The organism is Sporolactobacillus kofuensis (genome assembly GCF_024125425.1).
GTDB classification, from domain to species: Bacteria; Bacillota; Bacilli; order Bacillales; family Sporolactobacillaceae; genus Sporolactobacillus; species Sporolactobacillus kofuensis.
On record NZ_JAMXWN010000008.1, the window covers coordinates 1 to 57,671 of the forward strand.

A 57,671-nucleotide genomic window follows, 5' to 3' on the forward strand; every position below is an offset into this window, starting at 1 on the left:
GCTTGAGCATCTTCTTTTTCTGCTTCAATTAACGCCTCAAGATATGGCATCAATTTCTCAGCAGCTTCATCCTTGACTAACTTTTCTCTGATTTCATCATAAGTACCTTTTTCTTTCTCTAATTCAAGCATACGTTCAGACTTCGCCTGTTTTTCCTCTTGCAGACTCCAAATCTGTTCGAAGCTCTTTTTTTCTGCCTCGCTTTCTGCTAATTTTGTTCGTAATCTATGAAGATCACGCTCAATCTGCTCACAACTTGCTTTTGCTTGGTTGACTGCATCCTCAGACGCATCACCAAGGAGCGCTTGCTTCTCTGAGATAATCGTCAGTTGTTGTTTACGCGCCTCGGATGCCTGCTTTAATCGAGCAGTTAATTCATCACCATATTTCTCGAGGTGGAAGAGACGCTGAAGCATTTTCCGTCGCTCATTGCCTTTCAACGTCAGAAATTCCGCAAATTTTCCTTGAGGAAGTACAACTGCTCGGGTAAAATCGTCATGGGTTAATCCTAGAATTTCTTGGACACCTTTTGTAAGATCACGCTCTTTATCAGCCAGTACTTCATTAACTTTACCTTGTTTTATTAACCGACAACTTGCAAGACGCAAGCCTCCATCCTTTGTTCGCTTATAACTTCGTTCCGCGCGGTAACGTGAGGTTTGTTCCCCGGTTAATTCAAATGTAAACCCAACGGCCATCTGCTTTTCCAGCTGGTTCAGTATCCCGGATGTATTGTTTGCCGCTCGTTCGACTGTCCCATACAGTGCAAGTGTAATCCCATCCAAAATTGTGGATTTACCACTCCCTGTTGGGCCGAAAATACCGAACAGGCCATCCGCACATAAAGTTTCAAAATCAATATGCTGTTCCTCGCGGAAACTATTCAGTCCTTGAATCGTCAGTTCAATCGGTTTCATTAGGCTCACTCCCTGCTGCGACTTCGCGCTGAGCATCCTCTGCCTCAATCAGCTGCATAAATAATTGAATGAGCGCGTCTCCTGGTTCTGCTCCATCCATTTGATTTTTATAAAATCTGATAAATAATTCATCGATAGGCAGACGGGATCGATTCTGCTCATGAACGAGCAGACTACTTTCTTTGTAGAGCGGACGAATGTTCACGATTCTTGGATATGCTTTTCGCAAGCTCTGAATTTCATGCATACTCATTGCTTCATCAAGCCGGATTTCCAAATCAATCCACGCTTCAGCATCTCGTCCCTCCTCAATCCATTGACGAACCTCAGTCAGACCATTTTCAGCATGCCAACGTGTTAATGGACGCCCTGATGTCAATTCAACTGTTTCCGACTTGGCACATTCACCAGGTGCAACATCGATAATTGTCACCGACTTCGGCTGGCCGGATTCCGAAAAACTATAAGCAAGCGGTGAGCCAGCATATCGGATCGGCACCTGTGAGCCAGACAATGTTTGTGGTCGGTGCAAGTGACCAAGCGCCACGTACTGGGCAGATTTTGGAAAAGCAGAAGGATGTACTGTGTATGCACCGCCAACTTGAATCGGACGCTCGGAATCCGATTCTTTGCCGCCTGCCGCAAAAAGATGCGTCATGACAATGTTCACTGCATCCTTTCGGAAAAACTGTGCATGTTGTTTGAAAAGTTCAGTAAGACGCTCATTGTACGCTTGCTTGATGATTTCTTCATCATTGATGGAACTTAAGACTTCATTAAGTCGTGACTCCGAGGGATAGGGGACGCTGGAAAGGATCAAATCCTCATTCGTCTTTACTATTGGGAACGTTCGTGGATGTAGTATCGGTTTCCCGACAATAGTAATCCCTTGTCTTCCGGCAAGCGGGCGCGAAGCTTCCAGTCGCTCAGGGCTGTCATGATTTCCAGCAATAATGAATACAGGACGGCTACCGCCCTTGGAGAGCTTTTGCGCTGTTTCATAAAATAGAGCTTCACTCGTCGCAGGAGGGTTTACCGTGTCGAATACGTCACCTGCCATGAGCACTGCATCCACTTTTTGATCTTCTGCGATCAAGCAAATCTCTTCCATGACGTGTTCCTGTTCCTCCTCTCGTGACCGTCCTTCAAGTGTCCGTCCAAGGTGCCAATCAGCGGTATGCAGTAGTCTCATAGACGTTCCTCCCCATGGGTCAAATCAACAAAGTAACCGCCGTCGAAAGCGTACAGGCCAACCTTGGAAACCTTTTTCTTCCAGATCTGTTCAATCGCACGACGATACAGCTGCAGTTGGACATGATAACGACGTCTTAGTTCGTGAACGGCTGCATCATGTGTGGCGAACTGCGAGAGATGATCGGTTTTATAATCGAGTAAAATGAGTCCTTGCTCATCTTCAATAATACAGTCAATGACACCTTGAACCAGAACAGGTTCCTGATCACTTGTCCCTTTCCAAGTCTTATAGACTTCAGTTGTTGGCAAGACAAGGCTAAATGGACATTCACGGATAATCTTACCGGCAGCCACCATTTTCTTCCCTATTGGTGACTGAAAGAATCGATCTACTGCCTCATAGTCAAAGCTTTGTTCCTGCACATCAGTGATCACTTCTTTAGTTACAAGTGATTGACCTTGTTCCTTAATCTGATCTATTGTCCCAACATGAGAGAGATCAAGATGCTGCATCAACAGGTGCAATGCAGTGCCACGTTCAGCAGCAGATAATTTCGATTTCTGCAGAAACTGGGGGCGATCTCTGCTTATAGACGAGAATCGGTTTTGGTCAAGCAACAGCTGGTCATCCGTTCCGCTACTAAAGTAATCTTGCTGAGCCTTGATTTCCGTAACCGTTTGTTTCGCCATTGAGGTCGTTGCGACAAGTTCAGGATACGTCCACTCAAGCCGTGCTGCGACTTCATCCTGTAATCCGGAATGAGAAACCACTGCCTTTCCCTGTTCAATCCTTTTCAATTGTTCCTGACTGATTTGCTGTTGATTCTTTTGTTCATTGGATAATCCTGATGCAGAAATAACTTGAACGATCCATGAGGATGGATCGGTAGATACCGCTGTCTTATCCGGCTGATCATCTATCAATTGATGCAGCGCATCTGCTGAATAATGGCGTGCAACTGCAGGGAGCACCCAATCAAAGAAATTTGATGCAGTTGCGCGTGCATCTACTGGAAGCAGCCATTCATGACGACGCAATGCCGATCTGTATTTTAAGGCTTGCTTTTGGACATCTTTCTGCGTACCAAGTAGGATCAACTTTTCCTTTGCGCGCGTGACAGCAACATATAAAATACGTAATTCCTCTGCGACTGCATCAGCTCTCATCCGTTCCTTGATTGCCAAATAAGGTAGAGTCGGAATACTTGTACGCAGATCAGAATTGATCCATTTCGTACCAAAGCCTAAATCTTTGTGCAGCAATGCCATCTCTGCTGTATCGCGCATATTAAATCGTTTGTTCATCCCGGCGACAAAGACCACCGGAAATTCCAGTCCTTTACTTTTATGAATGGTCATAATACGAATGACATCTTCCTGATCGCTCAACGCTCGCGCTTCGCCAAGGTCTCCACCGTTCTCTCTCATTCGCTCGATAAAACGAAGAAAACGGAACAGTCCACGAAATGTTGTTTTTTCATATTGACGCGCCCGGTCATAGAAAGCTTTTAGATTAGCCTGGCGTTGGGTTCCCCCGATTAATCCACCCGCATAATCGTAATAACCGGTATCTCGATAGATTTGCCAAATTAATTCGGACACCGAATGGTTCTTTGAGAAATCACGCCATTCTTGTACTTTATCCAGAAATTCCGTAAGTTTTTTTGCAAAACCATATTTGTTTTCCTTTGTGCTGCGTTTTACAGCTTGATAGAAACCGGAACCACGATCAGCCATCCGAATCGCTGCAAGCTCGTCTCCATTTAATCCAATGATTGGTGAACGAAGGACAGCTGCAAGCGGAATGTCTTGATCCGGATTATCAATCACTTGCAAGATAGAGAGCATGACCGTTACTTCGACCGTGTCAAAGTAACCCTTAGATAATTCCGCATATGCGGGAATACCCTGGCGGTCAAGAATGTCTTTCATAACAGCAGCTGAAGTACTTGCCGATCGGAGTAAGATTGCAATATCTCGATAGCGTATCGACCTCATTTGCCCGATTGAACGATCAAACACGTGAAAGGCAGGTGAGGATCCATCACCGATCATCGCTTTAATGCGGTCACTAATAGCCATAGCTTCCAACTCTGACCCATCCATGTCATTCTGATCCTCAGCGTCCCCATCGTTTGTAGCCTGGTCAATAATTTCCAGTTCAACCGGTCGATCCTCCGACGGATAACTCGCTGCGCATCGAAGTTCTGCCGCATCGTCATAGATAACTCCACCGACTGCTTCATCCATCGTTTGTCGGAATAAAAAGTTCGCACCATCAATGATTTCCTGCCTGCTACGGAAGTTACTTGATAGATCAATCACTTGTCCATCTGTTTCAGGTTGTGAGAATTTCTTGTATTTTTCAATGAAGAGACCTGGTTCGGCCAATCGGAACCCATAGATGCTCTGCTTCACGTCACCAACCATGAACAAATTACCTTGATGGTTACTGTCTCTGGTAATCAGTTGAATAATCGATTCCTGTACACGATTCGTATCCTGATATTCATCAATCATCACTTCGTTAAAATGTGCACGAAATTGTTCAGCAACGACTGATGGCTGTTCATGGTCCGGAGTAGAATCCTTGCCACGCAAAACAGCAAGACATTCATGCTCTAAGTCGGAAAAGTCGAGAACGGCTTTACTTCTTTTTTCTTTTTTATAGTCTTTGGTAAAGGCTTTAATGAGTTCAATAATGAGATCAACAGAGGGGGCCATTTCTAATAAATCATCAAGACATTCCTCTGAAGCGCGTGAAAACCATTGCTGTTGAAACTCGTTAATTTTTGTTTTTATTTTCTCGCGTATCTTCTTGACCTGTTCCTTTTTCACTTCATCGACATCTTTGGCACGAATAGCCTTCAGCTTCCCAAAGGACAAGGACAGAATTGACGTACGTATTGTTTCCCAACTTGATTTGGAGAGTGATTGCAGATTACGCAATCGACGAAGATCTTCGGATAATGCTTCTGCATAAGCAGCTGGACCTCCGGGTTCATTGCATTGTTGGACCGCATCCTCTAATACATGGATCGCCTCAGTAATGTACTGAAAAAGAGCCTTCTTTAAGTCGTTAACCCAGCTAAAGTGATCAATCGTATCGTGACCATTGATACGATAAGCATCAGCTATTTGATCAAGCCAGTGTTCCGGCCATGGATGACTCATCGAAAATTCATAAATACGCAAGAGCATTTGGTTAAGCGCGTCATCGCTGCGATCACTTGAATAGCGATCGACTAAACGATAAAATTCAGGGTCATCCTTAGCATAATACTTTTCTAACAGATCGCTCAGTACTTCTTCGCGCATCAGCATCGCTTCTGTTTCATCGAGCAATCTAAATCCAGGGTCCAAATCAAGAAAGTAATAATAGTGTTTTACTACCGACATACAGAAAGCGTGTAAAGTCATAATTGATGCTTTTCCAAGCAGACTTTGTTGTCGACGTAGAAAAAGATTTTCAGGTTCTTCGATCAAACGCTGATCCAGAGCTTTACCAATACGTTCTCTCATTTCCGAAGCAGCCGCTTTTGTGAATGTGACAATGAGCAGGTCGTCAATATTTACAGGTTGATCCTGATTCGTCATTTTTCGAATAATACGTTCAACAAGGACAGCTGTTTTTCCCGATCCTGCAGCAGCGGCAACGAGCAAATCATGCCCATGTTCTGTGATCGCACGCCATTGTGCATCGGTCCATTGTGTTCCTTTTGGTTTATTGATCATCTGATTTCAGCTCCAGATCCGTTAATTTCTGAAAAACGGCGTTATCCGGCATTTTCTTCAATATGCGGAATTGATTTCCAGGTTGTGACTGATCAAAGCGGCAAACCGGTCGGAACGCACAATGCGTGCATGGCACTTGTCCATTCATTTTAAAAGGTGCAATGGAAACATCACCATCGATAATTTTGCATCCGACATCAGTCATGACGTGACGCGTATAACTTCTTAATGTCTTAAATTCTTTTTCTCCTGCAATCGAAGAGCTTTTATAAAATTCTCCGTTCTTTTTAAAGCCAAACGGTGCAATATCTGAAAGCTTACCCATCGCCGATTCATCGGTTAACATAAGGGCTTCTTTGTCTTCAAGCAATAAACCTTTCATTTTAAAATGCTTATAGAGCTCGCGTTCTAACTGATCTTCAGGAAGCTTTTCATCCAAATTAAGTACCGGATTATGCATATGAAAATAAAGGACACCGGCAGGATCTGCTTGTGTACCGAGCCATTGCTTCGAATAAGTAATAATGACATCTAAATAAGTCAGCATTTGGAGTGCAAGCCCATAATAAACTTCTGATAAATCGAGATTTTTTGCACTGGATTTATAATCAACGATCCGAAGCAGCAACCTGCCTTGGTCATCATGTGCCTGATCCACTCGATCAATTCTGCCAACAACCTCCATACGAGCCCCATTTTTTAATGGAAAACTCAATGGAGGCAACGGACGACCCGGTCCAAATGGAAGCTCAAGACTCACTGGTGAAAAACCACTCGCCATTGCATGACGACGTAGCACGCGCGCTACTCGGGCAACAACCTGTGCCAACTTATGTTGCAAATAACGATATCGGTTTGAGCTCGTCAATATTTGACGTTGCAAATTTGGTGCAAGTTCACGCACCGTGTTAGAAGCTAATTGATCACATTCTTCTGGAGAAAGATCTTTCCAGCTTCGATGGCTTTGCATGATCTGAACGGTCATTTGCTTAATTGCCAAGTGGAACAGCTGACCAATATCCGGGGCTGCTAATTGGAAAACCTCTCGTTCTTTCAATTTAAGGCCATAGGAAGCAAATTGTGCAAATGGACAGGCATTGAACTTTTCCATACGTGAAACACTTGTTTGAATGGTCTGTCCGTAGAGATCACGAGCGATTTCATGAGTTAAGTGCTCATCATTCTTCGCAAATAAACCGGAGAGTGCCATTTTCGCAGCGCTTCCCCATTCACGGTGAACCGTAAACCAGTTATAGGCATCCCACCATAGTTCTGCAATCGGATAACCATTCTTCCATTCTCGAATTTGAGCAGCAAGTATACTCACGGTCTTCCGTGGGGTATTAATAAAAGAAATCTGATCCGAAATGCTTAGCGTTCTTGGCTCTGCAGGGGCTAATTTTAACGGTAAAGCAGGGAAGAATCTTTGCAAGCGCGCGATAAGTGGTGATTGACGAAGCGTTTCGCCATCCTCAGAGGCGAGAGGATAGGAGATGAAGAGCCTGTTCTTCGGCAGTGTTAATGCACGATAGATGAGCTCGTTTTCTCCGGCCATTTGCTCTGATTCCCCGTCCCCTACAGCCATTCCTTCATCTTGCAGGAGTTCACGATCGACGCCGGAGAAAAGGCCCTGCTCTGCCGGCTTGGCAGGTAAAATTCCTTCATTCACTCCGAGAAGAAAGACATCTTTCATCTCAGATGACCGCATTCGATCAAGACTTCCTACCAGAATTTGATCAATTGCAGGTGGTACCATCGCAAATTCTAATGCGTCTAACCCGGTATCAACAATTTTGATAAATAGATCAAGAGACATCTTTTCGTCTCCTGCTGTCTCCACACATTGGTCAAGCATATCAATAACTGCTTTCCATGCCTGTCCATGCGCCTTTGATTCGGATAGTTTTTGTCGTTGTTTCGCCGTAATTGTCATTCGTTCTAACTTTTCCGGAACCGTTAAGTCAATCAGAAACTGATAGAGAACCTCACATCGGTCAGCAACGGTTGTAGCCGCATGAAGTTTATTGTCTAAATCCTCAAGTGGACGTGCCACGAGTGATCGGTATTGATTAATGGTCTGTTCCATTTCTTGCTCTTCTTCTGATAACTGTCGGGTTTCTTCTTCAAGTCCACGATAAATCCGATAACGCCACGGTTCTTTATCCACCCATTTTTTCCCATAATAGCCATGTGAAATCACATAGTTTTCCAATTGATCCATACCTTCGCGTGCTTCACTGACATCGTAATCATATGGAATTAAAAAGTCTGTTTTTACACATCGGAAAATAGGTTCATAACGCCAATTCTTCTGAATCGCTTCTAGTGCAGAACGGATAAACTCAATCAATGGGTGATGCTTCATTGGACTTTTCTGGTCGATAAATACCGGTATCTTGTAATCAGCAAAAATTGTTTCAATGAGATCGCGATAATCTGAGAGATTCCGAACAAGAACAGTCATATCCCGATAGCGATCTCCATGACTACGCGCACAGCTGATGATGTTTCGCGCGACTTGTTCGACTTCTTCTCGACGATTTGCGGCTTCAGTCATGATTATCCCATCAATGTCGGTACTCTCTTGAGACGGATAGTGTCCAAAGTGCAAGTTGAGATTCTTGAGTGCACCTGTTTCTGCCCGAAGCACCTTACGCTTTAGAATAATCGGTTCGAGAGTCTGCTGATGCAATTCCGCCCGTTCCTTTAATTGCAAGTAAAGAAGAGCCGGATGTCGAAATGAGGAAAATTCATCCGGCGCTCTGTCATAAATGCGATCCGTACCTAATGCGATTGTCACACGTTTACACGTCGTCATCAGTTTTTCAACAACCATAATTTCCTGTGGCGTCATCGTCTGGAAGCCGTCGATCCAGACTTCTGCTTGTTTCAGAAAAGTCGTTTCATCCATTCGCTCAACCATTAATTTCAGATAATCTTCGCTATCAATATATTTTCCTTGCAAAGCATGACTAAAGGAGTGATAGATTAAGGACAAATCATGGAGTTTGTCCTTTAAGAGAAGCTGATCGGCACTGTCGCCTTCAATCTGTTCAGCTTTGGTAGCAATTTGTTCAGGTTCCAAACAGAAACGCTTAAACTCAATCAAGGTATCACTCAGCAACTCATAAAATCCGCTTTGCTCAGATGCTTTGCGGAACAAGTGCAGTTCATTTTTACTTTGTTCGACAATCTTACGCAAGAGCATGGAGACACCCGTCGCATTCAAATGACGTCTTGTCGCACCACCCGATTGCTGAAGTACGCGAAGAGCAAGACGAGGCATACTATACACGTTCAACCTGGTCATCCCGCCTAGTCCTGACGTAGATGCCAAAAGGTATTCCATACTGAACGTCATGTGTTCAGGTACCAGGTAAATCAGTGGTGTGCCATTCGGGCGTTCGTGCAATTTTGCGCGCATTTCGTCTAAGCAATCTGCAGTTTTTCCTGTTCCCGGCCGGCCTAAAATAAAACGCACAGACATCTCGTTCTCCCCTTGTTCTTGAGCATATATAGAAAAATTCGTAAATGATTCTCATTAATTTAATATAGTAATTATAGCATACAGGGAACATTCGTTCCTTTACGCATTCTTAGATTTTCAAAGAAAAAACCACAGGTACATCGCCCTGTGGTCAACAGTTACCCATTGATTTTGTTTGATTATTTCCGGTATTTTCCTACTTTTTCTTCAATCGAAGTCCCTTGCGGACGGAAGTGGATTTTCACTTCTGCTGCGACTTCATCTGCTCCTGCTTCACACGTCGCATACACTGTTTTCTTCACGACTTCTAGAAGTTCGTCAAGTTCACCTTCCAGAATCGTTTCGAGTGCGGTCACTTCGTAGTTCACTCCGGATTGTTGAATGACTTTAATCGCCTCGTCCACCAATCCATAAGTATCCTTATCTTTCGAAAAAGGCAGAATTTGTAAACCAACATTACAAATTGGCATAATGAACCTCCTGAATTAGTTCGTCTCTTCGTCCCAAACTTTCACCGTCTTCATCACGTCGCCGTTTGTCATGGAAAGCACGGTGTCCATTCCGCTCGTCACTTGTCCGAAAACTGTATGAACGCCATCCAGATGAGGTTGTGGTTCATGCACAATGAAAAACTGACAAGAGCCCGTATCTCGTCCGGCATGTGCCATCGACAATGCGCCAGCAACATGTTTATGCGGATTACCATCCGTTTCACACTTAATCGTGTACCCTGCATCGCCCATTCCAGTTCCTGTCGGATCGCCACCCTGGCTGACAAAACCGGGAATTACGCGGTGAAAAGTCACTCCATCATAAAATCCTGAATTCGCCAATTTTTCAAAGTTTGCCACTGTATTTGGTGCAGCCTCAGGAAAGAAATCAATGGCGATGACTTCACCATTTTCCATTGTAATTGAACCTTTTTTCATCGATAAATCCTCCGTCTTTCGCCTTCATCAGGCGTCATTTTATCTCAACGTTTTCTATTATATACAAAAATGAGGACAACTGCTGATATCCCGACCAAAAATCCCCCTGCACAATATCCGGCTAGAATATCCGTAAAGTAATGCACCCGTAAGAAGGGTCGGCTGAATCCAATCAACAAGATCATAGCCATTCCCAAAACCGCCCAAGCAATGCGCAACCCCTTTGATTTTATCAACGGAACAACCAACAAAATTAGCAAACCAAAAACTGTTGCTGCATTCATGGCATGTCCACTCGGAAAGCTGTATCCCCTTGCATGAACCAAATGGTGGAAGGGTGGCCGCTCCCGCATCACCCAACTTTTCAATAATTCATTCATTGGACGTTCCGCTAAAAAGGCAATCGGAAGTAAAATTGCTGATAAGAAATGTTTTCGAAAGAGAAAATAGACGATAAAAAGAATCATGATGTTGATCAGCACACGGCTTGATCCGAGATCGGTAACCTTGGAAAAGAATGCAACAGCACCCGGCGCTCTCAGTGGATCAAGAATTTGAACGAGCCTGAGATCCAGTGCCTGAACTCCAGGTTGACGAATGGCGATCACCAGCAGTAGAAAAAACAAAACACAGAACAACACTACCCACAACCAAGGCTTATAGGCTAATCGATGATCGTGCTGCATTTTTCACTCCCCCCTTAGATAACCCCTATTGGATTGCGCTTCACATAAATTATGCTACGATAATTTTAAAGGAACGCAAGTCCTTTTTTCCTATATATACCTAAGTGGGTGACATTATGACGGATTATCATTTTGAATTAAACGGTGACTGGGAAGGCTCTTGGGATGGGGAAGGAAAAGTTGAAACCAACGGACTGAGCACAACAATTTCCGTGGATACCTCTATGTCAGGCAAAGGTGTCGGCACAAATCCGGATGAATTATTAATCAGTGCGCTTGCCTCTTGCTATTTGATCACACTGGGCATTCGTCTGAAAAAAGAAGCAATCGGTTATGACCATATCGAAATTCGAACAAAGGCGGTCGTGACGAAAAAAGGTGGCCTTCATTTTGAAAAAGTCACCCATTTTCCGATCATCTATTTAGCTGATCCGCTAACAGAACCATTAGAAAGAAAACTCTTAACCTGCATTACGCTTGCAGAGAGAGACTGTGTCATTGCTAAAGCTGTCAAAGGAAATGTACAGGTAACTGTAAATCCAAAGTTTGTTACGAACGATTAATCCGTTTGTCTTTTGAAAATTGCTTTTCCCTTGTACCATGCAACTTGAGCATGCAAAGCCGAATCATTGACTTCACGGATGGTTTCTTGAATCGTATCTTTTTTCTTGGTCATGTCCTGCTGGATCATGGTGAGATTACGCGTCAATTCATCCTTTTCATGCATGATTTTTTTTGATTGACGCGTCATTGTTGCACTGGTTTTCGAAATTTTTGCTAATGACCCATTCATAAGTTTTAACGTATTCCTAACGGAAGCTGCAAATGCAACCAAAGAAATCACAACAAGAACGAAACTTAAATAGACAATGATCATGGGACACACTCCCTTCAATTGAAAAGCTTTATTAAATTATCTTACCCTATTTTACCCAAAAGATCATCGAATCAACGCCAAGCCTTTCGTTTGCTTTTCTTGTCATTTTTTTGAACATTTTGCTATACTGAGTTCAGTTTGTCTTTACTATCGGAATCTGCACTTATTAAAAGGAGATTATTATGGAAACTAAAGTAGCTCTAATTACCGGCGGGACACGCGGCATCGGCAAAGCCATTGCTGAAAAGTTCGCACAAAATGGATACAATCTCGTCTTGAATTATGCACGAAAAAGTACGAACGCGGAACAAACAAAGCAAGATATTGAAAATAAATATGACGTACAAGTCAAAATTGTAAAAGCAAACGTTGGGGCACTCGACCAGATTGATCAATTGTTTGAAACCGTGGAAACAGCCTTTGGAAGACTTGATGCATTTATCAGCAATGCTGCATCAGGCGTTCAACGTCCACTCATGGATATTCAAGAAAAACATTGGGATTGGACCCAGGACATTAATGCAAAAGCATACTTATTTGCTTCACAACGTGCGGCAAAATTAATGAATAAGACAGGCGGCGGCCATATCGTCGCATTGTCCAGTCTTGGTGCTGTTCGCGCACTACCAAATTATGTTGTTGTCGGCGTGTCAAAGGCAGCAGTTGAGTCCATAACACGCTACCTAGCTGTTGCGCTTGCACCGATGAATATTACCGTAAATACCGTGTCCGGAGGCGCTGTTGATACCGATGCGCTCAAACATTTTCCGAATCGTGAAGAATTACTTGAACAAGCGGCAAAGCATAACCCAGCAGGACGGATCGTTAAACCGGAAGATCTTGCAGAAGCTGTCTATTTCCTCTGCACACCCGCAGCATTCATGATTCGTGGACAAACGATTACAGTAGACGGCGGGCTTTCACTGCTTGCTGAGTAAGTCAAAATTCCTTTAAATTAAAAATCGCCGGAGGACATGATCTGAACCATGTGCTCCGGCTTTTTGTATGTTTATTTTATGACACCGCAGAGGATACGTTCTCCGGATTGGCCGGATGGATCCGTCATCTGATCATCCCCTTTTTCATGGATGATCAGTGCAGAGCCGTCCGCGTCCCGAAGCGAATTCGCTTTTCCTTCTTGAAGGGTAACCAGCGGATCAAAGATTATCGTCTTCACATGCCCGTGACTATCCGCAAAAATATTGGGCATATCACCTGCATGCGGACCCTGCGGATTTTTTAATCCGTGATGCTTGTGCTCCGGATTGAAGTGCGCGCCAGCCGACATAAAGTCAGGCGGTGTGCAGACCCCGTATTCATGAAAGTGAATGGCATGAATCCCTGGCTTCAGACCTTCCGCCTCCAATTCAATCCGCACACCTCTTGGTGTTTCTGTTAACACCGCAGTACCCATCTCTTCGTTTTTAGCATTAATCAATGAAACAATCAGTCGCTCGCTCTTACTATCCTTGGCGCGTACACTCATCTCAGGATGGTGTACATAGGTCACCATAGCCAGCACAAGTATTCCGCAGATAAGGTAGATCAGTTTTCCATTTTTCAACCGAATCATCCTCCTAACCATAGGATGTACCGAATGTTTTTTTTTACTCAAATCGTTTGGCTAATCATTCTGCCTTTAAAAAATTAGTCGAAAATGCTAATATTTTTATTAGTCATAATCATGATGAGTAGGAGGATGCTCGTGAAAACAGTCAACGAATTTAAAAAGTTTCTTGCCCGCGGAAATGTGATTGATCTTGCCATAGCGGTCATCATTGGCGCAGCGTTCGGACAAATCGTCAATTCTCTGGTCAAGGATATTATCATGCCGCCGATCGGCTTAATTCTTGGACAAGTTGATTTCAGCAATCTTTACTTAAATTTATCAGGGCATGACTACAGCAGTTTAAGCGCCGCACAAAAAGCAGGTGCACCAACCATCAATTACGGCCTCTTTATTAATTACATCATCAATTTTCTGATCATTTCCATTGTCATTTTCTTTGCCGTTAAAGCATTGAATAGGATAACACCAAGAAAAGCGGATGCGCCTTCAACAAAGACTTGTCCCTATTGTTTGTCTTCAATACCGATTAACGCCACCAAATGCGCACACTGTACCTCAGATCTTCCTGATGCAGAACAACAAAAACCTGTGCATGCACACTAATCAAAAAGCTCACGACAAATTGTGTCGCGAGCTTTTTTCGTCACCCATGTACTAAATATTTTGGCGATTCACCACTTTTGATTTCACTTATGTATAATGAAGAATGTGCTTGATCAAAGAAAGGTTGATGTACATCTATGCATCTGTGGACTATTTTAGGTAGTTTTTTGTTTGTATGCGGATTTATTCTGATCTTGTTAAGTAAAAAGTTGTTGTTATTGAAAATCGCGCACTATATAAAGCGTCCCCAACGTTTTTTGATTGCATTAGGTATTATGTTCTTATTTGCAGGCGTGTATTCTTTTTTAGCACCTATGCTAACCGTAATGATGGGAGCAGATTTTATGATCCTCTATTATCTGGGCATTGTTGCCTGTCTGATGCTTTTGATTTTGTTTCTTCTCCCTTAACGCAGGATGTACTCAGGTATCCGACGCATTTCCGTATGGATCAAACGTTCGCCGTCGAATACGCAGTGATAGTCAGCAGGATCAGCAGTCAAATTTTCAATCGCATCCTTCATAAAAATGCGCAAAGTAGGCACCGTTCCATAATTTTCTTCAGCAAGAATCCAAGAAATTTCTTTAAGCGCTAGAATTCCTTCACGTGTTTCCCTAGGTAAATTGATCAGATCCTCAGATTGTAAGTTTGCGACATAAAGATACATTCCTTGAATGGGTTCTCGATCCGAATTCCATGTAACAATCCCTCGAAATAGCGGACGTTCCAATCGAATTCCAGTTTCCTCCCAAATCTCGCGAATCACACATTCTTTTGGTGATTCATCTATTTCAAGTTTACCACCGACACCGTTCCATGCACCTTGCCAAGGCGATTTTTGACGATTAATCATCAGGATTTTATGACCGTATCTTAATAAAGCTAACGTATACTTAAGCATATTCCCCACCTCGTCGAACATCTGTTAAGTTTGTACTTAGAAAGTATAGCAAATTTGTGACTATTGGGTATGTGTTAACCTTTTCGCGGTTGGGGGTTTTTGACGTTCACTTGCCATGGGCGATCTGTGAGCCTGCGCATACAAGCGAGTATCTGTGGGATCGCAATCATCAGGTACAGTCTCGCAGGCGTCTCGAACTACACATTCTCAATCTATTCTGTCGTTCAGAATATCATCCACTCGAGAAACTTTTTACACAGACAACGATTTGGGAGCAATAGTCTTTTGTACTCAGTCATTTATCAATCCAAGTATTGACAGAACGTTTGTTTGCTTATAAACTATTATCAGAACATTTGTTCAAATAAAATACTTGAGGTGATCTATGTATGGCAGATTCTCATTCAGACGTAAGTTTTAACATTGTCGAGCATTTTGGTGTACTCGCAACCGAGAATAGTGGCTGGACTAAAGAACTTAATCTTGTCAGTTGGAATGCTCGCGAAGCAAAGTATGATATTCGAAGCTGGGCTCCTGATAAGAAGAAGATGGGACGCGGAATTACTCTCACGGGCACAGAATGTCATACTCTGAGGAGTTTATTGAATACGCGATTCCCTCAATCTTCTTCTGCGATCAACGAAAATCAACAAACCGTTCAATAACCCCCGCAAAAAAGCAACGTTCATTACTGCATCTTCCATACACTCATTCCCCCTTATTGAATCCCAGATTAAAATCCCATAATAATACCTTCAAGTTCTTTAATTACATTTACCAATTAGATTTTATTGACACAGGAACATGAATTCCATACACTGAGAATGAAAATCATGTCGAATTCATGACAATTGTTCTTGTAAAATCTAGGCTCTGATTAAATTTAATGGTGTTTGTTTTTCTGACCAAATGGCAATGTGTGCGCCTGCAGAACCGTTCCTGTTGATTGGTTCCAGCGAGACTCCGTAGATCTTAACTTGTATGAAGAGGCTCGGTGCGCGCGTCAAGCAACACCTGGTAAGAAACAATGGAAAAAAAACAGCAGATTTTAACAAAACAAAATCTAAGAAACTATGATTTTGAACAAGTTCTTCAGCATATTTTGAAATGGGAGAGAGATAAAATGGGGGAAATAAAACCAGAAAAAAATACTGGTCTGATGAAGTGGTGGAAGATGATGCGCCCACACACACTTTCTGCATCTTTTGTGCCGGTGGCACTGGGTACTGCACTTGTTTTACCACTAAAAACACCTAATGTCACGTTATTCGCCGCAATGATGATCGCGTCGATGCTCATCCAAATTGCCACCAATTTATTCAATGAGTACTTTGACTTTAAAAGAGGACTTGATAATCAAGATTCCATAGGAATTGGCGGAAGTATTGTTCGGGATGGCTTTCATCCGAAAACGATCCTTCGTCTAGCCTTTGCGCTCTGTTTTGCAGCGATGCTCATCGGTGTATACATCTGTGCAATCAGCAGCTGGTGGATTGCTCTTGCCGGACTGATTTGTATTCTCACCGGCTATCTTTATTCCGGCGGTCCGTACCCGATTGCCTACACACCTTTTGGCGAATTGGTTTCGGGTTTATTCATGGGTGTATTCATTATTTGGATCTCATTCTATATCCAAACCGAGACACTGAGTTTGAACTGTATACTCATCTCTATTCCAATTGGTTTATTGGTTGGCGGCATTAATATGGCCAATAATATTCGTGATTTAACCGGTGATAAGGAAAAAGGTCGCCGTACTTTACCGATCTTGCTTGGACGTCCAAAGTCTATTATTCTACTTGCCGGAATTTTCGCCTTCTCCTATGTTTGGATAATTGCTCTGATGCTGTTTGGTGTTGAATCCGCATGGCTTCTGATCGTCTTTGCCAGTTTACCTAAAGCCATTCAAGCAACTAAATTATTTCGAAATAAAACAAAAGCCATTCAACTCATGCCGGCTATGAAAGCAACAGCACAGCTGCAAACATTATTTGGTATCCTTTTATCGCTAGGGTTGGTACTTGATTATTTCATTTAATTATGTTCGATAATGAAGTTAAAATGTTGTTGTGTTCTTTAAATTGTTATATAATGACTTTGTCAATTGAATATGAAGTTCCTTCAGGGCAGGGTGAAATTCCCGACCGGCGGTATTGGTTAGATTGTTACCAGAGTCCGCAAGCCGAAAGGCAGATCCGGTGAGAAACCGGAACCGACAGTAAAGTCTGGATGGAAGAAGGATGATGTATTAGCGTCTATTTTTTCTGCGCATAGTTTTCATTGCGCTATTATTGCGCTGATTTTAGCCCAAAGGAACGCTCCTTTGGGCTTTTTGATGTCCGATGAAAATAATGTCCATTATGTGCATGAAGTGATGTCTGTATCACAATTTTATGACTCAAGTCACTTTAAAACGCTGTACATGATCCCCAATACTATATATCTTATGGGGGTAATTGTTTGAAGACTTTATCATTAAAGAAATTGGTTTTGATCTCGTTGCTTTCTACTCTTGGTTTCTTGATTATGTTAATTGCATTTCCAATTCCGATGTTTCCGGTCTTTCTAACCATGGATTTCAGTGATTTACCGGCAATTATCGGCGCACTCATTCTTGGACCAGGTGCCGGCATTGCTATTGAAGCGATTAAAAACATTCTGCATGTCTTGCTTTCTGGTTCGCTTACCGTTGTGCCTATCGGTGAATTGGCTAACTTTACAGCAGGTTCAATTTTTATTCTCGTCACTTGGGGATTCTATAGAAGAAAATCGTCTATTCGTTCACTAGTAACGGGTATGGTGACCGCTACAGTGATCATGACACTAATTATGTCAGTGGTGAACTACTACTTGATCTTCCCAGGATATGCATTATTTCTGGGCCTGAGCGTAAATACGGCTGTTGGCATCGCGCAATCTGCAAATCATAGTATCCATAGTTTATTGACACTAATCGTCTATGGAATCATGCCTTTTAACCTGCTTAAAGGTGTGGCGCTAACATTGATCATGATTCCGGTAAGTACTCGACTCAAACAGTTTATCCAAAGACGCTTGGTTGCTTGATTCGCACCACTGACAAATAAATAACTATAAAAACACCTGCAGGTTAAGCCTGCAGGTGTTTTTGTGTTCAATCATGCGAAGCATGTGTCTCACTTATTAATAGCAGAAGGCAGTGCCCACAATAATCAATAAAATGAACAGAACAACGATTAACGCAAAGTTATTGTTCAATCCGTCGTGAGGTGCACCCATGTCGTCACTCTTCCTCTCACATGTCGTTTTTTTGAGTCATGGAACCCTGGACCCAACACTACATGTTATGCACATTCATGTGATTTGTGTGGACACTGGGCACGATTATTCCCACGGCTTTGCTAAGGTCAAATGACTTGTAAAGTTCTTTGTTTCTTGCCTTCTTAACTTTCGGTTCAAATAGCGTTTTTCTGCACTTCCGAAAAGCAAATGTTCTTCTTCACTTTCCGGTATCACCTTTGGAACGGGGATCGGTTTACCCTTTTCATCAATCGCAACAAAAGTTAGGAAACAAGTGGTACACAAGTCTCGTTTTCCTGTTATCAGATGTTCATTAATGATTTTAACAAAAACCTCCATAGAAGTATGATGGCTCCATGTAACAAAAGCCTCAAGACATACGGATGATCCAGCGTAAATGGGTTGTAGGAAATCAACAGAATCAATCGAAGCAGTAACAACCAAGCTTCGTGAATGCCTAGTTGCCGCTATGGCAGCAATATTGTCAACATACATCATTAACTTTCCACCAAAAAACGTTCCGTGATTATTTGTATCATTCGGCAGTACATGAACAGATGTTATCGAAAGCGATTCCTTAGCCCTCTTTGATTCCATGATTACTCCTCATTCCCTTTTGGGTTCTATTTTCATTGTAAAAATTGTCTATGAATGACCCGTTCGTGAAAACCAATCAAAAATGTATGAATCACACTTCCCACACATCTCGGATAATAGTGATTCAATTTACCTTTGATTCACTTCATTTTTTCACTTTTTCATTCACTAGTTAGTATAAATGAAAAGAGATACTGTCGCAAAATCTGTGGTTAAAAACGTATTGAGACAAGTTTCTTCGTTTTTTGCATAGGCATCTTTATTTTTTAATGGTTTTTCCATTAAGAACCATAAAAAAAAATAAGAAAACTAGCGAAAATTGTATTGACAAATTCTAAAATATTGATCTCATGTTACACAACTGTAATATTGCTAAAACATGTATGAGATATTCAACCCTTAGAATAATCCTTGGATGTTAGCCATGATGATGTTCATGGCTGGATCACCTAAGGAGGTTTTTTTACTTAATGAATATCATTAAAAGGCTGACGGCAATGACGAGCTTGACCGTATGTCTTGGTGTCCTGGCACCAACGACGATCGTATTCGCCAAAACGAACAGTACAAATGATAATCACATCATGAATAGTGAAAATCCTGTACGCACAACTCATGCCATTGGATTTGCAGCAAATGCTCCATCCGATCAAGCTGATAACCAGAATGTCACTATTATATTCGGAAATAGTTTGCTTCAAAAAGGCGATTCAGGACCGGTGGTTGCGAAACTGCAAGATAAGCTTCAAAAATTAGGTTACCTCGATGGGCAGCACAACGGCATCATCGATGAACAAACATTTGAAGCAATTGATGCATTCCAATCGGACAAACAGGATTTCGACAACGGCATTATTGGCGCAGATACGAAGACTGCTCTCTACACAGTCTATCGCAACACAAAAGAAGCAAAGGATTACCAAGAAAAAGCGGTTGAAATTAAGGTTCAGGAAAAGAAAGAAGCAGAAGAAAAAGCACGTCAAGCTGCTGAGGCGAAAAAAAGAGCTAAAGAGGCTGCACAAAAAGCGGCAAAAGCAGCCGAGAAGAAAGCTGCAGAACGTGCTAAAGAAAATGCATCGAAGCCTAAAGTACAGAATACTTCATATCAACCAAAAGAAGAAAAAAAGCAATCAGCGCCGGCTGGTCAATCTGGACAGTCTATTACAGTTGAAGCTACGAGTTATTCACTCAGCGGGCGAACAGCAACGGGTATTGACTTCAGCAGTAACCCAAACGCTAAAGTGATTGCCGTTGATCCGGCAGTTATTCCACTGGGTTCGCGGGTAATGATTCCAGGTTATGGCGTGTACCTTGCTGCTGATACCGGTGGTGCTATCAAAGGAAATCGAATTGATGTTCATCTTCCATCGAAAAATCAAGCACTAAACTTTGGGCGCAAAACAATCACGATTAAAATTCTTCATTAATAGAGCAATGAACGAATAATTATATAAGAAAGCACCGATGACCAACGTCATCGGTGCTTTTTTTAGTCAAAGAAGAAAGAATTGAGCATTAGTCATCTAGTCCGGATGTGATGCTCACAATCCACCTATGCAGACAAGTACTTCTATATTTTTCCTTAATTAGCCGTCGATTCGATAATGGATCTGTTGCTTTTCAGCATGTTTTTGCAAACCAAGATTGATCAATTTCTCGATCAGTTTTTGATAAGGCAAACCCGTATGCTGCCAGAGCAAAGGGAACATGCTAAATTGGGTAAATCCCGGCATCGTATTCACTTCATTAACGAGGATACGTTGATCCCCTTCTCGAACGAACACGTCAACGCGCGCAAGTCCGGAGAGATTCAGTGCAGTGAAGGCACGTTTTGCGACTTGTTCCAATTCTGCCTTTACTTTGTCAGGAAGGTCTGCCGGAATAACCAAAGTACTCTCACCTTCCTGATATTTTGATTGGTAATCATAGAATGCGGCATTCTTAGTGATAATTTCACCGGGCACAGAAACAGATAGTTCATGGTTTCCGACTACTCCGATTTCGACTTCTCGGCCATTTACACCTTCTTCAATGATCACTTTCGTATCATAGAGTAATGCTTCTGTCACAGCAGCCGATAATTCAGTTTCGCTCACACATTTACTGATTCCAACACTTGAACCGCCATTTGCCGGTTTAACAAAGCAAGGATATCCAATAGCATTCTTCACTTTGAGAATCATTGCAGGTGCTTCATTTTCCCATTCAAAGCGCGACATCGATACATAATGAGGCTCTGGGATGTTATGTGCTGCAAAGACATCCTTCATCAAAACTTTATCCATACCTACGCTTGAACCAGCAACACCTGATCCAACATACGCAATATTCAGAAGTTCAAACAAACCTTGTACAGTACCATCCTCACCATTTGGTCCGTGAAGTAATGGAAAAATGATGTCCGGTCTCGTCTCCGTACTTGAAGATGCTGATGGTGCGAGCCAATGCTCTGCGATCTCTTCCGCACTGCTGTCTTCCTTAAGCAACAACTGATCTTTATACGTCAGTTTTCCTTTAATCTCTTCTCCTGCAATCCAACGGCCATCCTGCTGAATGTACACAGGAAGTACTCGATATTTCTCCAAATCCATTGCATTGATCACTGAATATGCAGTGAGTAATGAAATTTCATATTCTGTGGATTTTCCGCCGTATAATACAGCGACCGTTTTCTTTTCATTCGCCATTATAAATGCCTCAATTCTATTCTGTGATTGGAAAGCCATGTATCACTGCTCATGACGCTGCCTTTCAACATTTACTTAGTTTAGCATAATCCGTCGAGGAGAACGCCTTCTTCTAAAAAAAATCATTATTTTTAATGAAATAATCTTATTTTTCAAGTTTCACATGTTCCAAATAGTTAATCCGGTCAAGCATTGTCGGATGATCATACTGGATCCACTTCACTAATGCAGGTGGATTCATTTCACCTAGACTAGAAGCGGACAACTTTTGAAAGGAAGAAATTGCTGCTTGCTTATTCTGAGTCATCTGAATAGCATATTGATCTGCTTGATGTTCAAAGTGTCTGGAGACCGTATTCTGGACAGGTTCACCCAAAAATGAAAGTAGCGATAGAACTAAGAGAAGCATAGGTAACGCTGAAAGGTCCCCGGGATGTGTCAGATTCATTCGTGTGCCCCATTTTATCGTCAACCAGAGGTGAACTTTCGCAGCGATCCACAGCGTGAAGAGCAAACCGAGCAGAGCTGCTGCTGTTCCCCAGAGAATATGATGCATGACATAATGACCCATCTCGTGAGCCATGACAAAAAGAACCTGCTCATGACTAAGGCGCTTGACTGTTGTATCCCACAAAACGATGCGCAGATGGGACCCTATGCCATTAACGTAAGCATTCATGGCGTTGGTTTCTTTGGACATATCTACTTCATAGACATTATGAGCAGGGATACCTGCATGTGATGCCAATTGTAAGATTTCCTGTTTTAATTCTCCATCTTGAAGGCTTTGAAAATGATTATACAGTGGATCGATCACAACCGGCTGTAGGTACATCATAAACAAAACAAACGGAATCGACAGCAGCCATGCTGGAAACCACCAGTTTTTCGGATATCTGCGAATCAGAGCGAAAACCGTAGTGAGCGCAATAAAGCCGATCAGTGTACTAATTGCCGTACTCAGCGCTTGATCTTTCAACCACTCGGAAATCGGCTGCACGCTTATTCCATAATGTACAGACAATTGATAGGAGGCAAAATCGACCGGCAAAAAAATCAAGGCAAGAATCAAAGCAATCGCAACGTAGCTAATCAGCATCTGTATGATAAAGAAAGGCGAAATACGCTCCGACCAACGCTTAAGCCAATGCGAAATCCCGGCTATCAACACGAAAAGATAAATGCCCCATTCCAATGGAATCTCGGCGAAAGAGAGAAAATGACGCCAAGCATTGAACACGCCGCTTTCTGCTAACTGCTGTTTGCTCATAAACAGTGCTGGATCGGCTGCAGTGCCTTTCATATCAACAGGTAGTGTAGACTTCGACCAAACAAAAAAATAGGCTGCCATGGTTATGAGATAGATAGCATACAATGCGATAAACCACCACATCGTCTTCTTCTTCACATAAGACCCTCCTCAGAAACATTACGTGAACTTGTCAGCCATCACCTTCATATGGACGGCCTATTATCAATTTAGTCCTGCTACCCTGTGTTTAGAACAAGCTTCCTGAATGATGCTTTGGAGCGTATTAAATAAATGTGGATAATAGCTCTTCTTCGCTGATTTTCCCAAAATAATAGTGACAATCCAATGCTTTGAGTTTTTCAACAAGTGCGTTCTGTTCATATTTTGTCCCAATCATTCGTTTTTCAAATTCTCGAACATCTCCAACACCGAAGAAGTCACCAAAGATAAACATTTGTTCGATAAATCCTTTTTTCACATTTAATCGAAGATCAATCCGTCCACCTTGGAACCGACGTGCTCTACGCACATTAAATTCAGGAGATTTTCCATAGACCCAATCCCAGTTACGATATCTTCTCTTAGCAATATTTATGATGTTGATCCAATCTTCATCGGTGAATTGGTATTCAGGGATCTGATTTTCTCCTTCAAAAATATATCGAAGCAACTGTTCTTTAAACTGATGAATGTTCATGTCTTCCGCCAAATGCTCGCGGATATTCGTAACACGGCTACGCACGGATTTTATTCCTTTAGATTCAAACTTTGCTGCGTCAGGATGCAGTGCACTGGACACATTGTCCAAATTCACATCAAAAAGCAAAGTCCCATGGCTAAAAATACGGCCTTGAGTGACAAATTGGGCATTCCCGGAAATTTTCTTACCCCCTACGGTCAGATCATTACGTCCTTCAAGCGTTGCATCGACCCCCATATGATGCAACGCACGAATCACAGGTTCTGTAAATTTCTTATAGTTATTAAAACTATCTCCATCATCTTTAGCAATAAAGCTGAAGCTCAGATTTCCCGGATCATTATAGACTGCTCCGCCTCCGGATAATCGTCGTGTGACCGTGATCTCTTGTTTTGAAATGTACTCCATATTCAACTCTTCAATCGTATTCTGATTGCGTCCAACAATTACAGTCGGTGCCATTCGATAGAACATGACATAGGTTTCATTGATATCCAGATGTTTCAATGCGTATTCTTCAATTGCAAAATTAAGCGTTTGATCTAATAGATCACGATTATTAATATAAATCATTAGTTTCCCTTCTTTCTCTTTATTCGGGTATTCTTCTTAATAGTAATGCGCATTTGAGCTGTCGTCTAGACGCAGTTATGCTACAAATAGCTCTTTAACTTTCTTTGACATTTTCCTTGATCACTTTACTTTTATAGTTAAATTACGCTACCCTTAAGTAGATTGTATACGAAGAACGGCAATGATGATTTTTAACTTATTCATTGGGAGGATTCATATGAAGACCATTTATTTTGTAAGACATGGACGGACACTCTTCAATCAGTACTGCAAAATGTCAGGTATTTCTGATTCGCCGCTAACAGATATTGGCGAACAAAAGGCCGCTGACTTAGGTGCGGTCTTTAAAGCGCAAAATATATCTTTTGATATCGCGTACAGTAGCGACTTAGGCAGAACGCGGCGTACTGCTCGACTTCTCCTCGACCATTCCGTAAATCCTGATCTCACACCGATTGAATCAACAGACTTACGTGAAGTCAGTTTCGGAATGTTTGAAGGCGATATCAATGACCCAACTTGGGAACGCGCAGGGAAGCAAATTGAATCCCCTGAAGTTCGTGGTGATTCACCAGATGAGTTAAAAATACATGCTTTAACCGGATTGAAACAATTGGATACTTCTGGTCTTGCTGAAGATTACGAAGATGTCAAAGATCGAATCCGTGCCATTCTTAGCACATTTGCTCATTCTGAGGAAGAAACGATCCTTGCAGTGAGTCACGGTCTTTACATCAACTGCCTGATCTACATGTTATCCGATGAAAAAATTCATGTTTCAACAATCGAGAATACCAGTGTTACGAAAATTATATTCGAAAACGGTGTATTTAAAATTGCTTATATCGGGCGTACTGAAAATTTATAAGTGATTACGGGCTCATTGCCTATGATCAACAAGTGTCGCCACGACTATACTGCCCGAACACAATGCTACATAAAGACTCTCTTCTTTCGTTTCTAAATTTCAATTATAGTTAAAAACCAGACTGGGTAACGCCAGTCTGGTTTTTCTGATCATTTCATTATAATTGTAGATTTCATCTACCTTCAGCACGTTCAATTTTGCTTGCACGTACTACTGAAGCGGCTAATGCGTCAATAAAATCTGGTGCCGTATCAGGCATCGTCGGTCGGTGGTAGGTAGCACCAAGTGATTCAACAAGTTTGCGGCATTGCTGATCATTGTCATACAATACTTCCAAATGCTCCGCAACAAAACCAATCGGGCAAAAAACAAAATGACGGTAACGCTTCTGTTGATGAAGGCTGCGAATCTGATCAAGGACATCAGGACCGAGCCAAGGATCCTTGGTTTTACCTGCACTCTGCCAAGCTTGCGCATAATGTGCGATTTCTGCTTTAGCAGCAATTGCATCAGCTGTTTCTCGCACTTGTTCAGGATAGGGATCACCATTAGTCAAGATCTTCTCAGGGAGACTGTGTGCAGTAAATAGAACAACGGTCTCCTCCCATTCACGTTCAGGAATTTCAGCGAACGCCTTTTTCAATGCATGTGACCAATAGTCAATAAAACCTTGTTCCTTATACCAACTACTAATCGATGTTATGGTCATACCGCCTACTTTTTGAGCAGCGGCTTGGACACGATCTATGTAAGACTGGACGCTAAATTGTGAATAGTGAGGGGCCAATGCGATCGATACCGCTTCCTCTATGCCTTCTTCGCTCATGGTTTGAACAGCATCTTCAATAAATGGATGAATATACTTTAAACCAAGAAAAGCTTTGAATTCACGATCGGATTGTAAATCATTTAACCGTTTTTCCAATGCATCAGCCTGCGCTTGTGTCCATTGCGCTAATGGTGACAACCCTCCAATCGCTTCATAGCGACGTGTCAGATCCTCGATCTGTTGTTCACTTGGCCGGTGCCCGTGACGGATTGCCGTATAGTACGGAATAATATCTTCTTTTTGATAAGGGGTGCCATATGCCATGACCACCAGCCCTGTCTTTTTCTTACTCAATTTCAACACCTTCTACTCGCATCAAATTTTACAATAAACCATCATCATTCATCACATAGAACTCGTCCGGAAAAATGATCCGAATCACGCATATTCTATTTTAGCCCTTTTCACGTATGCTGACGAGCGTGCACAATCCGTTAGATGTTGATTAAAGTTTGGAGAACCAGTTTGCCTCAACCGAAGGCGATGCTTGCCCGGTCTTCCCCGTTTGCGAATTATAAGGAACCACATAATAGGTTTCTTTACTCATCGGATTAACAAAATCAATTCGGTACGTATTTTTTCCTTTGACCTCACCTTTAAGTGTTCGTTTGCCATCTACTTCAGCATACACACGGTAAATGACTCGTCGATCTCTAGATTCGTTCCAAGTAAGCTCTAATGCCGGCAATGCATACTTACCGAGTACCCCCCTTGCTTCTAACCGTGTCACGCCGGCGAGTCGAATCGGTTCATCAAGATCTGTGATGCCCTCAGGTTTCTCAAAAGCCAATGCTTTTTCCTTAGGCATACTGTTCACGACAGACTTAAACAAACGAACAGCATCATTGCTGGAGCCGGTTACGTATTGATCTTTATTTGTTTGATCATAACCAATCCAAACCGCTCCCACCGCATCCGGCGTATACCCAACAAACCAAGCATCACGTAATCCTTCTTTGGTAAATGCATTTGATCCCGTTTTCCCAGCGATCGCAACTTGACTGTATCCGGCCTGTCCCGTACCATTTCTCATTACGGATTGTAACATGCGCGTCATGTACCAAGCCGTTTGTTTTGAAAATATTTTCTTAGTTGCTGGATGCGCTTCGCCAATTTTCTTTCCTTGATGGTCATAAATAGCTTGAATAAAAAATGGCTTTGTTTGTTCACCTTCATTGTCGAAGGAAGTGTATGCAGATGCCATTTGCAAAGGGGATACGCCTTTACTTAGACCACCTAAAGCAATGGCTAATCCTTTATCAGATAAATGAATGCCCATTTTTGATAAATAAGCTTTACTTTTTGAAATGCCAATTTGATTCAGAAGCCAAACGGCAGGAGCATTTTGAGAAATTGTAATTGCATCATACATCGTCATCTCACCGGTATATTGCCCACTATAATTGGTTGGCTTGTAATTTCCATAGGACACGTTCTTATCTTGAAGAAGCGAATAGGGCTGATAACGCCCGAGATCAAGTGCCGGTCCATAAACGGCCAAAGGCTTAAATGAAGAACCCGGCTGTCTTTTCACATTGACTCGGTTATAGCTGCCAAGTACATAATTACGTCCACCTTGTGCGGCGAGCACACCGCCGTTTTTATTCATCAGAACAAATGCGCCTTCTGGAGATTGCTTTGGATTGCTCCCATGAAAATAGACATTATTTTTAAAAGCCGAGTAGGAAGCTGCTTGCGCTTGTCGATTAATAGGAACGACAATCTTATAACCTCCTCGAATCAGCTCATCATTGCCAATATGATAGTCCTTTTCTGCTTCTTGTTTAACAAGATCAATGTAGGAATCAAATTCTGGGTGCGTTTGTATTTTGTGTACATTAAGGCCCAGCGTCATTCCTTTTAACCGTACCGATTCCTCTGCGGAAATATAGCCGTTTTTCTGCAACAGAGACAGGACAACATTACGTCTTTCCAAGGCTTTTTGCGGATGAAGAATTGGTGAATAGCCGTTTGGGCCTTTGGGAAGTGCTGCGAGCAGTGCACCTTCATCCTCGGTTAACTCGCTCACGTCTTTATTAAAGAAGAATTGTGAAGCCATCTGTACACCATAGATTCCATGTCCAAAGTAGAGCTGATTTAAATACATATCCAGAATCTGTTTTTTGCTGTACCTTCGTTCAAGACTAACAGCAATTGCGGCCTCTTTAAATTTTCGAAACCAGGTCTTCTCATTTGAGAGATATGCATTTCTCGCCAACTGCTGCGTTATGGTGCTCGCTCCTTCAGCTTTTCCTCCGACCATGATATCTGCTACAAGTGCGCGTGCCACCCCGCGTAAGTCAATTCCTGAATGCTTATAGAAACGTTGATCTTCAGTTGCAATGAAAGCATCTTGAACATGCTTGGGTATTTTTTTCAAAGCAACCGGATCACGATTTTCTGCATAGAGTCTAGAAATTTCATGCCCTTGTTCATCAACAACAACTGAGGTTCTACTCATTACCAATTTTTCATCATCCGTGTAATGATTGCCGATCAGAAGAACAATAAAATAGACAAATAGGCCAACAATGGCTGCGCCAATGATAAAATAGGCAACTTGGAACAACCGTGTGTAGAGCTTGCTTTTATCCATATGTCCTCCCCACCTTTCAAATAGCCATTTATAGCTTATTATGTAGTCTTTACAATATCTCTTTACACATTAGCAAAAAATAAGTTTCATGCAACAGTTTATGAAAATTTTTGACAAGAACAGACAATAAATGAGTCATAACCACAAAAAAACAGCCTGAATCCAATATGGAAACAGGCTGCTGGTTTCAATAAATAAGTCAATTACTGGTTTTGTTGTCCAGATTGTGTTGATTGATACAGCGCACTATGACGGCGTCCATATGTGAAGCATACAATCATACCGATAATGAACCAAATAACAAAGCGCCATAAGGTAGCTGTTTGCAAATGAATAATTAAATAACCGCAAGACAGAACGGCAAGAATTGGTACAAGCGGTACGAGAGGCGTTCTAAAACCTCTCTTCAATTCTGGTTTTTTCTTACGGAGAACGATAATGCCAATCGCAACAATAACAAATGCGAACAAAGTACCAATATTTGCGAGTTCCGCCACAATACCAATAGGTAAAAATCCTGCTACAATAATGGTCACAATGCCAACAAGGATTGTCGATGTTACAGGTGTTTGGCGCGTTTCACTTACCTTACCGAACACCTTAGGAATAAGACCATCACGTGCCATTGCAAAGAATACACGTGTCTGGCCATAAGTAATCACAAGCAGTACGGATGTAATACCACAAATAGCACCTACAGATACTAATGCGGATCCCCAATTGATACCGATTTGTTGAAGTGCAAAAGCAACCGGAGCTGAAGTATGTTTAAATGCAGAGTATTTAACAACGCCAGTCAGAATACCCGACACCACAATATAAAGAGCGGTACAGATCAACAAAGAGTAAAGAATACCTTTCGGCAGATTCTTCTGAGGATTCCTTGTCTCTTCTGCTGCAGTAGATACAGCATCAAAACCAATATACGCAAAGAAAATAACTGCCGCACCGGAAACAACACCATTAAAACCAAACGGCATAAATGGATGCCAGTTCGCAGGTTTCACATGCCATACCGCAAGAATAATAAACAAAGCAATGACAATTAATTTGATTGCTACAATGAGACCGTTAAATTTCGAAGTTTGACGAATACCAGAGATCAACAACCAGCAAATTAAGGCGATAATGATCATCGCCGGCAAGTTCACAACCCCACCATCAAGTGGTGCAGCGGTAATTGCTTTTGGAAGGTCAAGACCCATACTGCTGAGCAAAGTCACTGCATAACCAGACCAGCCAATAGCCACTGCACTGATTGCAACCGCATATTCAAGAATGAGATCCCATCCAATAATCCAAGCCCAAACTTCGCCAAGCGCAGCATAGCTGTATGTATACGCACTACCAGCAACAGGAACGGTTGATGCAAACTCCGCGTAACAAAGTGCAGCAAAAAAGCAAGCCAACCCAGATAAAATAAATGAGATAATCAATGCCGGCCAGAGTAATTGGCTGCTGCGACACCTGTTAGTACGAAAATGCCTGTACCAATGACCGCACCAATACCAAGCATCGTCAAGTCAACCGCACCAAGCGCCTTTTTCAAACCTTGCTTGCCTTCTGTTTCAGCAATTAAGCTGGCAATCGGCTTCGTGTTAAAAATACTCACTGCTAACGACTCCTTTTTAAATTGTATAAGAAAATTATTTCGCAAAATTAGAAGATTATGCATCAAACTAATTTCATACTATTATGACACAAAATAATCAGATTATCACTATTTTTTCAAAAAAATGTTTCTTTTTAATTGACAGTTAATAATAATTTTTGGTAAAATTTATAAATTTCTTTTTAGTATGATTTTTTTGGATTTTATCAATTTTAATGAATGCGTATTATTCTTGACTGGAAATTTCTTGAGCAGTATAATCTCTATCGGATACTTTTGGGGCATTAGCTCAGCTGGGAGAGCGTTGCCTTCGCATGGCAGAGGTCAGGGGTTCAATCCCCCTATGCTCCACTAAATTAAGCAGCTGCATTGACTGATCATGCGGCTGCTTTTTCATAATCGGATTAATTTCGGAACGTGTTTCTTTTCAAGTATAGTTTAATTACTATTCTTCTCATTCAAAAGGTGGTGTGCTTTCCTTGGATAAAGCAACGATCCAAGTGCGCATGACTAGACGAAATCAATGAGAAAAACGGACCCCACTATTTAGAGGTCCGTCTTGATTTACTTTTTAAGCTTTCATTTAACCTTAAGGATGGCTAGAACCTTCTGGATTCCAAACCCTATAATACTGTATACGATTAATGCGAAGACAGCGGAGAGGTTGAGACTGTGTTCATTAAAGATGATCGGATGAAAAATGCCCTGAAAGGGTTTCAAAATCGGCTCACTTAAACTGTTGAGCAAATTGACAAAAGGTGTAGCATTCGCACCGAAAAATTGTAGTAGAATATATAAAGCAATCACAACCTGAACAAAAGTCAGAAGAATGCTAATTAATTTAGGAAACATGCCTGTTTTTTTTCCTTTCAATCGTCTTCTTCCTTTCCCCTTTAACTCTTTTTGAGCTCGTCTATTCTAGAGCTGCTGCTATTCATGTTAAGGGATAAATTTCTCCCCGTCAAACCTTTGAATGATACAAATCATAGTCAAAGACAATAATGATGAAGGCACCGTCACCTATGCGCATCTCCGATAATCATTTAAGATTTTATACTTTCCTAATTGTTTTGAAAAACTGTGCAAACTGCCTATCCATAGTTTGCATCAGTTAAGCTCCGATTGCTCGATGGACGTTGACGATCCGGGAGCTTCTTTGAACAACCAAAAATATCCAAGCTCTCCCATGGCTCGAATCAACGGAACGGTTCCGCAGAACCTCGCAACTTTCCTGGATTTTAAAGTAAAAAGTCGAACACTTTCTAAAAAAAATAAGAAAAGCTCTGCAAAAAGTAGCGGAGCCTTTCTCAAATTGATCAAATATTTTGCAGAATCCTTAGTGATTGAGTCTTGCTTCAAGCGTTGCTTTTTCGGACTCGTAGCCTGGTTTTCCAAGGAGAGCAAACATATTCTTCTTATAAGCTTCAACACCTGGCTGGTTGAACGGATTGACGCCAAGCAGATAACCGCTGACGGCAACAGCTTTCTCAAAGAAGTAGATGAGGTAGCCGAAATGATAAGCAGTCAATTCCGGAATCGTCACGACAAGTTGTGGCACTTGACCATCAGTATGGGCGAGACGAACACCTTCGGCAGCTTTCTTATTGACAAAGTCCATCGTTTTATCAGCAAGAAAATTAAGATTATCAAGATTTTCCTTTTCCGCTTTAATAGTCACATTTTTTCTTGGTTCTTCAACAAGGACTGCCGTTTCAAACATAACACGACGGCCTTCCTGAACAAATTGACCGAGAGAATGCAGATCGGTACTAAAATCTGCTGAAGATGGATACAGTCCTTTAAAATCTTTACCTTCACTTTCACCAAATAGTTGTTTCCACCATTCGGAGAAGTAATGCAGGTGAGGTTCAAAATTGACCAACATTTCAACGGTCTTGCCTTTGTTGTACAACACGTTCCGGACAGCAGCATATTGATAGGCAAGGTTTTTGCTCAATTCCGGTTCGCTGAAGTCATTCTGTGCGTCACGTGCACCGCTCATTAATTCATCAATGTTAATTCCGGATACGGCAATCGGGAGAAGACCAACAGCGGTTAGCACAGAAAAACGTCCACCAACATCGTCAGGAATCACAAAGGATTCATAACCTTCATTGTCGGCAAGGGTCTTTAGTGCACCTTTTGCTTTATCTGTTGTCGCGTATATTCTACCCTTTGCTTCTTCTTTACCGTACTTATTTTCCAAAAATTCACGGAATACCCGGAATGCAATGGCAGGTTCTGTTGTCGTTCCCGATTTAGAAATGACATTGACAGAGACATCCTTATCCTTCAGAACATCAAATAATTCATTCAAATAGGTCGCACTAATGCTATTTCCCGCAAAGAATACTTGCGGCGTCTTGCGTTCTTCTTTTGGCAATACATTATAAAATGAGTGATTAAGCGTCTCAATAGCTGCACGGGCACCTAAATATGAACCTCCGATGCCAATAACAATCAAAACATCCGAATCCGATTTAATTTTCTCAGCAGCTTTATTAATTCTGGAAAATTCTTCTTTATCATATGCTGTCGGGAGATCTAACCAGCCTAAGAAATCATTGCCTGCACCGGTTTTTTCATGAATTGCCTTATGAGCGGCAGAAACTTGATCCGTCAAATAATCCAACTCATGTTGTTCAAAAAATGACAAAGCATTGCTGTAATCAAAAGCAACCTTCTTGCCCATTTCATCGGCCTCCAATATTTATAATCATTCCTATTTAACTGTACAAGACAGCGCTCACAATTTCAAGTCATGTTATGCTTTTCTCTCCGCTTTCCGCAAACGATTTCACAATGATTTCATTTTTTACAAAAAAAGACAAGAAAATCAAATGCATGTATAGTTGTTGGAAATAAAGGCATGCTATAGTTGCACGCACATAAAAGGAGGTACGATTATGAGCGGTTTGCAGAAAACATGTCTCGTACTACTTATCATTGGTGGAATTAACTGGGGACTGCTCGGCTTTTTCCGGTTTGATCTTGTGGCCACACTCTTTGGTGGATCCGGCAGTGCGCTCTCACGCTTGATCTACGGGATTATCGGCATTTGTGCCTTGTATTGCTTGACGATCCTATTCGTTCCAAATGAAGGCGTGGAGCGTGAAAGAGAAACACAAACCCGTTAAGTCATTGGATTGGATGCATTGAAAAAGGAATCCTCGCCTACTCAGCGAGGATCCCTTTTTTCATGCTATCATCCAAATGCTTATACTTGAACAGCCTTCTGTTGCTCCACCTGGATTGTCTTTTCAATATAAATTTGATGCCAGAGCATGAACATTAACACCGTCCATAGTTTCCGGCTATTATCTATCTTCCCACTGCAGTGATCATCAAGTAGCTTCAGTGCATAGGACTTATTGATATACGCGTCCGTATCACTGTCATGAATAATCTTAATTGCCCAATCATGCATTTCATTCTTCAGCCAAATGCGGATAGGAACAGGGAATCCAAGCTTCTTCCTAAATAATATTGAATCCGGAACAATACCGCGCATCGCCTCACGGAAGGCGTATTTTGTTGTACCTTCCCCCGTCTTTAATTCTGCAGGAAGTGTTCTCGCCACATCGAACACTTCCTTATCCAGAAACGGAACACGAAGCTCAAGTGAATGGGCCATCGTCATTCGATCAGCCACTACGAGAATATCCCCGCGTAACCAAGTCTCAATATCCACCAACTGCATTTGATCCAATTTATTATTTCCATTTGACCGTCTATATATCGGATTTGTGATATCCGTAAACGGTGTTTGATCTGAAAAGTTTTTCAGAACAAATTTCTTTTCTTCTTCGTTGAATATGAATGCATTACCAACATAGCGCTCAGATAACGGAGTCGTCCCGCGCAACAGGAAGCTACGCCCCTTCATCCCAACCGGTAGTCGCGAAGCAAGTGCATGCAAAAGTGTTTTCCCAGGTTGTGGAATCGCATCAAATCCCTTTAACGAAAGCGGTTCACGGTAAATATTATAGCCGCCGAACAACTCATCAGATCCCTCACCGGAGAGTACCACTTTCACATGTTTTCTTGCTTCTCGAGCCACAAAGTAATTTGGAATGGCTGCAGGATCAGCCACCGGATTATCCATATGCCAGATGATTCTTGGCATCTCTTCCATGCACATCTCAGGAGTGATTTCAAGCGCATAGTTTTCTACCCCGAGCTTCTCCGCTGAATCTCGAGCAACATCAATCTCATTGTAGCCCTTGCTAGCAAAACCGACGGTAAATGTTTTTATATTTTCATTATACCGTTTCGCTAGAGCAACAATCGAGGTTGAATCGATACCGCTGGATAAGAAAGCACCTACCGGTACATCACTTCTCATGTGCATTTTGACAGAATCAATCAGCACATCCTGAATTTTCTTCTTTGCCTCATCAATCGACTGATGGACAGGCGCAAATTCTGGCGTCCAAAAAGCTATGTTTTGGAGTGCTTCTCCATTTTTCTTAAGAAGATAGTGTCCTGGTTCCAAACTTTTAATGTCTTCCATGAGTGTTCTAGGTTCAGGTACAAATTGAAAGGTTAAGTAATATTGGAGTGCTTTTTTGGAAACGGGATGCTGGTCATCACCTACAAGCAGACTTTTCATTTCAGAAGCAAAGAAAATGCCATCATCTGTCTCCATATAGTAAAACGGCTTAATTCCAAAATGATCACGAGCTGCAAACAGCGTTCGCTCTTGTTTATCCCATATAATAAATCCAAACATACCACGTAAATCGTTCACACAATCAACACCACGATCTGCATAGAGTGCGACGAGGACTTCAGTATCCGAGGACGTTTCAAAAGTGTACCCTTTCTTAATTAATTCATTCCGTAGTTCCACATAGTTGTAAATTTCACCATTAAAAATAATGTAATAGCGTTCATTCTCATAAGGCAGTGGCTGATGGCCTCCAGCTAGATCAATAATGCTCAATCTGCGAAAAGCAAGCTGAACTTGGTCGTCTGTATAGTAACCTGCATCATCAGGTCCTCGATGATTGATGATCTCCGCACGTGCGGTCATCGCGTTTTGTTCATGATTACCAGATTCTAATTGATTCGTTTTTGCAATGTACCCGCAAAATCCGCACATAAAAAAAGTCTCCCTTCAGAGATGACCGGTGAATTTGCCACACAATTTGCCTTCTCTAATTCATTCACTTTAATTTTGTATCCGATACTCTAGTTTATCATTCACTTGGACAAAATCAAAGTGGTGGTAGCGCTTAACCGATTGGGATTTTTCACATCTTTTAATCAATGTTTCTCCGATTCAATGAATAAGATGATCTTGATCAGAGAAAAAATCTTGAATTGGAACATTGAGGACCGTTGCGACTTTTGCCAGTGTCTCCGCACTGATTTTACTGCGCCCACATTCTAAATAGTAGTAACCATTCGCACTTTGATAACCAAGAGAAAACGCCATTTCCTGAAGAGTCATTTTTGATTGTCTGTAGTTCTTTAACTTGTTTAAATCGATAGTTAACATCTGTTTTCCTCCAGACATTTTCCAATTTGGTAACTTCATTAAAATTATATCATCTATTATGTGAATTGAACGCAGGATATTTTCCTATTTGGCAATTACCCTAATGACCAAATAAGAACATGGTAAAATTTGTTTGATTATCGAGCATGTCAGTTTGGGGGAGGTTTTCTGGATGGGGAATACACTAGGGAGCAGAATCCGTTTCTTACGCGACGAAAAAGAGTTGTCGCAACTTGAAATGGCACGCGAACTAAATATTTCCAATGCCCAGCTTAGCCGTTATGAATCCGGCGCTCGTAAGCCTGACCCGGAAATGCTCATACAAATTGCAGATTACTTCCATGTATCCACAGATTACTTACTCGGTCGGGTCGGTTTTGTGAAAGAGGCTTCTTCTGGGTATGAGCGTTTAGAGGATAAAGATTTGCTCAAAAAAACAAAAAGTATACCAGGACTTGAACAATTAATTGATCAAATGGCGAATGATCCTGATCAAGCGAAGAAATTCATTAAAATATGGGACCTGTTGCATTGAACATCAGTCACATGATTGCTTGAGGCATTACTACTCTGTTGATCATTTGTAAGGACTATTTTATACAAAAAAGATCCGAATCCCAAATGAGGATTCGGATCTTTTATTATTCACATTAAAGAATTAAAGCAAGTTCAGTTTTCCTTTTTTCAGAACTAATGGAACACCGCCAAGCATGAGCAGATAGCGGTCATCAATAACCTTCTTCATCGCTGCAGCAGGCTTGCCAGTCATTTTGTGATCAAATACCACACCAATGGCTTCCTTTTCTCCAAGTGAAGCAACCGTACCCTTTGGCTTGTACACAAAAGATTCAGTAGCTTCACCTTTCAGAATATGTTTCATATTCTTAGCGATGTTCTCCGCTGCTTGAATCGCAATCTGTGCAGTTGGTGGATATGGGCGTTCGGCATTAGGTGGGAAGATCACAGCAACATCACCGACAGCAAATACATGATCATCTTCCGGCGAGCGGAGATCTGCCGTCACCTGGATCTTGCCACGGTTTGTCTCAAATCCGGAATCCGCTGGAATGTGGTTAGCCTTTACACCACCAGTCCAAACAACTGTACCCGCTTGAATTTCTTCCAATTCCTCGCTGTCTTTCTTCTGAACTTTGACACCTTCAGGAGTTGCCTCTTTAATGAAGGTATTCAGTTTGAATTCCACACCCTTGCCTTCAAGATATTTCTGGGCATAGTTTGCAAGCTCTCGATCAAACGGAGGCAAGACAAATGGCATGCCTTCAACATCAACAATCCGAACTTTATTAGGATCGATATCATATTCTTTGCAAAGTTCCGGAATACGGTCGACTAATTCACCAAGGAATTCAACACCGCTCAATCCGGCACCGCCGACAACAATTGTCAAATCACTGTCTTTTGCATCCGGATCGCTGTTGTAACTTGCAAATTTATATTCAATATGTTCCCGAATCTTGCGCGCCGTATTGACACTGCGGATTGCAAAGGCATTTGTATCCAAACCTTTAATGCCGAACGTATTGGACTCGAATCCAAGTGCAATAACAAGGTAGTCATAATCAATTTCACCGTTCTTTAAAGCCACTTTGTGGTTCTCACGGTCAATCGACTGTACTGAATCCTGGACAAAGTTCACACGTTTCGTGTTAATAACATTCTTAATCAACATTCTTGTGCGGTCATGATGAATAGTACCTGCAGCCGCTTCATGCAACCAGGTTGTCTGGTAGTGGTAATTATGTTTGTTCACCAGCGTAATCTCTGCATCCTCTGCACTTAATTCTTTTGTGAGGCGTACGGTTGTCATCATTCCACCGTATCCTGCACCCAAAATAACAATTTTTGGCTTACTCATGGTTGTTTACAGCCACCTTTGAAATAGAAATAGTCATAAAAGATTACTAAAAATCGGTTTACCATTATTAAAAGTACTGCTATTTCAGTATCATGCACCTTTAAGTGATTTAACCACTCCTATTGGTTGCATGGATTGACATTCACTTGGTATCCTTATTAATAATATGTCTTTTTTGTTAACATATCAAGGAGAAATTGTGTCATACACACTTTTTTAAATCAAATTTTTTCTACATCTTTCGATTTATTTTATACAAAAACATTGGCTTAATTCTCTGATTTATTATGTCCACAGAATCCATATTTGATTTTACAAGATAATAAGGAGGCTACCTTTAACACAACGTAAAAACGCTCTATGCGCACATTCGTGACGAATAAATAAAAATTTGCTATATTGATTAGTAAATTCAATGATCCTTGAGGTGAATCAATTGGAATTAACTGTATACGGAGCAGAGGCACAATGTGCCAGCTGCGTTCAAGCGCCGCCGGCCAAGGCAACTGCTGAATGGCTTGAGGCTGCATTGAAACGCAAGTTCGATGAGAAAATCACTGTACGCTATGTTGATATATACGAGCCGGAGACAGATGCAGATCGGCTATACAGTAAAAAAATCTTGACAGATGAGTATTTTTATCCACTCGTTGTTGCCGGCAATGAAGTTCTCGGTGAAGGTTTTATCTCGCTTAAACCGGTGGTTCAGTATTGTAGTCATCTCGGCTTGACTGATTCGGTTAACGACCGGTCGAACGAAAAATAATTTTTTTGACATAGCTCACTTCATCCGAAGTGCAGACATTAATCAATGAACCCTCATCCCGAAGTGAGGTGGGCAGGCGCTTGTCATCTTATTGCCTAAATTAGTGATTAAACCCAAGCTGCAGGCATGTCTGCGACTTGGGTTTTACCTTTTTCACTCAGGATATCACCAATTGCGTAGTTCAACCGTTAGATCTGCCTGATCATCTACTTCAAAAACCGTTTGATTTTCAAGTCGCTCAAACTGTAAGGATTTCCCGTTCATTATGATCTTAGATGGATGACTACCATTCAGTACAAATTTAAACGACTGGTATTCCTTTAAGTAACCTGAATGGGTTTTCTCCATTGCAATATAGAGCGTATCATTGTCTTCACGCTTCATGGAAAATGTATACAGATTATACACGCCCGACTGATAATCAAAACTTTCACCGTCATCTTGATAATGTACATAACGACTGTCCCCGCCTTTATCAAGAGGGTAAATGTCCAAAGTCAGCTGGTTAACCTCTTTTTCCCCCACGTAATTCTGAACCGGATAGAGAGGAAGAATACTTCCTTCTTTGATAAAAATAGGGCAGACATCAAGCGGTGCCTCTTTGATGATCGACTGACCGCCGTCAAAAACTTGCTTTGTCCAATAATCTATCCACCGGTTCCCTTTTGGTAAGTAGACAATCCGTGAGGTTTCTCCCTGACCAATCACCGGAGCGACAAGGATATGCTCGCCGCACATGAATTCATCATTGATTTCGTAAGTATTCTGATCGTCCTGGTAATGCAGGAGCAATGGGCGAATGATCGGTAATCCTGTTGATTCACCTTTATGGAGAAGATCATAAAGGTATGGAAGCAACTGATATCTAAGTTTTATATAGTTACGGCTTATTTCTTCAGTCTCTTCATTGAAGGCCCATGGTTCCTGATCTCTTGTAAAGATACTTGAATGATTGCGGAACAACGGCGTAAAGGTGCCGACCTGCATCCAGCGAGCCAAAAGTTCCGGCGTGCAATCGAATCCAAAACCGCCAACATCCGTTCCGCAAAATGCGATTCCGCTCAATCCGAGATTCATTAGCATCGGCAAAGACATTCTTAAATGTTCCCACAGGCTCTGGTTGTCTCCGGTCCAAACGGTCGAATACTTTTGAGTACCTGCATAGCACGCACGAGTTATCACAAATGGCCGCTTTCCTGTCGCTTTTTTTAGTCCTTCATAAGTTGCTTTGGACATGTAGTGACCGTATACATTGTGAATCTCACGATGATCTGTCTGGATCCCATCATTATGAAAAGCAACATCATCAGGAAGCGGACCGTTGAAGCTTGCCGGCTCATTCATGTCATTCCAAATACCGGCTACACCGAGATCGGTCATGATTTTTTGATTGCTGGCCCACCATTTTCTGACAGGCTCATTTGAAAAATCAGGATATAGTGAATCTCCTGGCCAAACCTTATTCACATAAGGCACACCATCCTTATCCGTTGCAAAATATTGATGGGCCAATCCCTCATCATAAATCGGATAGCCCTTATCTTTTTTAACACCCGGATCGATAATCGTGACCACTTTATACCCCTGTTGCTTAAGCTCTTTCAATGTCTGTTCTGGTTTAGGAAATTTTTTCTTGTCCCACGTAAAGACACGAAAGCCATCCATGTAATCAATGTCTAAGTGGATGACATCACACGGAATATCTTTTTCTCTGAAGGTATTCGCAAGCTCGCGCATCCGCTTCTCAGGCGTATAAGACCAGCGACTCTGTTGGTAGCCAAGTGTCCATAATTGAGGAAGCGGTGTTTTACCGGTTAAGTAGGTGTAGCCCCCGACAACGTCCTGAACAGAAGGTCCATAAATAAAGTAGTAATCAAGATTTCCATCCACTGCACCAAATGAGAAATAGTCGCTGTTCTCTTTACCAAGATCAAATACGGATTCATAAGTATTGTCGAAAAAGATACCATAGGCTACCTTTTCCTTCAGAGCAATTAGGAAAGGAATGGATTTGTACATGGCTTCAAAGCTTTCAACATGCGGACTTGGGTCATCTGTATTCCACATTTTATAATGATAACCCTTCTTATTCAGATGACCTGTTTTGTCCCCTAAACCATAAAAATACAAATCACGTTCCATCTTCTTCAGAACCCGAACCTTTTGACGATTTCGTTCGGCCTCGATCTTGTGTCCTTCTTCAGCAGCCATCTCTAAACCTTCTCCGGATCCTCTTCTTACAAACGGCTGGGCACTTCCTCTGTAATCTGCACATAATCGTTTTCCATTCGCATCATAAAGATCAACCAAGAATTCATCAGAGATCGTAACCGTCAGTTTTTCAGTCCGAACAGTGAGCTGTGCATCCGAATAATCGACCGTAAAAGGCGCATGTTCTCTTTGCAAATCTTCAACAGCCTTGGAAATTCGGCGCTCTGAAACCAGCGGTGAAAAGAAGTTGATAATGGTCGGCGTGATAACTTCAATGAATCCTTTTCCTTTCTCAAATTCAATACAAACAGTGTGATCCTTTTCCTCGTAGCCCTTTAATTTTCCAAACATATGAATCCTCCGTTCACTTATTTTTTGGATTTTAGTCATTTGCAGCGAAACAGCCAGTCTTATGGAACTGATGGAAGCGTTCAAGCACTTGGCTGTTGTTTTCTAATTTCTGTATCCATACTTTTTTGATAAAAGTGAGTGGTAACCAAAGCAACCAAACCAGGCAAAACGAGAACCAACAGAGGCGGAAATATCTTCCACATCAGGAAAATGGCAACCACGATATCCATAATCATTAGTAATGTGTTTAGCGGATGCTTGAGAGAAAGAAATATAGTATTTGAAAAGTAAGTTTTTAACGATAATTGCTGATCGACCAAGAAACTGTACACGAGTAAAAAGAAAAAAGGTGTCACAAAAAGTAGAAGGTAAAAGACAGCGGTTAATAACGAAGAAAGCTCAGCATAATACCTTGATGCAAAATAGAAAAGAATCAGCATCCCGGTGTTGACTCCTCCCAGAATTATGCTTTTTTTATAGTCTCTTCGATAATAGGACCAAAAAGATTTTAGAAAAGAAAAAGAACGATCATCCCTTCCATACCTTCTTGCAGTGGCAAGCATAGCGACTAAAGCAGGTATAGCGACAAACGGTAATAACGCAACACTCGTGATAAAAACTGAATGGACACTGCTTGGATCATGTACCAACAGAAGTACTGCTCCGAGAAAAGCATAAGGGCTATTAAATAGCCACCAAATTCCAGTTAGTTTTAAGATAAGATAAACCCATTTAATCAATTGATCGCTGAAATGCATCCAGTTCATCTTCCATCACCTCCAAAATCAACCCTTGCTTATTCCTTGACCGATCCGATCACCAATCCAGATGTAAAATACTTTTGAAGAAATGGATAGATCAGTAAAACTGGTATAATTGAGACAACAATTTTTGCTGCGTTCAGTGTTTTGTTTGAAACCGACGCTATTGCTTTTAACTGCGAAGGATCTGTAATTTTCGTGACGTCAACATTTAACTGTTGAATATAGGTTTGCAAAGGAAAGTTTGCAGAGCTGTTCATATACAGCAAGCCACTAAAATAATCATTCCAGTGTCCTACAATTGAGAACAACCCAATGGTTGCAAGTGCCGGCAATGAAATGGGCAAATAGATCTTGAACAAAATTTTTAATTTTGATGCTCCGTCCATAATTGCCGCTTCTTCTAATGAATCAGGAATACTTTTGAAGAAGTTCATCAATAAAATAACATTAAAAATAGGTACAGCTCCTGGAAGGATTAGTGACCAAATAGTGTCCATCAATCCAAGGCTTTTCACTACGATGAATAAAGGGATCATCCCGCCGGAAAAGAGCATAGCAAAGATCATAACGTTCATGTAGATATTACGTGCTCCAAACTGCTTGGTGTTCTTCGATAATGGGTAGGCCATCAAAACCGTTAACAGTAGGTTTAGTGCAGTACCTAGAACAACTCGCTCTACCGAGATCATAAATGAGCGCCAAAACTGTGCATCTTCCAATAGTAGACGATAGGAATTGAAGTTAACGTTTACTGGCAACAATCCAACCTGATTGGCTTGAGCCGCCGTACTGTCGCTAAATGAGACAGAAACCATATTCATTAATGGGAGAAAGCAGAGCGCTGTAAGGAGCAGCAATACGGTCCAAATGATGATATCTGACAAGTAGCTTCCGAATGTTTTCGATTTAATCATTTTGCGCACCCTCCCTTAAAAGATTCTCAAATTTGCAAATTTAATTGACAATTTATTGGCTGCAATAAGCAATGTGAACGATACGACAGACTTTAAAAGACCGATCGCTGTAGCAAAACTATATTGCTGACCTAAAAGACCAACACGATAAACGTAAGTATCAATAACATCACCGGTCTCATAGACAATAGGGTTATACAACGCGTAAATCTGATCAAATCCGGCATTTAATATATTTCCAAGATTAAGTGCAGAAATCAACATGATTGTCGGTAAAATCCCAGGAAAGGTAACATGTAGCAATTGCTGAAAGCGATTCGCCCCATCAATGGATGAGGCTTCATAAAGTCCCGGATCAATCCCCGTTAAAGCTGCCAAGTAGACAATTGCACCGTAGCCAAAATTTTTCCAGACATCCGATCCGATAATTACCGTCCTGAACCAGTCGTTGCTGGCCAAGAACATAATGGGTTGATGACCAAATGCCTGCAAGAAGCTGTTAATGGGTCCATGGTAATCAAAGACATTGATCACAATAGCGGCCACAACGGCCCACGAAAGAAAATTTGGTAAATAGACAATCGTCTGGATTGATCTTTTTGCCCATTTTAGCCTGATTTCATTTAGTAATAGAGCAAAAACGATCGGTACAATCGTTCCAAAAATAATTTTTCCTAATGCAATCAACACTGTATTTCGTAAAATGTTCCAGCTGTCTGGAATTTGTAGCATATACTCAAAGTTGGTTAGCCCTACCCATTGCGAGCCTAATATTCCTTTCGCAGGTACATAATCCTGAAATGCCATGACAATTCCGAACATCGGTACGAAACTAAAAATAATGAGAAAGATCATTCCCGGTGCCATCATGAGATGATAACCCAGTTGGCCAGATCTATACTTTCTTTTCCACATGTCCTGTCCTCCCCATTCGGGAATAAATTTTAAATATGGGTACAAAAGTGAATTGTACCCATATCTGTATCACTTCTCTTTTATTGCTTGAACAACCTCTTGTGTAATCTGAGTCCCACCTGTGCTCTTCCACTGTTTGACGAAAGTACCGAAGTCATTTACGCTTTTTTGACCGGTCACAATCTTCAAGAATGTTTCATCTTCCAACTTAACGAGGTTCGCCCACTTGAGCTTCATACTTTTGGTTTGATCGAAGAAAACCGGATTCACTTCTTTAATCGGGGTATTCGCCATTAACTTTCCTGCAACAATTCTGGACGTGTAGCCACTCCAAGCATTAGGATCCGGATTTTTAGGATTCTTCAAATAATTTTCAATATTGTTATATGAAGTTGAATCGTCGAGGGATAGACTCTTTGGATCTTTTTTGCCATCTACTGTAGCTTTTAAATCTTTGTACATTTGGGCCGTTGCATCATTAAAATTAATCATCACGTTTAATGGTTTCCCACCGTCGTAACCGCCTCTTACAAAATCAACAACTGGTTTATAATTTTTATCTTCACGAACAAGTTTGTCATTGATAGCGCTTGCAATTTTAGGTAACAATTCAGGGTGCTTAAACCCTTTTCGAACCACATAAAATTCAGAAACTGGATTCTGAGTGTAGGCAGTGATTTTGCCATCTCCATTTTTTGAAATGATATAGGGTTTCCAATTTGCTTTCGGGTTTTTCTTTATCGCAGAGTTCAATGGATAATCTCCGGACCACCATGGGCCAAAGAATGCACCGGCTTGACCGCTGATGATCAACGATTCAATGCTGTCACGAACAGCCATTTGAGGATCAATCAACCCTTTCTTATACCAGTCCGCCAATTTACTAAGGCCTTGCTTCGTTTCATTAGTAGTCGATCCATAGACAACCTTGCCATTTTGTTTAATCCATTGACGTGGAAATGAGTTGTAAGTAGCGAAAATATTATCGGCTACGAAAAGGGACCCATAATTGCCACCAACCGATTTAGAAAGTGCCAAGCCTACCGTATTTCCTTTGCCATTGTTCCCTGGATCTTTTTTTACAAAAGCGGTTAACACTTTTTCCATGTCATCGACAGTTTTTGGTGCTTTTAGCCCAAGCTTATCCAGCCAATCTTGACGGATCCAAAGCATGGTTGGAATATTAGCATTTTGTGTCGATGGTAGTGCCATTAATTTTCCATCAAATGTAGCCGCCTTCAATGCCCGGCCATTGTATGAATTATATTTTGCTTTTATAAAGTCCGATGCGCTGGATTTATAGACATCTGTTAAGTCGGCAATACTGTCATTCGCAACTAATTGTCTCAATGTATCTGCATTGACAGCCATTATGTCAGGCAAGTCACCAGAAGCAACGGCCATTGACACCTTCTGGTCATATGGATCTCCAGTTTGCGCTTCAAATTTGTCTTTACTCTGAATATTAAGTGTATCTTTTAAATATTTGGTATAAGCATTGTCTTCATAAGTCTGACCTTTTGGAAGTTTTGGGATCCCTGGCGTTGCCTTGCCAATGGTGTACGTGACTGTTTTCTTATATTTTCCGAAAGGCTTTAGTTCTTGAGGTGATGCAACTGATTTTGAATTGGAACTCTGATTAGACCCCATCTTACATCCTGATAAAACACTGAGAAGCATCAACACTGCAGCAAACAATGTTAAAAACTTTTTCATTTATAATTCCCCCTTTGTCTTATCTTTCATGGAAAAATGAATAATCCCAATTTTGTTACTCATTACGTCTCCTCTCCAACTAAACTTGTGATCTGTAATTTCCTGTCTTATTCTAGATAAACATCGGTAAAAGTGTAACGTAACACCTGAATGCATGATTTATATTAACATATAGATAAAGCGCTTACAATACAAATTCACAAAATACTTATCGAATTTTTTAACTCTGCGTCTACGTCGTTTCAACCGTTCGATCCTGCCTTACTCTAGTCCGATATTATTGTCTGATCGTAGCTAATTTTTGACGGAACCGCACAGAGAGAAAAACTATAGGTACTCCCGTTATGAAAACATCTTGATGAACACGACCATCCGAATCATCGCTGTATGTTCATGAGTAACCTTCATTGCTTATTCAAAAGTTTGTGCTATGCTACTCATAGGATTGTTTACATTGAATTTCCAATTAAAAGATGGTTCGATTAGATCGTCATGTAAATCGTGTAAATCGTCGTGAAAAGATACCACTAACTGCTTGCGACTGAGAGAAGTATTCTGTCTGTAATTAAGGATACGTGTATCTCGAGTAACTTTTATGCGAGGAGGATCACTTATGCTCGATTTTCATCACAGTTGGCCGTACGAACGTGTTGCTGGTGATCTTTATTTTGAGGAGTGTCCATTCTGTCACCAATCACCAGTATTGCTTACTATAAAGAAGGAAGCCGTTGAGGGTGCTTTTGAAGGGATAAAAACACATATCGTTATGCCTTGCTGCCATGAAAAAATTGTCATTGAAAGTATGGACAGTGATTATATCTGGGCAGCACAGACATTGAGATAAAAGAAATGTAGTTGCCTGTGAATAGAGAACTGGAGCGATGATATTGGAACAAAAAATACCATTTACGAAAATGCATGGATTAGGCAATTGTTATATTTATTTGGATGGGATCACAAACAAACTCTCTGTTCCTTCTTTTCCTGATCTTTCAATGAAGGTCTCAGATCCATATAAAGGGATCGGTTCGGATGGATTGATCTTAATTTTACCATCGGATCAGGCGGATGTTAAAATGCGAATCTTTAATAAAGATGGATCTGAGGCAATGAATTGTGGAAATGGTTTGCGTTGCGTCGCAAAATACGCCTATGAACATCATCTTGTCCAAGCAGAGCGCTTTTCAATCGAAACCTTGTCCGGTAACAAACAAGCGCAGGTCCACGTAAAGAATGGTGTTGTCGAACAGGTGACTGTGGATATGGGTGAACCTATTCTGGAAAGGGGTTTAATCCCTGTTGCTGGCGGAAATGAAACAGAAAAAGTCATTCGTGAGAAACTAATAGTTGATGGCGTTACGTATACATTCACCGGTGTATCTATGGGTAATCCACATGCTCTGTTCTTCGTCGATCATATTGACAAAGCACCGATCCACAAATTGGGCGCGAAACTTGCAGACACGGATCCGCTTTTCCCGAACGGTGTCAATGTTGGCTTTGTTCAAAAGTTAACAGATCACGAAGTGAATTATCGCGTGTGGGAACGCGGTTCAGGAATTACTCAGGCTTGTGGAACAGGCGCCTGTGCATCAGTCGTTGCATCAATTCTAGAGGAAAAAGTAGTCAAAGATGTACCCGTGACTGTTCACCTTGAAGGTGGAGACTTGACCATTGAATGGCGATCAGACACCAATCATGTTCTGATGACCGGTGATGCTGAAACGATCTGTGAAGGTTTCTATCTTCAACAGTGACAAAGATGTTTGATTGTGATTAAACGCACATCACGTTATAATGAGATTAACTCAAATAAGGAGCTGAAGGAAAATGAATTTAACATTGACCGATGCAGCAAGCTTTCGCGTCAAGGAAATGATAGAGAACGAACCGGGAGAAGGCCTATTTCTTCGTGTCGGTGTCGGTGGTGGCGGATGCTCCGGGCTGACTTACGGAATGGGATTCGACGATAAAATGGTTGATGGTGATCAGGCATTTGACGGCAATGGCTTTAAAGTTGTTGTTGATCAAAACAGTGCACCACTACTAGACGGCGTAACCATTGATTTTAAGCAAAATCTTGATGGCGGCGGATTTACAATCGATAATCCGAACGCTATTTCAACCTGCGGATGCGGTCACTCATTCAAAACCGAAGGCAACGAAGGCCAACCTGCAAAGCAATGTGATTGTTAAGGGATTAATGCATTCGTTTTTGAGTGATCAGTAAAAGTCCTTAAACTCTCTAACAGAATAAATGAACAGACCTCCTGTGGTCGGACAATATAAAATCCAACTTCAGGAGGTTTTATTCTGTTATTTTCATCAATGGATCAACGAAACTGGTGAGGCGTATGGATCAAAAAGTTCTCGGAGGTCAAAATGTGCTAAACTGAGAATGGTTTGGTGCGATACGCCCACGGCAAGCGAGCACCAAAACCCCCACTGAGAAAAAGTGATCACATACTGTTGAGGAATAAAAAATAGATTTTCCTAACTAAAAAAGTTATAATGATGATAAATGTAACAGTGAGGAGTGTGTGTATGTATAATCAAGTCGAAGAAGTGCTGGAAAAGCTGCGTCCTTATTTGCTACGCGATGGCGGAGATGTTGAGCTGCTAAACGTTGAGGACGGTATTGTGCGCGTTCGTCTGCTCGGCGCTTGTGGCAATTGTCCAAGTTCAACGCTCACATTGAAAGCCGGCATCGAACGCGCACTCGTTGAAAATGTTCCCGGAATTAAAGAACTCGAACAAGTCTTTTAAATAATAGAACTGGTGAACACCAAGCACCGTCTGGCTTTTCTCAAGTCAGACGGTGCTTTTATATCTGCTTCATTATTTCTCAAGCAACCACTCCGGTGCCGTGAATTGTCCAGCATAGCGCTTAGCAAGGATTGAAAGCAGATACTCATAGTCACCGATCTTCTCTTCACATTGACGGAGGAGCACTTCCTGTTCACGTTGCTCACTTGGATTGGACTCAAAGAAATAGCGTTCACAACATTCCACATAGGAAAGTGGATATAACAGCCGCGCGTACATCGCGCTCGTCACCTGCTCTGTCAAAGGAAATCGCGATTCATAATCATTCAGAAAAGTATTCATCTCCTCTTCAAGCGTTCGCCTCCCCTGCTGCCAGCCGATTACACGAAGTGCCTCTGCAAGATCTCTCGAACGGTCATCCACAACCCATTGTCCCGGATTTTCTTCAGCAATTCCGTTGATCATAGAATAACGATAATGACCAAAACAAACAGATTGTTCATTTGGAAAATTAATTGAGCCCTCGACCATCATTTGAATGGCATTTTCGGCACAGCCTAAGAAATAAGCAAATCGATTTGAGAATAGCCTCTCGAAAACGGATCGTCGTTCAAGAGAACGATTCGCAAGTTCCTTCGCTTCTAACACATCAATTCGTTTCTCCCAATCCCTATTTCTTGTCATTAAAGGAGATTCAGGAAATAAGTGAACATCGACCATGGAGGTCTGAAGATGCAACTCAGCAAGACCTACCCCTGCGCTCATACCCGTGAATTGGCTCATAATCGGCCGACACATCAGCACCCATTCTTCGCCGCCAATTAAAGTACCCCATTTTCCAGCACGGTTACGGAACATTCTGCTCACGGGCAAGCCCTTTTCAAGATTTAGATAGTCTGCCCACTGTGCAATCGTATCTAACTGTTGGTGATAAAAAGCACTTACCGGTTGAAAATAAAGTGTAAGCGGATGGTCATTAAGCGACAACTCATACTCACGATCGACGATTGCATGCCAATCCAGCATTTTCACCAATTTTCCTCCTCGCTTTATCAAGTGCACTTCTTTGTACATTCTATCGATCGATCACCCAATTCATGACCACATGGACTGCGTGCACATCCTTTTTTTTATTGATGCTTTTATTCCCTTTGTAAAATCATGCACAAAAAATCGGCAACATCATAATGATGCCGCCGATAAGCTCCTTTTGGTCAGTTAAAAATCCATTCACTTAGGGACTTCAGTGAATAAGTTGGTTGGATTGGTTTTGTCCTCAATGCTTCTTCAGATGTGACACCCGTATGCACGATCAACGTGTCTATACCGGAATTTATCCCTGCCATAATGTCGGTATCATAATTATCACCGATCATCAATGTACGTTGCTTCGTCGTACCGATTTTTTGAAGCGCCAGTTCGATAATAATCGGTTCAGGTTTTCCGATAAAAACAGGCTGCACACCTGTCGATACGGTAATTACTGACGTCAGTGCGCCGTTTCCTGGTACAAGTCCTTGTTCATTAGGTAATGCAACATCCGGATTGGTGGAAACGAACTTAGCGCCGGAGCGTATCGCAAGACAAGCTTTACTATATTTTTCATATGTAATCTGTCGATCCATGCCAAATGCAACATAGTCCGGATTTCTATCTTCATAATGAAGATCCGCTTGTTCCATTGCTTGTTTTAAGCCTTGTTCACCAATATAGAGTACTTTGGCATCAGGCTTCTGCGCTTTAATATAACTTGCCGTAGCCATACTCGTCGTCAATACATCATCAGGTGTACACGGAATGCCGAATCCACTTAACTGATCCGCCACCGCCTCTTTTGTACGTGTTGAGTTATTCGTCACAAATAAGTAGCGAAGCCCTTTTCTTTTGAGTGTTTTCACAAAAGCGACTGCTTCAGGTATTTCTTCTTTTCCACGATAAACTGTTCCATCAAGATCAAGTAAAAATGCATCATACTTTTCCACGATAAGAACCCCCGTCTTTACTCCACATCTCATAATTAACTGCACCAATTAAAAACATTGACATGTAAATATCTGTAACATTTATTATTTTGATGATTTTGAGCAAACTACTTTTTAACATATCAAATTAAATGAAGTAAATCTGCTCTGAAAATTCTTACGATTATTTGCTGTCGATCTTTTTTAGTACAAAATATGCACAGCCAAAACTGCAATACTCGACAATATAATCAACGAGTGTATTAATTTTCGTGTCAAACGTCGATTTCGGATTATGGTTTTCATAAAACCCTCGGAGTCTGAGCTGTTCATAGCCCCAATCTCCGACAATATAATCAAATTTGTTCAGAATATCGCTGTACCGTTTTAAAAAGGCTTCCTCATTCCAGCCGTTCCGAACATTTTCAATCACTTCATAATGATGATGATCCACAGAAACCATTGAGCTGGTCAACGGGATACCTCCCCTCTAGCTTGCCGTTGGGCATGGCCTTTATAGGCGATGAATAACATGCAAAGCATACCGACAGAAGTGAGATCCTTCGGCTACTTATACACCATTATAGCAGAACACTTGGGTTCTGAAAAAGGCGCCTGCTTCAGTCTTCACTTAAAAAAGAAAGGACCGTTATGCTAAGATGACTGCCCGTTTACAATTATCATGTTGTGTATTATTCATCTTGCTCTCTGCCGTCTTTCCAGTATATGGAAAAGACAACGCGAATCTCGACGATCAAAAACGAAAAAGCTTGTACCTAAAAACAGCGGCGCTCACGGGAATCCAATGGAGCGTACTTGCCGGTTGTGACCAATATGCACACAATATAGCGTCTTTACAGAGTGATCGTGTGTCTTCGAAACACGATGAATTAATTAGCATTACGTTCACTAAAAAGCAGTGGGCGGGTCCCTTGAACCCAAATTCGAATGATCATGACCCCAAAACCATTTCGCTCTTTGGTGGAATCGGTAAAGATGGCAACGGGGATGGCCGTGCGTCACTTAAGGATGCTGAGGATCGACTCTATAGCTTTGCAGAACAGCTCACACAGTTTGGACCCGGACGGCAAAATACACGCATTGGTCTTTGGTCGCTCTATCACCGAGGCAAGGCCGTTGATATGATTGAGGATTTCGCGCGTCTCTACGAGAAGGCAGATGCTACCCACCTCTCGCAACATGCGTTCCCGGTACCGCTGAATTATAATTATGACTACGCATCGACATGGGGAGCCAAGCGCGGCTGGGGCGGACGACGCATCCATGAAGGCACCGATATCTTTGCGGATTATGGCACACCGGTACGCGCGACAGTCTACGGTGTCATTGAACTAATTGGCTGGAATAACTATGGCGGCTGGCGCATCGGTCTTCGGGATATCAAAGGTAATTATCACTATTTTGCTCATCTCAACGGATATGCTCCTGGTCTACATCGCGGTGTGATTACAAAACCAGGACAAGTCATCGGCTATGTCGGCAGTTCCGGCTATGGACCAAAAGGCACAATGGGAAAATTTCCCCCACATCTTCATTATGGGCTTTACCGTGACAACGGAAGAACGGAATATTCCGTTGATCCTTATCCCGTTTTGAGAATTTGGGAACGCGAAGATCAGCAAACAACGACACGTTAATGGCATCATCATTTCTTGTTACTTGATTGATTTTGGTTTGCGTTTGGTTGCTCAATGGGTACCGATGTTGAAATACCAGAACCATTTGAACTGTAATAATAAGGAATATCTTTTGGTAATAATTTAGAACCAATAGGAATATGTTGCGTAATTGTTTTTGTTTTCATTTCGAAGGGGACAATGACATCAACTTTAACTTTAACATCAAGATACATGAAAAAAACAATATTATTAATCCCAACATTCTTATACTCCCAATTAATGTCACTTTCTACATTACTGACTACATCCATCTCAACAGGTACTCTAGGACCATAATTACTGAGTAGAGCATTGTTAAGGATCTGGCCAAGGGGAATATCAGCAACGAGTGCAGCTCCATCATGATGCTTACTATAGTATAGATCATCAGCATGCCCATTGGTTAGGGAAATCCTTCCCTTTTCTGCAGCCCGTAGAAACCAAAGAATACGATTAGAAACCAATCCTTTAAGACGGTTCGCTTCTTCTGTATTTATATCATAGCTGCTGACTTCATTTTGGGCCGTCAGATGTGTAATGATCATTTTATTGGGAATAAATTTTGGAATTTCGTTAGGATCACTCTTCCCCTGAATGTTACTGAGCACATTTTGCCCAATCCCATAATTCATTGCGTAGTTGGCAATTTGCTCTGTCTGCGTGAGTGCGATGTCCATTACAGCGGGCTTCATCTTCTCGTTAACTGTCCAAATGGCGATGGATACACAAAGAATAAAAATCAAGAAAGACAGGAAAAGTGCATGTTTGATGGACATGTTCTTTCGTCTGTAGCGTCTGCTTGGCTTGAACATGACAACCCTCCTCCACATCATTTATATGCTGGGTGGTGGTTGGTTACATCTTTTTTCTCTCTGATCTGAACGAATAAAAAGAAAAAAGATTAGTAGAGGCATAGAAGAACCTTTACTAATCTAAATTGAAATCAAACATTTGATGAATACGATCAATTATGCCATTTTTCTCAGAGCTTCTCTACCAGTCGTTCCGACATGAATGCCTCGCTTCTCTGCACCAACAGTAACTTCGGCAAGCGGTGCTTCAAGAAGATCATCAATTGTACGTACGCCAACTGCTTTCCCGGCAACGATATCTCGATCGGCTAATTTATTATTAAGTAACTGCACGTCAAGTGCGCCGCACATAATGTAGCCTGTCTTCCCTGTAATGACAATCAGCGTTGTTTTAGGTAAGGATACACTGACTCCTTGATAAAGCGCACCATCAATAGTAATCGGTTGTACATCAATCATATTCAAGCCTCCCTCCTCATTTATCCTATGGAGAGATGATAAAGGAAGTGACTAATGTCCCATCTATTTCGTGAGTACCCAGCCAAGTAAATCGCGCAATGTTTCCGGTAAATAAAATCGGTGTTTTGCCTTTACGATCGGTGGAAGTAAAGAACCTAGGGTAAACATATCAATGGTACCAATGCTGTAGTGTTTCTTAAGTTGTATGGGCTGATCATTGATTCGCACATTAATCGGTTCCATTCCACTTGTTTCGTAAGTCAAATGACTGAAAATCAATTTCCCAATAAGTTTGCCCCGAAAACCAAAGCCCTTTAGCTCATAATTTTGGAATGATTTTGATAATCCAATCCGTATCATTTCAATGATTTCCTCACCGGAGATTTCCACTCTACACGGATTGATTGGATGCGGACAGATCCGATGAACACTATATTTTGTCACCGGACCTTTGGGTAGACCATCTAAGATCACCCCTGCGTTTACCAGACCAATTTCCGCATCACACCACATCCTAAGTGCATCGGCCATGAGTGTGTTTAATTCATTCTCTTTAAACCAATCAACCGGTAGTTGATGATCCAGATTAGCGACAACCTTTTGCATATTCGCGATGCCTTTTTCAGTGAGCTTCGCCACTTCACGGTCTGCTAACGAATCAGAAGGTTCACGGATCGTTATCAGGTCCGCGCCCTTATGCACAATCCGTTTTGCTTGTTCATCGTAGTCAACGACAATATGACCGGCATATTTGAGGTATTTTCCTGCTTGCGCAATTAAGGTGTGCCCAACACGCATGCCTTGTTCAAGCACATGATGGGTATGTGCGCCGATAATCACATCGATGCCACCAATCTCTTCTGCGACACGCTGATCAAAGGGTAGCCCAACGTGTGATAGCAAAACGAGTACATCCACATCTGCTCGGATCTGCTCTACTATGCGTTTCAGTTCAGAATATGGATCCTTAATGGTCCATCCTAATTGGCTATAGAATGGAGGAAATGCTGCTGTTAAGCCAATCATTCCCACCCGAACACCTTGCATTTTATGAATCACATAGGGTCTACACCACTCTGGGCGCTCCCCTGTTCTTTGATCATACAGATTAGCAAGTACAATTTGAAAATGGCGCATCAGATATGCGGCGCTAATTTGTTCTTTTGTAAACGTAATCCCTTCATTGTTTCCGATTGTGACCACATCATAACCAGCATCATTCAGTAATTGAACATTGCCGACACCAAGTAATCCTTCAGTCAACGGGTGAACACGATCCATGTGATCACCAAGATCAACGGTTAAAAAAGGTTCCCCGATTTCATTAAGATGCTGCCGCTCTTGATTCAGATAACGAACGAGACAGCCCCATGAATGAAGATGGCTGTGAATATCATTAGTATGTAAAAAATGGAGTGTAATCAAACTTATGCCTCCTAAATGAAAAAACGAATCCACAACTTCGGTTGCGCATTGTCTATTCTCCGCGCTCCGTATCTATTTTAGTCTTATGCTCTTGATCTCTGTCAAGTTGTATGCAAAGTCTTTCCTGCCTATTTACGAAAAAAAACAAAACCCTCCAACTCGCTTCACAGCGAATTGAAAGGTATGCAAGAAATAGGTTCTTAATCAGCCGATCGAACCTTCCATGTTGTATTTAATGAGACGGTTCATTTCTACGGCGTATTCCATTGGCAGTTCTTTCGTAAAGGGTTCAATAAAGCCCATGACAATCATTTCCGTCGCTTCTTGTTCTGTCAAACCGCGGCTCATCAAATAGAACAACTGCTCTTCAGAAACTTTAGATACTTTTGCTTCGTGTTCCATCGAGATGTCTTTATTGAGCACCTCATTGTAAGGAATAGTATCCGAAGTCGATTTGTCATCCATAATTAATGTATCGCACTCAATATGTGAGCGTGAATTCTTCGCATTAGGCGCAAAGTGTACTTTTCCTCGATAAGTAACGTTACCGCCATTCTTCGCAATCGATTTTGAAATGATGGTGGACGACGTATTTGGAGCGAGGTGAATCATCTTCGACCCAGAATCTTGATTCTGACCCTTTCCACCAATCGCAATTGTTAACGTACTTCCTCGGGACCCTTCACCTTTTAATACAACTGAAGGGTATTTCATCGTGACTGCAGAGCCGATGTTGCCATCCACCCACTCCATCGTTGCATGCTCTTCACAAATGGCACGTTGCGTAACCAAATTATAGACATTATTTGCCCAGTTCTGAATCGTCGTATAGCGACAATAAGCATCTTTGCACACATAGATCTCAACGATCCCGCTGTGCAATGAACTGCTGGAGTATACAGGCGCTGTACAACCTTCTACATAATGAACAGACGCACCTTGGTCAACAATAATTAACGTACGTTCAAACTGTCCCATGCTTTCTGAGTTAATACGGAAATACGCTTGAAGCGGTGTCTTGCAAACAACCCCTTTTGGAATGTAAACAAAGGAGCCGCCGGACCAACATGCAGCGTTTAGGGCCGAGAACTTATTATCGGCAAATGAAATGACTTTACCAAAATATTGCTTAAAGAGTTCTTCATGCTTTTGCAGGGCTGTATCCGTATCAAGGAAAATAACCCCATCTTTTTCAAGCTCTTCTTTCATGCTATGGTAGACAACTTCGGATTCATATTGGGCAGAAACACCAGCCAAATATTTACGTTCAGCTTCAGGAATACCTAATTTATCAAAGGTATCCTTGATTTCGCTTGGTACCTCTTCCCATGAACGCCCTTGATTCTCAACCGGCTTAACATAGTAAGTCAGATCGTCGAAATTCAAGCCGCTCAGATCAGCACCCCATTGTGGCATTGGTCTTTTATAAAAGTGATGAAGCCCTTTAAGGCGATAATTCAACATCCATTCCGGTTCATTTTTCTTCTTGGAAATTTCGCGCACAATATCTTCGGTCAGACCACGCTTTGTACGGAACACAGAGACATCTTTTTCCCGGAAACCATACTTGTATTCTTCAATTTCAGGCAATTTTTGTTGTTCTGTTGCCATCACCGGATTCCTCCTTTTTCATTACAGAATTGTGCGATGTTTTGCTCATCGCCATATATCACGGGATCATACCGTTTCATTCAAAAGTCAGGATCATGGTTACAAAACAAGTGTACCACAATTCACAAAATTGTTGGATTATTGTTGTGCTTTTTCTTTATCTGCCTCACGCAGTGCTTTCTCTACGGCTTTCCATGCAAGCGTCGCACATTTGATGCGTGCTGGGTATTGTGAGACACCATGAAGTGCCTCGGCATCGCCAAGATCTAAATCATCATTATGCTCATGTCCTTGAACCATTTCGGAAAAATCAAAGGTTAATTGATGAACTTTTTCAATGGGCAAACCTTTGATGGCTTCAGTCATCATGGAAGCAGAAGATTGACTGATGGCGCAACCGGTACCCATGTATTTCACATCAACAACCTTATTGTCCTTCAGTTCAAGTGAAATCTGAATTTTATCCCCACATGATGGGTTGTTCATGTTGACAGTTACACAATGTTCGCCTTCAAGTTCACCACGATTTCGTGGTTTCTTGTAATGGTCCATGATCACTGATCGGTAAAGCTGATCAAGATTGTTAAACAACATGTCCGAAGAACTCCTTTGTCTCTTTAATTCCTCTAGCCAGAGCTTCAATTTCATCTTCTGAATTATAGAAATAAAAGCTTGCACGTACAGTGGATTCACATCTCAGACAACTCATCAGTGGTTGTGCACAATGATGTCCTGCGCGTACAGCAATTCCTTCAGAGTCAAGCGCCGTGGATACATCATGTGGATGCACGCCGTCAATATTAAAGGAAACAAGTCCTGAACGTTTACCCGGACCATAGACAGTAACTCCGTCCATATTTGAAAGAACTTCATATGCTTTTTCTGACAATTGTTCTTCATACTGCTGAATGTCATCCATACCGATTGACTCCAAATAATCAATAGCAGCACCAAGGCCGATTGCACCTGCAATATGTGGGGTGCCAGCCTCTAATTTCCAAGGAAGCTCTGCCCAAGTGGCGCTCTGGAAGCCGACTTCATCAATCATCTCACCGCCGGTCTCAACCGGTTCCATATTTTCCAGTAACATCTGTTTGCCATAGAGGACACCGATACCTGTTGGTCCGAGCATTTTATGTCCCGAGAAAGCAAAGAAATCTGCATCAAGATCCTGAACATCAACGGACATATGTGGCGTACTTTGTGCACCATCAACAACCATGATTGCTCCATGATCATGAGCGATTTTCGCAATGGCTTTAACCGGATTGACCGTACCCAATACATTAGAAACTTCCGTAACCGAGACGATTTTCGTTTGATCTGTGATCGTTGCTCTAACCTTTTCGAGATCGAGCGTTCCATCGGATTCCATAGGAAAATAACGAAGAATTGCGCCTGTCTTTTTGGCAACTTGTTGCCAAGGAATCAAATTGGCATGATGTTCCATTGGAGTGATCACTATTTCGTCACCCTTATGCAAATTTGCCATTCCGTATCCGTATGCGATCAAATTAAGACTCTGAGTTGTTCCGGTTGTGTAAATGATTTCCTTCTCACTTTTTGCATTGATAAAGCGACGAATTTTCTCACGTGCTTCCTCGTAGCGATCCGTTGCAAGTGTTCCTAAAGTGTGAACCCCGCGATGAACATTCGAGTTATATTTTTCATAGTAGTCAACCATCGTCTGAATCACAGATGTTGGTTTCTGAGAAGTCGCTGCATTGTCTAGATAGACGAGCTTGTGTCCGTTCACTTGTTGATTAAGAATAGGAAAGTCTTGCCGAATTGATTGAATGTCCATTAGCCAACTTTCCTTTCAATTAATGTTGCAAGCTGCTTACGAACACCCTCAATAGGAAGCAAGTCAACGATTGGTGCAAGGAATCCTTCAACAATGAGCTTCTCTGCCGTTTCTTGTTTGATACCGCGGCTCATTAAATAGTACAGCTGATCCGGGTCAACGCGGCCAACGGATGCCGCATGTCCTGCAATGACATCGTACTCGTCAATTAACAGAATAGGATTTGCATCCCCACGTGCTTGATCG

The 57,671-nt window shown here is 41.7% G+C and carries 53 protein-coding genes, 1 tRNA gene, 1 pseudogene and 1 riboswitch (1 of these 56 running past the window's edge); of the genes and pseudogenes, 17 read left to right on the forward strand and 38 right to left on the reverse strand.

Annotation, left to right across the window (positions count from 1 at the left end; all coding sequences use genetic code 11):
- The 7 genes from NIE32_RS07730 to NIE32_RS07760 all read right to left on the reverse strand — a co-directional run.
- On the reverse strand, positions 1-917 hold a 917-nt coding region (locus NIE32_RS07730), incomplete at its 3' end, for an AAA family ATPase (RefSeq protein ID WP_253054526.1).
- Positions 904-2,109, reverse strand: coding sequence for an exonuclease SbcCD subunit D (locus NIE32_RS07735; protein WP_253054528.1), 1,206 nt, complete (start codon positions 2,107-2,109; stop codon positions 904-906). The genes NIE32_RS07730 and NIE32_RS07735, both read right to left, overlap by 14 nt.
- The gene (gene addA, locus NIE32_RS07740) at positions 2,106-5,846 is read right to left on the reverse strand and encodes a helicase-exonuclease AddAB subunit AddA (protein ID WP_253054530.1); all 3,741 of its coding nucleotides are present in this window, start codon (positions 5,844-5,846) and stop codon (positions 2,106-2,108) included. The genes NIE32_RS07735 and addA overlap by 4 nt, the downstream gene beginning before the upstream one ends.
- A complete protein-coding gene (gene addB, locus NIE32_RS07745) occupies positions 5,836-9,333 on the reverse strand; it encodes a helicase-exonuclease AddAB subunit AddB (protein WP_253054531.1) in 3,498 nt (1,165 codons plus the stop codon). Before addB ends, addA begins: the two co-directional genes overlap by 11 nt.
- Positions 9,334-9,512: 179 nt before the next feature.
- On the reverse strand, positions 9,513-9,803 hold the full coding sequence (locus tag NIE32_RS07750) for a thiamine-binding protein (protein ID WP_253054533.1): 291 nt from the start codon (positions 9,801-9,803) through the stop codon (positions 9,513-9,515).
- A gap of 15 nt (positions 9,804-9,818) precedes the next feature.
- Positions 9,819-10,262 (reverse strand): peptidylprolyl isomerase, encoded by a 444-nt coding sequence (locus NIE32_RS07755; protein ID WP_253054535.1) that lies wholly within the window; start codon positions 10,260-10,262, stop codon positions 9,819-9,821.
- Positions 10,263-10,306: 44 nt separating this feature from the next.
- A complete protein-coding gene (locus tag NIE32_RS07760) occupies positions 10,307-10,948 on the reverse strand; it encodes a phosphatase PAP2 family protein (protein ID WP_253054537.1) in 642 nt (213 codons plus the stop codon).
- Positions 10,949-11,064: 116 nt separating this feature from the next.
- Between NIE32_RS07760 and NIE32_RS07765 the strand changes: the two genes are divergently transcribed.
- The gene (locus NIE32_RS07765; RefSeq protein WP_253054539.1) at positions 11,065-11,511 is read left to right on the forward strand and encodes an OsmC family protein; all 447 of its coding nucleotides are present in this window, start codon (positions 11,065-11,067) and stop codon (positions 11,509-11,511) included.
- On the opposite strand, the gene NIE32_RS07770 is transcribed toward NIE32_RS07765, so the two are convergent.
- Positions 11,508-11,825 carry a hypothetical protein gene (locus tag NIE32_RS07770; protein ID WP_253054542.1) on the reverse strand — a complete coding sequence of 106 codons (318 nt, stop codon included), beginning with the start codon at positions 11,823-11,825 and terminating at the stop codon, positions 11,508-11,510. The genes NIE32_RS07765 and NIE32_RS07770 overlap by 4 nt on opposite strands.
- Positions 11,826-12,007: 182 nt before the next feature.
- Between NIE32_RS07770 and fabL the strand changes: the two genes are divergently transcribed.
- Entirely contained in the window at positions 12,008-12,763 is a 756-nt protein-coding gene (gene fabL, locus NIE32_RS07775) for an enoyl-[acyl-carrier-protein] reductase FabL (RefSeq protein WP_253054544.1), read from the forward strand.
- A gap of 71 nt (positions 12,764-12,834) precedes the next feature.
- On the opposite strand, the gene NIE32_RS07780 is transcribed toward fabL, so the two are convergent.
- The gene (locus tag NIE32_RS07780) at positions 12,835-13,398 is read right to left on the reverse strand and encodes a superoxide dismutase family protein (RefSeq protein WP_381452313.1); all 564 of its coding nucleotides are present in this window, start codon (positions 13,396-13,398) and stop codon (positions 12,835-12,837) included.
- Positions 13,399-13,524: 126 nt separating this feature from the next.
- Here NIE32_RS07780 and mscL point away from each other — a divergent pair, with 126 nt between their 5' ends.
- Positions 13,525-13,998 (forward strand): large conductance mechanosensitive channel protein MscL, encoded by a 474-nt coding sequence (gene mscL, locus NIE32_RS07785; RefSeq protein WP_253054548.1) that lies wholly within the window; start codon positions 13,525-13,527, stop codon positions 13,996-13,998.
- A gap of 406 nt (positions 13,999-14,404) precedes the next feature.
- On the opposite strand, the gene NIE32_RS07790 is transcribed toward mscL, so the two are convergent.
- Positions 14,405-14,899: an NUDIX hydrolase gene (locus NIE32_RS07790; RefSeq protein WP_253054550.1), complete on the reverse strand. Its 495-nt coding sequence runs from the start codon at positions 14,897-14,899 to the stop codon at positions 14,405-14,407.
- Positions 14,900-15,288: 389 nt separating this feature from the next.
- Here NIE32_RS07790 and NIE32_RS07795 point away from each other — a divergent pair, with 389 nt between their 5' ends.
- From NIE32_RS07795 to NIE32_RS07805, 3 genes are all read left to right on the forward strand, one after another.
- A complete protein-coding gene (locus tag NIE32_RS07795) occupies positions 15,289-15,564 on the forward strand; it encodes a YdbC family protein (RefSeq protein ID WP_253054552.1) in 276 nt (91 codons plus the stop codon).
- A gap of 458 nt (positions 15,565-16,022) precedes the next feature.
- A complete protein-coding gene (locus NIE32_RS07800) occupies positions 16,023-16,937 on the forward strand; it encodes a 1,4-dihydroxy-2-naphthoate polyprenyltransferase (protein ID WP_253054554.1) in 915 nt (304 codons plus the stop codon).
- 75 nt (positions 16,938-17,012) lie between these two features.
- Positions 17,013-17,144: riboswitch (FMN riboswitch) on the forward strand.
- A 215-nt stretch (positions 17,145-17,359) separates the two neighbouring features.
- Positions 17,360-17,965 carry an ECF transporter S component gene (locus NIE32_RS07805; protein WP_253054556.1) on the forward strand — a complete coding sequence of 202 codons (606 nt, stop codon included), beginning with the start codon at positions 17,360-17,362 and terminating at the stop codon, positions 17,963-17,965.
- A 96-nt stretch (positions 17,966-18,061) separates the two neighbouring features.
- Here NIE32_RS07805 and NIE32_RS07810 read toward each other — a convergent pair whose 3' ends face one another.
- Both NIE32_RS07810 and NIE32_RS07815 read right to left on the reverse strand, forming a co-directional pair.
- Entirely contained in the window at positions 18,062-18,157 is a 96-nt protein-coding gene (locus NIE32_RS07810) for a YjcZ family sporulation protein (RefSeq protein WP_253054558.1), read from the reverse strand.
- Positions 18,158-18,262: 105 nt separating this feature from the next.
- A complete protein-coding gene (locus NIE32_RS07815; RefSeq protein WP_253054560.1) occupies positions 18,263-18,775 on the reverse strand; it encodes an acyl-CoA thioesterase in 513 nt (170 codons plus the stop codon).
- Positions 18,776-19,245: 470 nt separating this feature from the next.
- Between NIE32_RS07815 and NIE32_RS14240 the strand changes: the two genes are divergently transcribed.
- Positions 19,246-20,202 carry a 3D domain-containing protein gene (locus NIE32_RS14240; protein ID WP_290443517.1) on the forward strand — a complete coding sequence of 319 codons (957 nt, stop codon included), beginning with the start codon at positions 19,246-19,248 and terminating at the stop codon, positions 20,200-20,202.
- A gap of 159 nt (positions 20,203-20,361) precedes the next feature.
- Here the strand turns inward: NIE32_RS14240 and NIE32_RS07830 are convergent, their stop codons facing one another.
- The 3 genes from NIE32_RS07830 to lplA form a co-directional block, all read right to left on the reverse strand.
- Positions 20,362-21,462 carry a D-alanine--D-alanine ligase gene (locus NIE32_RS07830; RefSeq protein WP_253054562.1) on the reverse strand — a complete coding sequence of 367 codons (1,101 nt, stop codon included), beginning with the start codon at positions 21,460-21,462 and terminating at the stop codon, positions 20,362-20,364.
- Between the two features lie 145 nt (positions 21,463-21,607).
- Entirely contained in the window at positions 21,608-22,870 is a 1,263-nt protein-coding gene (locus NIE32_RS07835; protein ID WP_253054564.1) for a M48 family metallopeptidase, read from the reverse strand.
- Positions 22,871-22,997: 127 nt separating this feature from the next.
- Positions 22,998-23,987, reverse strand: coding sequence for a lipoate--protein ligase (gene lplA, locus NIE32_RS07840; RefSeq protein WP_253054566.1), 990 nt, complete (start codon positions 23,985-23,987; stop codon positions 22,998-23,000).
- Between the two features lie 217 nt (positions 23,988-24,204).
- Between lplA and NIE32_RS07845 the strand changes: the two genes are divergently transcribed.
- Entirely contained in the window at positions 24,205-24,855 is a 651-nt protein-coding gene (locus NIE32_RS07845) for a histidine phosphatase family protein (protein WP_253054568.1), read from the forward strand.
- Positions 24,856-25,027: 172 nt separating this feature from the next.
- Here the strand turns inward: NIE32_RS07845 and hemH are convergent, their stop codons facing one another.
- The 3 genes and pseudogenes from hemH to bcaP form a co-directional block, all read right to left on the reverse strand.
- Positions 25,028-25,978, reverse strand: a complete 951-nt coding sequence (hemH, locus tag NIE32_RS07850) for a ferrochelatase (RefSeq protein ID WP_253054570.1) — start codon at positions 25,976-25,978, stop codon at positions 25,028-25,030.
- Between the two features lie 151 nt (positions 25,979-26,129).
- Positions 26,130-28,280 (reverse strand): transglycosylase domain-containing protein, encoded by a 2,151-nt coding sequence (locus NIE32_RS07855; RefSeq protein ID WP_253054572.1) that lies wholly within the window; start codon positions 28,278-28,280, stop codon positions 26,130-26,132.
- Between the two features lie 203 nt (positions 28,281-28,483).
- Positions 28,484-29,892, reverse strand: a pseudogene (bcaP, locus tag NIE32_RS07860) (branched-chain amino acid transporter BcaP).
- A 278-nt stretch (positions 29,893-30,170) separates the two neighbouring features.
- On the opposite strand from bcaP, the gene NIE32_RS07865 reads away from it, so the two are divergent.
- Positions 30,171-30,243, forward strand: a tRNA-Ala gene (locus NIE32_RS07865).
- A 228-nt stretch (positions 30,244-30,471) separates the two neighbouring features.
- Here the strand turns inward: NIE32_RS07865 and NIE32_RS07870 are convergent.
- Positions 30,472-30,765, reverse strand: coding sequence for a YggT family protein (locus tag NIE32_RS07870; RefSeq protein ID WP_253054574.1), 294 nt, complete (start codon positions 30,763-30,765; stop codon positions 30,472-30,474).
- Between the two features lie 463 nt (positions 30,766-31,228).
- On the reverse strand, positions 31,229-32,584 hold the full coding sequence (locus tag NIE32_RS07875; protein ID WP_253054578.1) for a glucose-6-phosphate isomerase: 1,356 nt from the start codon (positions 32,582-32,584) through the stop codon (positions 31,229-31,231).
- 214 nt (positions 32,585-32,798) lie between these two features.
- On the opposite strand from NIE32_RS07875, the gene NIE32_RS07880 reads away from it, so the two are divergent.
- The gene (locus NIE32_RS07880) at positions 32,799-33,029 is read left to right on the forward strand and encodes a DUF378 domain-containing protein (RefSeq protein WP_253054580.1); all 231 of its coding nucleotides are present in this window, start codon (positions 32,799-32,801) and stop codon (positions 33,027-33,029) included.
- Positions 33,030-33,109: 80 nt separating this feature from the next.
- Here NIE32_RS07880 and asnB read toward each other — a convergent pair whose 3' ends face one another.
- Positions 33,110-34,996 carry an asparagine synthase (glutamine-hydrolyzing) gene (gene asnB / locus NIE32_RS07885; protein ID WP_253054582.1) on the reverse strand — a complete coding sequence of 629 codons (1,887 nt, stop codon included), beginning with the start codon at positions 34,994-34,996 and terminating at the stop codon, positions 33,110-33,112.
- Positions 34,997-35,176: 180 nt separating this feature from the next.
- The gene (locus tag NIE32_RS07890; protein WP_253054584.1) at positions 35,177-35,395 is read right to left on the reverse strand and encodes a helix-turn-helix domain-containing protein; all 219 of its coding nucleotides are present in this window, start codon (positions 35,393-35,395) and stop codon (positions 35,177-35,179) included.
- Between the two features lie 172 nt (positions 35,396-35,567).
- Here NIE32_RS07890 and NIE32_RS07895 point away from each other — a divergent pair, with 172 nt between their 5' ends.
- Positions 35,568-35,930 carry a helix-turn-helix domain-containing protein gene (locus NIE32_RS07895; RefSeq protein ID WP_253054586.1) on the forward strand — a complete coding sequence of 121 codons (363 nt, stop codon included), beginning with the start codon at positions 35,568-35,570 and terminating at the stop codon, positions 35,928-35,930.
- A 123-nt stretch (positions 35,931-36,053) separates the two neighbouring features.
- Here the strand turns inward: NIE32_RS07895 and NIE32_RS07900 are convergent, their stop codons facing one another.
- On the reverse strand, positions 36,054-37,271 hold the full coding sequence (locus NIE32_RS07900; RefSeq protein ID WP_253054588.1) for an NAD(P)/FAD-dependent oxidoreductase: 1,218 nt from the start codon (positions 37,269-37,271) through the stop codon (positions 36,054-36,056).
- Between the two features lie 415 nt (positions 37,272-37,686).
- On the opposite strand from NIE32_RS07900, the gene NIE32_RS07905 reads away from it, so the two are divergent.
- Positions 37,687-38,037: a DUF1462 family protein gene (locus NIE32_RS07905; RefSeq protein ID WP_253054590.1), complete on the forward strand. Its 351-nt coding sequence runs from the start codon at positions 37,687-37,689 to the stop codon at positions 38,035-38,037.
- 165 nt (positions 38,038-38,202) lie between these two features.
- On the opposite strand, the gene NIE32_RS07910 is transcribed toward NIE32_RS07905, so the two are convergent.
- From NIE32_RS07910 to NIE32_RS07930, 5 genes are all read right to left on the reverse strand, one after another.
- Positions 38,203-40,599: a glycoside hydrolase family 31 protein gene (locus tag NIE32_RS07910; RefSeq protein ID WP_253054592.1), complete on the reverse strand. Its 2,397-nt coding sequence runs from the start codon at positions 40,597-40,599 to the stop codon at positions 38,203-38,205.
- An 80-nt stretch (positions 40,600-40,679) separates the two neighbouring features.
- A complete protein-coding gene (locus NIE32_RS07915; protein ID WP_253054594.1) occupies positions 40,680-41,366 on the reverse strand; it encodes a DUF624 domain-containing protein in 687 nt (228 codons plus the stop codon).
- Positions 41,367-41,395: 29 nt separating this feature from the next.
- The gene (locus NIE32_RS07920; RefSeq protein ID WP_253054595.1) at positions 41,396-42,277 is read right to left on the reverse strand and encodes a carbohydrate ABC transporter permease; all 882 of its coding nucleotides are present in this window, start codon (positions 42,275-42,277) and stop codon (positions 41,396-41,398) included.
- Positions 42,278-42,292: 15 nt separating this feature from the next.
- Positions 42,293-43,192: an ABC transporter permease gene (locus NIE32_RS07925; protein ID WP_253054597.1), complete on the reverse strand. Its 900-nt coding sequence runs from the start codon at positions 43,190-43,192 to the stop codon at positions 42,293-42,295.
- A gap of 69 nt (positions 43,193-43,261) precedes the next feature.
- A complete protein-coding gene (locus tag NIE32_RS07930; protein WP_253054599.1) occupies positions 43,262-44,908 on the reverse strand; it encodes a type 2 periplasmic-binding domain-containing protein in 1,647 nt (548 codons plus the stop codon).
- A 613-nt stretch (positions 44,909-45,521) separates the two neighbouring features.
- On the opposite strand from NIE32_RS07930, the gene NIE32_RS07935 reads away from it, so the two are divergent.
- The 4 genes from NIE32_RS07935 (at position 45,522) to NIE32_RS07950 (ending at position 47,674) form a co-directional block, all read left to right on the forward strand.
- A complete protein-coding gene (locus NIE32_RS07935; RefSeq protein ID WP_253054601.1) occupies positions 45,522-45,752 on the forward strand; it encodes a hypothetical protein in 231 nt (76 codons plus the stop codon).
- A gap of 70 nt (positions 45,753-45,822) precedes the next feature.
- On the forward strand, positions 45,823-46,665 hold the full coding sequence (gene dapF / locus NIE32_RS07940) for a diaminopimelate epimerase (RefSeq protein WP_253054804.1): 843 nt from the start codon (positions 45,823-45,825) through the stop codon (positions 46,663-46,665).
- A 73-nt stretch (positions 46,666-46,738) separates the two neighbouring features.
- Entirely contained in the window at positions 46,739-47,104 is a 366-nt protein-coding gene (locus NIE32_RS07945; RefSeq protein ID WP_253054603.1) for a HesB/IscA family protein, read from the forward strand.
- Positions 47,105-47,452: 348 nt separating this feature from the next.
- Positions 47,453-47,674 carry a NifU family protein gene (locus tag NIE32_RS07950; RefSeq protein WP_253054605.1) on the forward strand — a complete coding sequence of 74 codons (222 nt, stop codon included), beginning with the start codon at positions 47,453-47,455 and terminating at the stop codon, positions 47,672-47,674.
- 72 nt (positions 47,675-47,746) lie between these two features.
- On the opposite strand, the gene NIE32_RS07955 is transcribed toward NIE32_RS07950, so the two are convergent.
- From NIE32_RS07955 to NIE32_RS07965, 3 genes are all read right to left on the reverse strand, one after another.
- Positions 47,747-48,700 (reverse strand): hypothetical protein, encoded by a 954-nt coding sequence (locus NIE32_RS07955; RefSeq protein ID WP_494337183.1) that lies wholly within the window; start codon positions 48,698-48,700, stop codon positions 47,747-47,749.
- Between the two features lie 188 nt (positions 48,701-48,888).
- A complete protein-coding gene (locus tag NIE32_RS07960) occupies positions 48,889-49,656 on the reverse strand; it encodes a TIGR01457 family HAD-type hydrolase (protein WP_253054609.1) in 768 nt (255 codons plus the stop codon).
- Positions 49,657-49,819: 163 nt separating this feature from the next.
- Complete coding sequence (locus NIE32_RS07965) at positions 49,820-50,098, reverse strand: YutD family protein (RefSeq protein WP_253054806.1); 279 nt, start codon at positions 50,096-50,098, stop codon at positions 49,820-49,822.
- A gap of 196 nt (positions 50,099-50,294) precedes the next feature.
- Here NIE32_RS07965 and NIE32_RS07970 point away from each other — a divergent pair, with 196 nt between their 5' ends.
- On the forward strand, positions 50,295-51,293 hold the full coding sequence (locus NIE32_RS07970; protein WP_253054611.1) for a M23 family metallopeptidase: 999 nt from the start codon (positions 50,295-50,297) through the stop codon (positions 51,291-51,293).
- Between the two features lie 8 nt (positions 51,294-51,301).
- On the opposite strand, the gene yunB is transcribed toward NIE32_RS07970, so the two are convergent.
- The 7 genes from yunB to sufD all read right to left on the reverse strand — a co-directional run.
- The gene (gene yunB / locus NIE32_RS07975) at positions 51,302-52,126 is read right to left on the reverse strand and encodes a sporulation protein YunB (protein WP_253054613.1); all 825 of its coding nucleotides are present in this window, start codon (positions 52,124-52,126) and stop codon (positions 51,302-51,304) included.
- Between the two features lie 156 nt (positions 52,127-52,282).
- On the reverse strand, positions 52,283-52,585 hold the full coding sequence (locus tag NIE32_RS07980; RefSeq protein ID WP_253054615.1) for a YunC family protein: 303 nt from the start codon (positions 52,583-52,585) through the stop codon (positions 52,283-52,285).
- A gap of 63 nt (positions 52,586-52,648) precedes the next feature.
- Positions 52,649-54,010, reverse strand: coding sequence for a bifunctional metallophosphatase/5'-nucleotidase (locus NIE32_RS07985; protein WP_253054617.1), 1,362 nt, complete (start codon positions 54,008-54,010; stop codon positions 52,649-52,651).
- 204 nt (positions 54,011-54,214) lie between these two features.
- A complete protein-coding gene (sufB, locus tag NIE32_RS07990) occupies positions 54,215-55,621 on the reverse strand; it encodes a Fe-S cluster assembly protein SufB (protein WP_253054619.1) in 1,407 nt (468 codons plus the stop codon).
- Positions 55,622-55,759: 138 nt separating this feature from the next.
- Complete coding sequence (sufU, locus tag NIE32_RS07995) at positions 55,760-56,215, reverse strand: Fe-S cluster assembly sulfur transfer protein SufU (protein ID WP_253054621.1); 456 nt, start codon at positions 56,213-56,215, stop codon at positions 55,760-55,762.
- A complete protein-coding gene (locus tag NIE32_RS08000; RefSeq protein WP_253054623.1) occupies positions 56,205-57,425 on the reverse strand; it encodes an aminotransferase class V-fold PLP-dependent enzyme in 1,221 nt (406 codons plus the stop codon). The genes sufU and NIE32_RS08000 overlap by 11 nt, the downstream gene beginning before the upstream one ends.
- Positions 57,425-57,671, reverse strand: the 3' end of a protein-coding gene (gene sufD, locus NIE32_RS08005) for a Fe-S cluster assembly protein SufD (RefSeq protein ID WP_253054625.1). The gene runs 1,061 nt beyond the window's last position; 247 of the gene's 1,308 nt are visible here — the last part of the coding sequence; the start codon falls outside the window, past its right edge — the gene reads right to left on this strand; it ends in the stop codon at positions 57,425-57,427. Before sufD ends, NIE32_RS08000 begins: the two co-directional genes overlap by 1 nt.

What these genes read in the sequence shown, in the direction of transcription:
- NIE32_RS07735 (WP_253054528.1), bottom strand. Translation starts at nt 2,109, where the DNA reads ATGAGACTACTGCATACCGCTGATTGGCACCTTGGACGGACACTTGAA.
- addA (WP_253054530.1), bottom strand. Translation starts at nt 5,846, where the DNA reads ATGATCAATAAACCAAAAGGAACACAATGGACCGATGCACAATGGCGT.
- addB (WP_253054531.1), bottom strand. Translation starts at nt 9,333, where the DNA reads ATGTCTGTGCGTTTTATTTTAGGCCGGCCGGGAACAGGAAAAACTGCA.
- NIE32_RS07750 (WP_253054533.1), bottom strand. Translation starts at nt 9,803, where the DNA reads ATGCCAATTTGTAATGTTGGTTTACAAATTCTGCCTTTTTCGAAAGAT.
- NIE32_RS07755 (WP_253054535.1), bottom strand. Translation starts at nt 10,262, where the DNA reads ATGAAAAAAGGTTCAATTACAATGGAAAATGGTGAAGTCATCGCCATT.
- NIE32_RS07760 (WP_253054537.1), bottom strand. Translation starts at nt 10,948, where the DNA reads ATGCAGCACGATCATCGATTAGCCTATAAGCCTTGGTTGTGGGTAGTG.
- NIE32_RS07765 (WP_253054539.1), top strand. Translation starts at nt 11,065, where the DNA reads ATGACGGATTATCATTTTGAATTAAACGGTGACTGGGAAGGCTCTTGG.
- NIE32_RS07770 (WP_253054542.1), bottom strand. Translation starts at nt 11,825, where the DNA reads ATGATCATTGTCTATTTAAGTTTCGTTCTTGTTGTGATTTCTTTGGTT.
- fabL (WP_253054544.1), top strand. Translation starts at nt 12,008, where the DNA reads ATGGAAACTAAAGTAGCTCTAATTACCGGCGGGACACGCGGCATCGGC.
- NIE32_RS07780 (WP_381452313.1), bottom strand. Translation starts at nt 13,398, where the DNA reads ATGATTCGGTTGAAAAATGGAAAACTGATCTACCTTATCTGCGGAATA.
- mscL (WP_253054548.1), top strand. Translation starts at nt 13,525, where the DNA reads ATGCTCGTGAAAACAGTCAACGAATTTAAAAAGTTTCTTGCCCGCGGA.
- NIE32_RS07790 (WP_253054550.1), bottom strand. Translation starts at nt 14,899, where the DNA reads ATGCTTAAGTATACGTTAGCTTTATTAAGATACGGTCATAAAATCCTG.
- NIE32_RS07795 (WP_253054552.1), top strand. Translation starts at nt 15,289, where the DNA reads ATGGCAGATTCTCATTCAGACGTAAGTTTTAACATTGTCGAGCATTTT.
- NIE32_RS07800 (WP_253054554.1), top strand. Translation starts at nt 16,023, where the DNA reads ATGGGGGAAATAAAACCAGAAAAAAATACTGGTCTGATGAAGTGGTGG.
- NIE32_RS07810 (WP_253054558.1), bottom strand. Translation starts at nt 18,157, where the DNA reads ATGGGTGCACCTCACGACGGATTGAACAATAACTTTGCGTTAATCGTT.
- NIE32_RS07815 (WP_253054560.1), bottom strand. Translation starts at nt 18,775, where the DNA reads ATGGAATCAAAGAGGGCTAAGGAATCGCTTTCGATAACATCTGTTCAT.
- NIE32_RS14240 (WP_290443517.1), top strand. Translation starts at nt 19,246, where the DNA reads ATGAATATCATTAAAAGGCTGACGGCAATGACGAGCTTGACCGTATGT.
- NIE32_RS07830 (WP_253054562.1), bottom strand. Translation starts at nt 21,462, where the DNA reads ATGGCGAATGAAAAGAAAACGGTCGCTGTATTATACGGCGGAAAATCC.
- lplA (WP_253054566.1), bottom strand. Translation starts at nt 23,987, where the DNA reads ATGATTTATATTAATAATCGTGATCTATTAGATCAAACGCTTAATTTT.
- NIE32_RS07845 (WP_253054568.1), top strand. Translation starts at nt 24,205, where the DNA reads ATGAAGACCATTTATTTTGTAAGACATGGACGGACACTCTTCAATCAG.
- NIE32_RS07855 (WP_253054572.1), bottom strand. Translation starts at nt 28,280, where the DNA reads ATGGATAAAAGCAAGCTCTACACACGGTTGTTCCAAGTTGCCTATTTT.
- NIE32_RS07875 (WP_253054578.1), bottom strand. Translation starts at nt 32,584, where the DNA reads ATGGGCAAGAAGGTTGCTTTTGATTACAGCAATGCTTTGTCATTTTTT.
- NIE32_RS07880 (WP_253054580.1), top strand. Translation starts at nt 32,799, where the DNA reads ATGAGCGGTTTGCAGAAAACATGTCTCGTACTACTTATCATTGGTGGA.
- asnB (WP_253054582.1), bottom strand. Translation starts at nt 34,996, where the DNA reads ATGTGCGGATTTTGCGGGTACATTGCAAAAACGAATCAATTAGAATCT.
- NIE32_RS07890 (WP_253054584.1), bottom strand. Translation starts at nt 35,395, where the DNA reads ATGTTAACTATCGATTTAAACAAGTTAAAGAACTACAGACAATCAAAA.
- NIE32_RS07895 (WP_253054586.1), top strand. Translation starts at nt 35,568, where the DNA reads ATGGGGAATACACTAGGGAGCAGAATCCGTTTCTTACGCGACGAAAAA.
- NIE32_RS07900 (WP_253054588.1), bottom strand. Translation starts at nt 37,271, where the DNA reads ATGAGTAAGCCAAAAATTGTTATTTTGGGTGCAGGATACGGTGGAATG.
- NIE32_RS07905 (WP_253054590.1), top strand. Translation starts at nt 37,687, where the DNA reads ATGATCCTTGAGGTGAATCAATTGGAATTAACTGTATACGGAGCAGAG.
- NIE32_RS07910 (WP_253054592.1), bottom strand. Translation starts at nt 40,599, where the DNA reads ATGTTTGGAAAATTAAAGGGCTACGAGGAAAAGGATCACACTGTTTGT.
- NIE32_RS07915 (WP_253054594.1), bottom strand. Translation starts at nt 41,366, where the DNA reads ATGAACTGGATGCATTTCAGCGATCAATTGATTAAATGGGTTTATCTT.
- NIE32_RS07920 (WP_253054595.1), bottom strand. Translation starts at nt 42,277, where the DNA reads ATGATTAAATCGAAAACATTCGGAAGCTACTTGTCAGATATCATCATT.
- NIE32_RS07925 (WP_253054597.1), bottom strand. Translation starts at nt 43,192, where the DNA reads ATGTGGAAAAGAAAGTATAGATCTGGCCAACTGGGTTATCATCTCATG.
- NIE32_RS07930 (WP_253054599.1), bottom strand. Translation starts at nt 44,908, where the DNA reads ATGAAAAAGTTTTTAACATTGTTTGCTGCAGTGTTGATGCTTCTCAGT.
- NIE32_RS07935 (WP_253054601.1), top strand. Translation starts at nt 45,522, where the DNA reads ATGCTCGATTTTCATCACAGTTGGCCGTACGAACGTGTTGCTGGTGAT.
- dapF (WP_253054804.1), top strand. Translation starts at nt 45,823, where the DNA reads ATGCATGGATTAGGCAATTGTTATATTTATTTGGATGGGATCACAAAC.
- NIE32_RS07945 (WP_253054603.1), top strand. Translation starts at nt 46,739, where the DNA reads ATGAATTTAACATTGACCGATGCAGCAAGCTTTCGCGTCAAGGAAATG.
- NIE32_RS07950 (WP_253054605.1), top strand. Translation starts at nt 47,453, where the DNA reads ATGTATAATCAAGTCGAAGAAGTGCTGGAAAAGCTGCGTCCTTATTTG.
- NIE32_RS07955 (WP_494337183.1), bottom strand. Translation starts at nt 48,700, where the DNA reads ATGCTGGATTGGCATGCAATCGTCGATCGTGAGTATGAGTTGTCGCTT.
- NIE32_RS07965 (WP_253054806.1), bottom strand. Translation starts at nt 50,098, where the DNA reads ATGGTTTCTGTGGATCATCATCATTATGAAGTGATTGAAAATGTTCGG.
- NIE32_RS07970 (WP_253054611.1), top strand. Translation starts at nt 50,295, where the DNA reads ATGACTGCCCGTTTACAATTATCATGTTGTGTATTATTCATCTTGCTC.
- yunB (WP_253054613.1), bottom strand. Translation starts at nt 52,126, where the DNA reads ATGTTCAAGCCAAGCAGACGCTACAGACGAAAGAACATGTCCATCAAA.
- NIE32_RS07980 (WP_253054615.1), bottom strand. Translation starts at nt 52,585, where the DNA reads ATGATTGATGTACAACCGATTACTATTGATGGTGCGCTTTATCAAGGA.
- sufB (WP_253054619.1), bottom strand. Translation starts at nt 55,621, where the DNA reads ATGGCAACAGAACAACAAAAATTGCCTGAAATTGAAGAATACAAGTAT.
- sufU (WP_253054621.1), bottom strand. Translation starts at nt 56,215, where the DNA reads ATGTTGTTTAACAATCTTGATCAGCTTTACCGATCAGTGATCATGGAC.
- NIE32_RS08000 (WP_253054623.1), bottom strand. Translation starts at nt 57,425, where the DNA reads ATGGACATTCAATCAATTCGGCAAGACTTTCCTATTCTTAATCAACAA.